49 protein-coding genes, 1 pseudogene, 2 riboswitches and 1 other annotated feature (1 of these 53 cut by a window edge) are annotated in these 57,671 nt (G+C 34.0%); of the genes and pseudogenes, 42 read left to right on the top strand and 8 right to left on the bottom strand.

Annotated elements, in window-relative coordinates:
• The first annotated feature begins 118 nt into the window (after nt 1–118).
• The 7 genes from F0527_RS07860 (at nt 119) to F0527_RS07890 (ending at nt 14,188) form a co-directional block, all read left to right on the top strand.
• Entirely contained in the window at nt 119–1,321 is a 1,203-nt protein-coding gene (locus F0527_RS07860) for an erythromycin esterase family protein (RefSeq protein WP_190323411.1), read from the top strand.
• 146 nt (nt 1,322–1,467) lie between these two features.
• Nucleotides 1,468–1,727, top strand: a binding site (T-box leader).
• Between the two features lie 80 nt (nt 1,728–1,807).
• Entirely contained in the window at nt 1,808–3,172 is a 1,365-nt protein-coding gene (locus tag F0527_RS07865; protein ID WP_150284405.1) for an amino acid permease, read from the top strand.
• Nucleotides 3,173–3,253: 81 nt separating this feature from the next.
• Nucleotides 3,254–3,496, top strand: coding sequence for a hypothetical protein (locus F0527_RS07870; protein WP_150284406.1), 243 nt, complete (start codon nt 3,254–3,256; stop codon nt 3,494–3,496).
• A gap of 2,092 nt (nt 3,497–5,588) precedes the next feature.
• Nucleotides 5,589–6,908, top strand: a complete 1,320-nt coding sequence (locus F0527_RS07875; RefSeq protein ID WP_150284407.1) for a hypothetical protein — start codon at nt 5,589–5,591, stop codon at nt 6,906–6,908.
• Nucleotides 6,909–7,351: 443 nt separating this feature from the next.
• On the top strand, nt 7,352–13,366 hold the full coding sequence (locus F0527_RS07880; RefSeq protein WP_150284408.1) for a DNRLRE domain-containing protein: 6,015 nt from the start codon (nt 7,352–7,354) through the stop codon (nt 13,364–13,366).
• A 24-nt stretch (nt 13,367–13,390) separates the two neighbouring features.
• Nucleotides 13,391–13,639: a hypothetical protein gene (locus F0527_RS07885; RefSeq protein ID WP_150284409.1), complete on the top strand. Its 249-nt coding sequence runs from the start codon at nt 13,391–13,393 to the stop codon at nt 13,637–13,639.
• A 225-nt stretch (nt 13,640–13,864) separates the two neighbouring features.
• The gene (locus F0527_RS07890; RefSeq protein ID WP_150284410.1) at nt 13,865–14,188 is read left to right on the top strand and encodes a hypothetical protein; all 324 of its coding nucleotides are present in this window, start codon (nt 13,865–13,867) and stop codon (nt 14,186–14,188) included.
• 529 nt (nt 14,189–14,717) lie between these two features.
• Here the strand turns inward: F0527_RS07890 and F0527_RS07895 are convergent.
• Both F0527_RS07895 and F0527_RS07900 read right to left on the bottom strand, forming a co-directional pair.
• Nucleotides 14,718–15,371 carry a DUF4352 domain-containing protein gene (locus F0527_RS07895; RefSeq protein ID WP_150284411.1) on the bottom strand — a complete coding sequence of 218 codons (654 nt, stop codon included), beginning with the start codon at nt 15,369–15,371 and terminating at the stop codon, nt 14,718–14,720.
• 109 nt (nt 15,372–15,480) lie between these two features.
• Nucleotides 15,481–16,863: an alkaline phosphatase gene (locus F0527_RS07900; RefSeq protein ID WP_150284412.1), complete on the bottom strand. Its 1,383-nt coding sequence runs from the start codon at nt 16,861–16,863 to the stop codon at nt 15,481–15,483.
• Nucleotides 16,864–17,208: 345 nt separating this feature from the next.
• Here F0527_RS07900 and F0527_RS07905 point away from each other — a divergent pair, with 345 nt between their 5' ends.
• From F0527_RS07905 to F0527_RS07975, 15 genes are all read left to right on the top strand, one after another.
• On the top strand, nt 17,209–18,534 hold the full coding sequence (locus F0527_RS07905) for a PA2928 family protein (RefSeq protein WP_150284413.1): 1,326 nt from the start codon (nt 17,209–17,211) through the stop codon (nt 18,532–18,534).
• 633 nt (nt 18,535–19,167) lie between these two features.
• Nucleotides 19,168–19,268, top strand: a riboswitch (SAM riboswitch).
• 143 nt (nt 19,269–19,411) lie between these two features.
• Nucleotides 19,412–19,514, top strand: a riboswitch (SAM riboswitch).
• Nucleotides 19,515–19,610: 96 nt separating this feature from the next.
• Nucleotides 19,611–20,642 carry a methionine ABC transporter ATP-binding protein gene (locus F0527_RS07910; protein WP_150284414.1) on the top strand — a complete coding sequence of 344 codons (1,032 nt, stop codon included), beginning with the start codon at nt 19,611–19,613 and terminating at the stop codon, nt 20,640–20,642.
• Entirely contained in the window at nt 20,632–21,282 is a 651-nt protein-coding gene (locus tag F0527_RS07915) for a methionine ABC transporter permease (RefSeq protein ID WP_066787149.1), read from the top strand. Before F0527_RS07910 ends, F0527_RS07915 begins: the two co-directional genes overlap by 11 nt.
• An 18-nt stretch (nt 21,283–21,300) precedes the next feature.
• Nucleotides 21,301–22,143 carry a MetQ/NlpA family ABC transporter substrate-binding protein gene (locus tag F0527_RS07920; protein ID WP_150284415.1) on the top strand — a complete coding sequence of 281 codons (843 nt, stop codon included), beginning with the start codon at nt 21,301–21,303 and terminating at the stop codon, nt 22,141–22,143.
• Nucleotides 22,144–22,188: 45 nt separating this feature from the next.
• Nucleotides 22,189–23,391 (top strand): M20 family metallopeptidase, encoded by a 1,203-nt coding sequence (locus F0527_RS07925; RefSeq protein ID WP_150284416.1) that lies wholly within the window; start codon nt 22,189–22,191, stop codon nt 23,389–23,391.
• Between the two features lie 157 nt (nt 23,392–23,548).
• Nucleotides 23,549–24,013, top strand: a complete 465-nt coding sequence (locus F0527_RS07930) for a DinB family protein (protein WP_066787155.1) — start codon at nt 23,549–23,551, stop codon at nt 24,011–24,013.
• Nucleotides 24,014–24,273: 260 nt separating this feature from the next.
• The gene (locus F0527_RS07935; protein ID WP_066787158.1) at nt 24,274–25,029 is read left to right on the top strand and encodes an ABC transporter ATP-binding protein; all 756 of its coding nucleotides are present in this window, start codon (nt 24,274–24,276) and stop codon (nt 25,027–25,029) included.
• A 1-nt stretch (nt 25,030) separates the two neighbouring features.
• Complete coding sequence (locus F0527_RS07940; RefSeq protein ID WP_150284417.1) at nt 25,031–26,956, top strand: ABC transporter permease; 1,926 nt, start codon at nt 25,031–25,033, stop codon at nt 26,954–26,956.
• A gap of 15 nt (nt 26,957–26,971) precedes the next feature.
• On the top strand, nt 26,972–27,331 hold the full coding sequence (locus F0527_RS07945) for a YxeA family protein (RefSeq protein WP_150284418.1): 360 nt from the start codon (nt 26,972–26,974) through the stop codon (nt 27,329–27,331).
• Between the two features lie 81 nt (nt 27,332–27,412).
• On the top strand, nt 27,413–28,120 hold the full coding sequence (locus F0527_RS07950; protein WP_150284419.1) for a response regulator transcription factor: 708 nt from the start codon (nt 27,413–27,415) through the stop codon (nt 28,118–28,120).
• The gene (locus F0527_RS07955) at nt 28,121–29,527 is read left to right on the top strand and encodes a sensor histidine kinase (RefSeq protein ID WP_150284420.1); all 1,407 of its coding nucleotides are present in this window, start codon (nt 28,121–28,123) and stop codon (nt 29,525–29,527) included.
• A 166-nt stretch (nt 29,528–29,693) separates the two neighbouring features.
• Complete coding sequence (locus F0527_RS07960; RefSeq protein ID WP_150284421.1) at nt 29,694–30,392, top strand: response regulator transcription factor; 699 nt, start codon at nt 29,694–29,696, stop codon at nt 30,390–30,392.
• A complete protein-coding gene (locus F0527_RS07965) occupies nt 30,393–31,373 on the top strand; it encodes a sensor histidine kinase (RefSeq protein WP_150284422.1) in 981 nt (326 codons plus the stop codon). It abuts the gene before it with no gap.
• A 97-nt stretch (nt 31,374–31,470) separates the two neighbouring features.
• A complete protein-coding gene (locus tag F0527_RS07970) occupies nt 31,471–32,232 on the top strand; it encodes an ABC transporter ATP-binding protein (RefSeq protein WP_150284423.1) in 762 nt (253 codons plus the stop codon).
• Nucleotides 32,222–34,228, top strand: coding sequence for an FtsX-like permease family protein (locus F0527_RS07975; RefSeq protein ID WP_190323412.1), 2,007 nt, complete (start codon nt 32,222–32,224; stop codon nt 34,226–34,228). Before F0527_RS07970 ends, F0527_RS07975 begins: the two co-directional genes overlap by 11 nt.
• 45 nt (nt 34,229–34,273) lie before the next feature.
• Here F0527_RS07975 and F0527_RS07980 read toward each other — a convergent pair whose 3' ends face one another.
• The gene (locus tag F0527_RS07980; protein ID WP_304621414.1) at nt 34,274–35,116 is read right to left on the bottom strand and encodes an aldo/keto reductase; all 843 of its coding nucleotides are present in this window, start codon (nt 35,114–35,116) and stop codon (nt 34,274–34,276) included.
• Between the two features lie 153 nt (nt 35,117–35,269).
• Here F0527_RS07980 and F0527_RS07985 point away from each other — a divergent pair, with 153 nt between their 5' ends.
• The 4 genes from F0527_RS07985 (at nt 35,270) to F0527_RS08000 (ending at nt 37,381) form a co-directional block, all read left to right on the top strand.
• Nucleotides 35,270–35,764 (top strand): DUF1648 domain-containing protein, encoded by a 495-nt coding sequence (locus F0527_RS07985; RefSeq protein ID WP_150284425.1) that lies wholly within the window; start codon nt 35,270–35,272, stop codon nt 35,762–35,764.
• Between the two features lie 96 nt (nt 35,765–35,860).
• A complete protein-coding gene (gene lepB, locus F0527_RS07990) occupies nt 35,861–36,382 on the top strand; it encodes a signal peptidase I (protein ID WP_150284426.1) in 522 nt (173 codons plus the stop codon).
• 163 nt (nt 36,383–36,545) lie between these two features.
• Nucleotides 36,546–36,956: a GNAT family N-acetyltransferase gene (locus tag F0527_RS07995; RefSeq protein ID WP_150284936.1), complete on the top strand. Its 411-nt coding sequence runs from the start codon at nt 36,546–36,548 to the stop codon at nt 36,954–36,956.
• A gap of 32 nt (nt 36,957–36,988) precedes the next feature.
• The gene (locus F0527_RS08000; protein ID WP_150284427.1) at nt 36,989–37,381 is read left to right on the top strand and encodes a hypothetical protein; all 393 of its coding nucleotides are present in this window, start codon (nt 36,989–36,991) and stop codon (nt 37,379–37,381) included.
• A 60-nt stretch (nt 37,382–37,441) separates the two neighbouring features.
• On the opposite strand, the gene F0527_RS08005 is transcribed toward F0527_RS08000, so the two are convergent.
• On the bottom strand, nt 37,442–37,984 hold the full coding sequence (locus F0527_RS08005; RefSeq protein WP_066787203.1) for a recombinase family protein: 543 nt from the start codon (nt 37,982–37,984) through the stop codon (nt 37,442–37,444).
• Between the two features lie 182 nt (nt 37,985–38,166).
• Between F0527_RS08005 and F0527_RS08010 the strand changes: the two genes are divergently transcribed.
• The 4 genes from F0527_RS08010 to F0527_RS08025 all read left to right on the top strand — a co-directional run bounded on the left by F0527_RS08010 (nt 38,167) and on the right by F0527_RS08025 (nt 41,493).
• Nucleotides 38,167–39,615 carry a SulP family inorganic anion transporter gene (locus F0527_RS08010; protein WP_150284428.1) on the top strand — a complete coding sequence of 483 codons (1,449 nt, stop codon included), beginning with the start codon at nt 38,167–38,169 and terminating at the stop codon, nt 39,613–39,615.
• 101 nt (nt 39,616–39,716) lie between these two features.
• A complete protein-coding gene (locus F0527_RS08015; RefSeq protein ID WP_066787209.1) occupies nt 39,717–40,220 on the top strand; it encodes a YusW family protein in 504 nt (167 codons plus the stop codon).
• Between the two features lie 178 nt (nt 40,221–40,398).
• On the top strand, nt 40,399–40,875 hold the full coding sequence (locus tag F0527_RS08020) for a DUF2975 domain-containing protein (protein WP_150284429.1): 477 nt from the start codon (nt 40,399–40,401) through the stop codon (nt 40,873–40,875).
• 84 nt (nt 40,876–40,959) lie between these two features.
• A complete protein-coding gene (locus tag F0527_RS08025; protein ID WP_150284430.1) occupies nt 40,960–41,493 on the top strand; it encodes a hypothetical protein in 534 nt (177 codons plus the stop codon).
• Between the two features lie 63 nt (nt 41,494–41,556).
• Here the strand turns inward: F0527_RS08025 and F0527_RS08030 are convergent, their stop codons facing one another.
• Nucleotides 41,557–42,438 carry an AraC family transcriptional regulator gene (locus tag F0527_RS08030; RefSeq protein WP_370454646.1) on the bottom strand — a complete coding sequence of 294 codons (882 nt, stop codon included), beginning with the start codon at nt 42,436–42,438 and terminating at the stop codon, nt 41,557–41,559.
• 111 nt (nt 42,439–42,549) lie between these two features.
• Between F0527_RS08030 and F0527_RS08035 the strand changes: the two genes are divergently transcribed.
• The 5 genes from F0527_RS08035 to F0527_RS08055 all read left to right on the top strand — a co-directional run bounded on the left by F0527_RS08035 (nt 42,550) and on the right by F0527_RS08055 (nt 46,871).
• Nucleotides 42,550–43,476, top strand: coding sequence for an EamA family transporter (locus F0527_RS08035; RefSeq protein WP_150284937.1), 927 nt, complete (start codon nt 42,550–42,552; stop codon nt 43,474–43,476).
• A 33-nt stretch (nt 43,477–43,509) separates the two neighbouring features.
• Entirely contained in the window at nt 43,510–43,932 is a 423-nt protein-coding gene (gene fosM / locus F0527_RS08040) for a FosM family fosfomycin resistance protein (RefSeq protein WP_150284432.1), read from the top strand.
• Between the two features lie 239 nt (nt 43,933–44,171).
• Nucleotides 44,172–44,594 (top strand): MarR family winged helix-turn-helix transcriptional regulator, encoded by a 423-nt coding sequence (locus F0527_RS08045; RefSeq protein WP_150284433.1) that lies wholly within the window; start codon nt 44,172–44,174, stop codon nt 44,592–44,594.
• A 164-nt stretch (nt 44,595–44,758) separates the two neighbouring features.
• Nucleotides 44,759–45,784: an NADH:flavin oxidoreductase/NADH oxidase gene (locus F0527_RS08050; RefSeq protein WP_066787221.1), complete on the top strand. Its 1,026-nt coding sequence runs from the start codon at nt 44,759–44,761 to the stop codon at nt 45,782–45,784.
• Nucleotides 45,785–46,190: 406 nt separating this feature from the next.
• The gene (locus tag F0527_RS08055; protein WP_150284434.1) at nt 46,191–46,871 is read left to right on the top strand and encodes a hypothetical protein; all 681 of its coding nucleotides are present in this window, start codon (nt 46,191–46,193) and stop codon (nt 46,869–46,871) included.
• Nucleotides 46,872–47,155: 284 nt separating this feature from the next.
• Here F0527_RS08055 and F0527_RS08060 read toward each other — a convergent pair whose 3' ends face one another.
• Nucleotides 47,156–48,142, bottom strand: a complete 987-nt coding sequence (locus F0527_RS08060) for an ABC transporter substrate-binding protein (protein ID WP_150284435.1) — start codon at nt 48,140–48,142, stop codon at nt 47,156–47,158.
• A gap of 173 nt (nt 48,143–48,315) precedes the next feature.
• On the opposite strand from F0527_RS08060, the gene F0527_RS08065 reads away from it, so the two are divergent.
• The 5 genes from F0527_RS08065 (at nt 48,316) to F0527_RS08085 (ending at nt 54,204) form a co-directional block, all read left to right on the top strand.
• On the top strand, nt 48,316–49,320 hold the full coding sequence (locus tag F0527_RS08065) for a FecCD family ABC transporter permease (protein ID WP_150284436.1): 1,005 nt from the start codon (nt 48,316–48,318) through the stop codon (nt 49,318–49,320).
• Complete coding sequence (locus F0527_RS08070; RefSeq protein WP_150284437.1) at nt 49,317–50,372, top strand: FecCD family ABC transporter permease; 1,056 nt, start codon at nt 49,317–49,319, stop codon at nt 50,370–50,372. The genes F0527_RS08065 and F0527_RS08070 overlap by 4 nt, the downstream gene beginning before the upstream one ends.
• Before the next feature lie 17 nt (nt 50,373–50,389).
• The gene (locus tag F0527_RS08075) at nt 50,390–51,223 is read left to right on the top strand and encodes an ABC transporter ATP-binding protein (protein WP_150284438.1); all 834 of its coding nucleotides are present in this window, start codon (nt 50,390–50,392) and stop codon (nt 51,221–51,223) included.
• Nucleotides 51,204–51,968 (top strand): IucA/IucC family C-terminal-domain containing protein, encoded by a 765-nt coding sequence (locus tag F0527_RS08080; RefSeq protein ID WP_150284439.1) that lies wholly within the window; start codon nt 51,204–51,206, stop codon nt 51,966–51,968. Before F0527_RS08075 ends, F0527_RS08080 begins: the two co-directional genes overlap by 20 nt.
• A gap of 826 nt (nt 51,969–52,794) precedes the next feature.
• The gene (locus F0527_RS08085; RefSeq protein WP_150284440.1) at nt 52,795–54,204 is read left to right on the top strand and encodes a DUF1565 domain-containing protein; all 1,410 of its coding nucleotides are present in this window, start codon (nt 52,795–52,797) and stop codon (nt 54,202–54,204) included.
• A 245-nt stretch (nt 54,205–54,449) separates the two neighbouring features.
• On the opposite strand, the gene F0527_RS08090 is transcribed toward F0527_RS08085, so the two are convergent.
• Nucleotides 54,450–54,662: a hypothetical protein gene (locus tag F0527_RS08090; RefSeq protein ID WP_150284441.1), complete on the bottom strand. Its 213-nt coding sequence runs from the start codon at nt 54,660–54,662 to the stop codon at nt 54,450–54,452.
• A 502-nt stretch (nt 54,663–55,164) separates the two neighbouring features.
• Here F0527_RS08090 and F0527_RS08095 point away from each other — a divergent pair.
• Both F0527_RS08095 and F0527_RS08100 read left to right on the top strand, forming a co-directional pair.
• Nucleotides 55,165–55,458, top strand: a complete 294-nt coding sequence (locus F0527_RS08095) for a hypothetical protein (RefSeq protein WP_150284442.1) — start codon at nt 55,165–55,167, stop codon at nt 55,456–55,458.
• A 677-nt stretch (nt 55,459–56,135) separates the two neighbouring features.
• Nucleotides 56,136–57,071, top strand: a pseudogene (locus F0527_RS08100) (beta-propeller fold lactonase family protein); the annotation flags it as partial.
• 162 nt (nt 57,072–57,233) lie between these two features.
• On the opposite strand, the gene F0527_RS08105 reads toward F0527_RS08100, so the two are convergent.
• Nucleotides 57,234–57,671, bottom strand: the 3' portion of a protein-coding gene (locus F0527_RS08105; protein WP_150284443.1) for a hypothetical protein. 348 nt of this gene lie beyond the right edge of the window; only the last 438 of its 786 coding nucleotides appear in the window; its start codon lies off the right edge, out of view; it ends in the stop codon at nt 57,234–57,236.

Consider the following 57,671-nt stretch of genomic DNA (forward strand, 5'->3'; position numbering starts at 1 on the left):
AGTTCTCCTTATTATCGTAGTAATATCTGTCATTTATACTCATAAAAATGCTGAAAAATCATGGTTAATAACCCATAGTCATAAAATTAGCTCGTTGACATCCAATGATTATTCAGACTTGAAATTTTTGTCGCCAATATTAAAGGACAAACAGTATGTTTTTCTCGGTGAAAGTTCACATGGCATCTCTGAATATAGCCAGTCCAAAGTAAGATTAATAAAATACTTGCACGAAGAATTAGGATTTGATGTTGTGCTATTCGAAGGAAATATTGGTGAGGGAGCTGCTGTTTCTGCAGAAAGTTCAATCAACCAGTATATGAGTTCAAATGAAATATTATCTGCATTTCTTTCTCCGTGGAATAATCAAGAAACAAAACCCTTAATTGATTATTTAATACAACAACGAAACACAAATGACCTATCTTTTGGAGGATTTGATATGAGGGTTTCAGGTTATTTTATTCAATTTCTAAGTAATTGGATTAAAACCTATAATAATGATCTTGCGCAGCAATATAAAAAGCTAGAATTTAACTGGCGTGAAACATATGATAATACAATGGAAGAGGGAATGAGCCTCTCAAAGGAAACATTAAGTAATTATAAGAAATCCTATCAAGAGTTAATAGCATTCATACATGCCCATTCAGAAGAATTAAGGCGTGAATATCCGAACGAAAAAAATCTTGAAAAAGTAATAGTGAAAACTTTAGAAAACCGCTTTGTGATGTTGGAAAAATATTATAAGGTTAAAAAAACAGAGGAAACCACAACAGAGGAAACCGGTAGTATAATTAGAGACAAAATGATGGAAGAAAACTTGCTATGGTTATCTACTCAGGTTTACCCAGATAAAAAAATAATAGATAAAAAAATAATAGTGTGGGGACACAACAATCATGTCCGAAACCGTCAAATCGAAATTGCAGGAAAAGATATTGATAGGAATATCTTTCAGAAATGGAAAATACAATCTATGTATGAGAATCTACCAAGCGATTATAAAAAGAAAAGTTATATAATGGGTTTTTATATGCATGATGGAACAATAGCAGAAAGATATGCAACAGTCTCTAATCAAGTGAATTTTGATAAAAAGTATAGCAAGAATAGTCTTGAATTTATCCTCAATGAGATACCTTATGACTACTCATTCATTGATTTAAAGTATCAGAAAAAAGAGAAATATAATGAGTGGATGTTCGAACCAATCACTGCATTAAATCAAGGATATTGGGAAGACCGTATGATCATCAGAAACCATTACGACGGTATTTTTTTCATTAAACATGTAAGCCCCTCTCATTATTTTCAATAGGGTTAAATTGTATTATAATTTGAATTGTATTTATATAGTAAAATTACAGAAATAATTTAATCGGTTTATAAAAAAGTTTATTAATTATATTGACAAAAAATTTATTAAGTATAAAATTAAAAACAATTCAAAAACATTTGTATAAAACAAAGGCTATGAAAAGAAATAGTATCAATTCATTTTTACAAACAGAAAGTTACCGGTTGTTGAGAGGTGCATGTAAAACGATTGAGAATTCATCTTGGAGCTGTGTACCGAAAAGATTTTTCTTAGTAGGCTATACCGGTAAGCATCCGTAATCATGTGCAAGAGTATCGTCAGTAAATGACTGACCGTACTTTCTAAGGTAAGCAATGTGAGTTGCTTACAAATTAAAGGTGGTAACACGAGTTGAATCGTCCTTTTGGTTAATCCAAAAGGGCGTTTTTTTTTATCCTTTTTGCACAAAACATTTTGAAAATTTCACAGGGTGAGGAGTAAGGAAGTATGAAAGAAAATTATCAAGAAGATTCACAGTTGAAACGTGGTTTAAGTAACCGTCATATGCAATTAATTGCTCTGGGTGGGTCGATTGGCGTCGGCTTATTCTATGGTTCAAGTTCAACGATTCAATTAGCAGGTCCTGCTGTATTGCTAGCGTATTTAATTGGGGGATTAGTCATCTTTACGATCATGCGCGCATTGGGTGAAATGGCTGTCGCTGAACCTGTCTCTGGCTCATTCAGCAAGTATGCCGATAAATATGTAGGGAAATTCGCGGGCTTCTTAACAGGATGGACATATTGGTTCATGTGGATTGTCGTTGGGATGGCAGAATTAACAGTGGTAGGCGTGTATATTAACTACTGGTTCCCAGATATACCACAATGGGTAACAGCACTTGTCGTTCTTGTCGTCATGACACTTGTTAACTTAGCGAATGTAAAAATGTATGGTGAATTCGAATTCTGGTTCGCGATGATTAAAGTTGTGGCAATTGTTGCAATGATTATTGTAGGTTTATGTATTATTATTTTCGGTGTCGGTAACAATGGTGAGCCAATGGGCTTAAGTTATCTTTGGGAACATGGCGGTTTCATGCCAAATGGTCTTGAAGGATTGTTAATGTGTTTCGTCTTAGTAATGTTCTCATTTGGGGGTGTAGAACTAGTTGGTATCACAGCTGGAGAAGCGAAAAATCCCAGTAGCTCAGTGCCAAAGGCAATTAACAATATTGTTTGGCGTATTTTAATTTTCTACATTGGCGCTTTAGGTGTTATGATGGCCATCTATCCTTGGGATGAAGTTGGTTCAAGTGGTAGCCCATTCGTTCAAATTTTCGATGCAATTGGTATTCCCGCAGCAGCACATATTATTAACTTCGTTGTCATTACAGCAGCGGTATCAGCATTCAACAGTGGACTATATGGTTCAGGCCGTATGTTATACAACTTAGCATTACAAAATCAGGGATCAAAAGTGTTCAAGAAAGTAAGCAAAAATGGTACACCTGTCCGTGGTATTTTATTTTCGTCTGCGATGTTGTTAATAGCCGCTGTCTTAAATTATGTCGTACCAGAGCAAGTATTTACATACATCTCTGCAGTGGCAACAGTTGCCGTTGTGACGAGCTGGACAATTATTTTATGTACACAAATTAAATTCCGTAAAGCAAAATCAAAAGAAGAAGTTGCAGCGCTGAAATTCAAAATGCCTTGGCATCCAATTTCTTCATATATTGCCCTAGCATTCTTATTAATGGTCGTTGTCTTAATGGCGTTCATTCCTGGTATGCGGGTTGCATTGTTTGTTGCACCGATTTGGTTCTTGATTCTTTACATTGGTTACAAATTAATAAAGATTAAACGGTAGTTAGTTCATTCTATTGAAAAATGAAATTTAAGTAAATGTCTTTACTACCCATGGTGAGACATTCTGAATGATATATTTAAAATGGTTAAACTAGATAATTTCTTTAATGTTGAAAAAGGTGACGTTAGCGTCGAATCTATTTTCCAAGCTAATCCAGACCCGTTAATTATTCCTGATTTACGACAAACCCAATTGGTTTCGCTGGATACTATTATCACAACGAGACAAAGAATTATTACTTACAGCCGAGACTATGAAGAGGCGATTTTACTGAAAATCAAGTTTTTCTGCCTTTATTACCAAGAAGAACATAATCTCGAATGAAGCAATACCTATAATTAGCAAAGTATATAATAAGTGAAAAAAGAAGAAAGTAAAAACACGAAAAAAATGGTGGTGGTAATTTATGCATGATAACCCTATATGGAGTATAATTTTTCTTTTATTACCCATTTTCACCATCTGGTTTGCAACTCGTAAGAAAACTAAGGAACAATTTTTTTATGACCCAGAATGGGAACCGTTTCGAAAGATAACTCCTTTTTCGACAAAATTTAACTTTTATTTATGGACTAACTTTCTATTTTGGGGATCCATATTTCTCATAATTGTGTTGATAATTAAAATTTTGTATGACGCATCAATTCTTGATTAAGATATTCTTACAATATTACAATATTTTATAGATTCTTGAAAGACAATTGGGATGATTCTTATACAGAGGTGGACTAAGTTATGCTATCAGAATTGCAAATGAACACTACCGAAATATGGTTATATAAAAAATAAAAGGATTCTAAATTGTTAACTATGAAAAGGAATACGATATTTATGTTAATTAATTATAATTAACTTGGATTACTCTATTATTTTAAAAGAAATATATAGACCATAATCTCTTAGGGGATTAAGGTCTTTTAAGTTAAAGAAGGAAAAGAAGATGCTAAAAATACAATTGTATTGGCATTTCATTATTCTTGTCTCTAGTGCAAATAATAGTTCAATTATGTATTACAAAAGATAGAAATAAATTCATAGAGACTCGTCAAGCAAAATTCGTTAGTCAGTCTTTAACAATTCAGAAAAGTTTGATTTATTTGTTTTTCTAATTGAGCGAGGCGTCATAATGTAAAAATCACAATACAAGCTCACTACAAGTAGTGAGCTTTATATTTCTTATAGCTGCAACCTTGCCATCTGGTTGTATACGAAGTTTTTAATGTACTATCATTCTTAGAAGAGTTTGACCTTGAACATATCCCGTCATTTTATACGGTTGTTAATAGCTGCTTTGTAAAGATGGCTAATTCTCCATTTGCTGATCCATAGCAAATGGAGAATTGTTATTAGTAACTCTTTTTTTGGTTTAATGTATATTTCATTAAAGAATGATTTAGTAGATGTAGTATCAAATATAGTGTTAGATCCTAGAAATAAGTAATTAGGGAATAGGAAGAGGGGAATTCTTGAATAATGCTTGATTTAGAATTTTTTTTAAAAGGATTATTTGCTTTAGTTTTTTTGATATCCAGTATCTATATTAGTTCTCAAGAAAAATCTATTCTTTAAAAAATTATTAAATATGTTTCTATTTTCTTTTTGCTAGGCACACTTGGTATGTTGATTGGAGGATTATATGAAATTATTATTAATGGATATCGTCCTTAATAGTAATTAAAAACAAAGAAAAAAACATAAAAATTTATCGTAAATTTCTTGATAAGTAGGATGGTGAGTTATAGTAAATGACTAGATAGTGATATTTCTAGTTATTTTGCAAAGCTGGAGACTTATAATCAAGTATTGAATACAATAGGAGCCTTTGTTTATGCTTTATTTTTAATTTATTTGCTAGTAGTAATAGAATCAAGAGGATATAGAGTTATAAGGACTTCTAGCCAGTTTTCTGAGAAGATAGAAGATAAAATTCCAGTCTGATATAGGCTGGGTTTTTTGTTTGGTTTAAAATACCGAGACCTGAAATACCTAAAGATGATTTAATTTACTCCTCCTTTTCGAGGATTTATAACTACTGAGCGATTTACAACCGTCTGGCAAGTTTACTGCAAAAGGGAACAATATTTAAGTGTAATTCGTAACGTCTTTACGACCCTTCTCTATTTGTTGATTGGTGGGTAACTTATTCCTATTAAGTAGTTGTAGAGTACGGCACGGTAGGGACATTTAATAAAGAGCCCATGAGGATGGTCTGTGTCAGGGAACAATATTTATTCCTGTACCAAGCAGATGCTATTCAATCTGTTCTACAAAGCATCTTGTTAAGTGACTTTTAAAAAATGGGTTGGTTGGAACTTTATAGAATATAAGTATTTATGGACAGATACCTTCTATGATAAAATGGTAGAAATATAATCTGTGAATCAAATCAGTTCGTATAATGGGAGGAGACTTTAACATGAAGAGTAAGGTTATTCAGTGGGTTGTTGCTTCTGCGCTTCTGGGCTCTGCACTTACCGCCGTGCCAACATTTGAGGCAAAAGCAGCAACAAATATCTCGGCATCTGTATCTAAAGCCGTGAAAAAAGCAAAAGTTGCACAAGATACTTATATCAATTCGCCAAGAGTAGTGTCAGGATCAGATGTTAACATTAGGTTTATGATAGGGATGAATTATTATAAGGCAACCAAAAAACTTGTAGAAAAAGACAAGAGCAAGAATAAAGAAAAGTATGTGAAAGATCTGAAGAAAGCACATTTATATCTATTGCATGCTAAGAATTATATAAAAGCGTTAAAATACGGCAAACATATGAATGCGCTAGGTTCAAACTTTAATGGGATTTTACGTATTGAGACGAGTGTTTATGAAAAAAAAGCAAGGAAAAAAATTCGCGATGGTTATGCGGATTTTGGAAAAGAAATGGCACATGCTGAACGAGAGATACGACAGCTCGTTTATGGCAGTAATGCTGAAGAGTTAGTGGTTGATGAATATCTTTCCTTGCCAAAAGAAGTGCAGCCATTAACGAGAGCATATTATCTTTCAATGAAAGCGGAAAAAGATATAGCTAGTGGCAATCTGGCATCCGCACAGTCTCGCCTAGCAGATGCAAAGGCAGAGCTTTTGCGCAATAAAGGAAAAGAAGAGACAGTGTCTAAGGATACACGCGTAGCAGCAACAGAAAAGTTGCTTGAGGTGAATAAAACTTTAGAAGGTGCACAACATCCAGCGATACAAAAAATTCGAGCAGTGAATCCTACATTGATTGAAGTCAGTTTTAGTGCACCGATGGATAAAGAGACTGTGAATCATTCTGTTTCCATAGACAATATCACAGTAGAGAACACATCGAGTTATGTGCTGTCAAAAGATAGAAAAACACTACAAGTGCGTGTACCGCAATTGAAAGTAGACCAAAACTATACCATACGTGTTAAAAACGTAAAGTCAGCTGTAGGCAAAGCTGTGCCAAATGGTGAAATAGAAATCCTATTCAATGATACGGAACCGCCAGGTCCAATGAAATTTAAAACAACAAAAGATGCCGCAACAGAAATGGCAACTGTTGAACTTACATTCACTGAAGATGTAATTGCGACTGAAGAAAATTTCCTTGTTGATGGTATGGTGCCTTCTAAAGTAATAGTGGATAAAAATAATGTCACCATCATAGCTCAGTTGAATAAAAATACCGCAGGACACACTTTAGAAATAAAGGAAATAGAAGATTTATCAGGTAACACATCGAGTTCTCAATGGTCGTTACATCCTTAACAACTTTGTGAGGTCTTCGCGTTGAATAATAGTCTTTAGTGCAAAGTTCTGAAGCCATTCTCGTTGTGTAGAACAGATAGTGACTGAAATAGAAAAAACATAGTAAAGGAACCTTTTTATCTATCTTCGATAGATGAAAAGGCTTTTTTATTGAGCAAAATATCACATGGAGGGAGTTTACCGCCGTTTAGAGAAATTTATATCCACCAAGTCAAATGTACTAGACTGATAATTATTAGTTACTGTATTTGAGTTTGTTCTTTAAATATACAAATTGTACTACTTCCTAATGACATCTAAAAAAATATGTATTAATTTCAAACTAATGGTTAAAAATTTAACATTTTATACTGTTTTTTTACAATATATATATATTTATTAATAAATTTAATATATGATGGTTTTGTGTTATTTGTAACATAAATATTCCATGGAGGTAACAAATGAATAAAAAATTTATTAAATCAGTTTCTGTTTTTACTATTCTTGCAATGTTAGTAAGCTTTATTCCTCAATTTGCAATCGATGCATTTGCTCAAAGCAATAGTGAAACATCTACTGATTCAGAAGAAACAAAAGGAACTGAAGCGACTGATAAGTTGGACACACCAGTTTTCAGAGAGATTAAAAAAGAAAGAACAGAAACCACTAAGACGTTCAAAGACAATAACGGAAATTATTATAAGGAAATATATTCAGATCCAATTCATAAGAAAGATGCAACTGGCTATGAAGACATTTCTGAGAATCTAACTTCTACAGGAACGGGCTATGTATCTACTGAAAAGACATCATTAGAATCTATGTTTCCTCAATCAATAAAAAGTGATTCGACAATTGAGTATAAAAAAGGCGATCATTCTCTAGAATTTACATTAAACTCCGCTTTAAAAGATGGTGAATCCATTGCCCCTACACTCAAAACGAAAAATATCACTGAAGAAAATAAAAGTACTTATGAAGATATCTATCCTCAAATTGATTTACGCCACATTACATTTAATGAAGAAGTAAAAGAAGATTGGATTGTCAAGAAATATACAGGTATTCACCAATTTAAATATACAATTCAAACGGATTTAATTGCGAAATTAGAATCCGATGGTTCCATATCATTTAAAGAGAATGCGAACAATGTAGATGCCATCTTTACTCTTCCTCGTCCTATGATGATGGATTCTAATATAGATAAAGCTAAAGGAGAAGGGGTTTACTCAGACAAAGTTCATTACGAACTTACGAAACAAAAAGATAATACTTATGAGTTAACTTTAAATGCAAATGAAGATTGGTTAGCTTCTTCTAAAAGGGTTTATCCAGTTTATATCGATCCATCCGTTAGCACTAAAATGACTGTTCCTGCACTAGGAGATACGTATGCTACGAGTAAATATCCTACAGCGAATTTCAATAAAATGTGGGATCCTACACAGGGTGAATATGTTTTACAAACAGGTTATTATGATGCAACATCTGGTACTAACTATGCTTTTATTAAGTTCGACTTAAATGATTTAAAAGGTGCTACTATTGATCAAGCACAATTAAGTACGTATGTTACACACGCTTATTATGCAAGTGAAAAGAATGGACTCTGGGTTGATGCTGTCAATGATATTTGGCATACTGCTGATTTGACTTGGAATAACAAACCATCTTCTACAAAGATTACAAGTGTAAATGTAGGACGAGATGAATGGGCAAATTTTAATGTTACTGGCACAGTACAATCATGGATGTCTGGAGAAACACGTAACAACGGGTTTAAATTACACACGAATGGTCACGGAAAAACATATTGGAAGAAAATTAGCGCTGAAGAAAATGCAAACAAACCAAAAATTACTGTTTCCTATCATTATGAAGACAGTCCAAAACCAACTGTCACTGCAACAGCCTATAATGATGGTTCGAATAATGGCTATACAAATGTGAAATGGTCGTCCGTTTATGGGGCTAAAGGCTATAAATTGTTGTTATATGATGGAGCAAAGTACGAAGAGGTCTATTCAGGTACAGCTAATAGTTGGTCTTCAAAGGGCAAAAAGATATTCCCTAAAAGTCCTTATAAAGCAACTACTACGTTTGCAAAAGAAGGGGCTGGTGTAGAATTTCCTGATGATCCATCTGGCTTTTTTGCAGCAAAGGGAACAGCAAATTATAAAGAGTATAAGTTCCGTGTTGTCGCAGTCTATCCAACAGGAGACGGTCCCCAGTCGGAGTTTGCTAAAAAGGTGATACCCCTTGCTTCAAATGCACCAGAGAGACCAATTGTAACTGGTTATCAATACCCTGAAACTGATAATGAAAATGCTGGACGCGGTTGGCTAGATATTAAATGGAAGCCAGTTGCAAATGCAACGGGTTATAAAATATTAATTTGGAACGGAACAAAATATGATGAATTTACAGTAGGGAAAGATATCACTTCTATTAGCACAAAAGGGAAAAAGATCTGGCCTACTGACGATGAGATTGTAGCAGGTAAAACCACACTTCATCAAGCTGCATTAGATAAAACGACTAGCAATGGCACAGGTGCTGAGCTACCGATGTATCCAGGTCTAACATATGGTAATACATCAAAACGTTACAGCATTCGAATCATTGCCACTTCTCCAGCTGGTGATTCTGAACGTTCAGATATAAATTATGGTTATATACCTTTGTATGCGCCAAAAAATGTGACAATTACTTCAAATGACGATGATTTAACTGAAAATAAAACAAGTTTATCGGTAAAGTGGGATAAGGTAGAGAATGCTAATTTTTACGATGTAATAATAAGTGGTGAAAAAACAGGTGTCAAAGAGACATTCCACGTAAAACATGCTTTAAAGTATACAACTAAAAAACTGTTTGATTTAGATGATACGTATACGGCAACTGTTCAAGCTTATTATTATGATGATTCCGAAGCACCGGCAGATGAAGAAGATAACCCTAAGATGGAAGGTGTAAAACGTGGTATAAGTCCAGACTCTTCTAAAGGAAGTGTGAAACCAAATTTACACGAAGACCTGTTAGGATTAGAAGACTACTTCACATATGATGAGAGCGAATTTGGCAATGCAACAGCCAATGTCAATGTAACAACAGAAAATATGGCTTTACAATTTACAGATGAATCACTTTACACACGCGGTGAATTAGGATACGAATTTACCCGTACGTATAACTCTCGTTCTACAAAATCTTCTGTATTAGGGCGAGGTTGGACATTTGTAGGGAATGAAAATCTAGTAGAGTTGGCCAATGGTGACGTACAATATACGGATGAAGATGGAACAGTCCATGTATTTAAAAAAGAAGGAGCCACCTTCACCTCACCTAAAGGATTATATGAACAATTGAAAAAAGTGGATAACACTTATACACTGACAGATAATCATGGATTTATCCAAACATATCAAGTAAGTTCTACAGCTGGAACGTATACCATCAGTTCCTACACAGATGCTTATAAAAATCAAATTGCTTTTAAACGAAATGAAAAGAGTCAAATTACTGAAGTAGCTGAAACGAAAGGAACAAGTAATCAAGAAAAAATAGTCATTTCTTATACAGATGATCGTATTAGTCAAGTACAATATGGTGATCATTGGACGAAGTATAGTTATACAGGAGATCAATTAACAAAAACAACTATTGGTAGCGTTAAATCAGAACATACGATTGTCGAAAGTTTTACGTATGATGCGAATGGTCAACTGACGAAATATATCGATGGACAAAAAAATGAGACCATTTTTAAATATAATGACAATGAATTAGTTGTTTTTGATAAACAAGCTACAGATGCAGAAATATCTGTTACAAGTACGTATCAGTTTAATCAATTAGAAGAGGATGAAAACTATAAAGGGGTTTATCGATATAAATACCTTATCAAAGATACAGATGATAATTTAACGACGTATCATCGGGATGAAGTAGGAAATTCATTTGTCGTTGCTGAAGAAATATCACCGCAAGAAGAAACAGAAGTGGCAAAGTCAACAAATTATAAATATGATTCGCAATATAATCTTTTAGAAGTGATTAATCCAGATGGAACTACAGAAACAAATACGTATGATGCGAATGGAAATCTTCTAACGAACGAGACAAAAGAGGGTACCATTACAAATACGTATAACGAGTTAAATCAGCTTACTTCAACTGTCGATGTGAATGGAGAAGAAACCATTAATACATATGATGGTCCTTCATTAACTCGCTCAAAAGTGAAAGATGAAGAAACAAATTATGTCTATGACATATATGGTCGTGTAACAAAAACAACGTATGCGAATGGTACGTTTGAACAAGTTGATTACAATGATACAAATCGTCAAATTACAACGACGGATAAAAAAGGCAATACAACATCAGTTAGTTATTCAATTTATGGTCAAAAAGTAAAAGAAGTCGATGCGAATGCCCATACAAAATCTTATACGTATGATCCTGTGTATCCATCTACTCTATTATCTGTCACAGATGGAAACGGTCATAAAACAACTTATACGTATGACAATAATAACAATTTGACGATGTTAACCGATGCATTAAATCGTCAAAAAACATACACATATAATGGAAATGACCAAGTGACAACGGTTAAAATACCAAACATGACATTTAAGTATGAATATGATGAAAATGGTGAAATGAGTCAGTCTACTTTACCTTCTGGTGTGATAACGAACTATATGTACAATAGTGATGGGCAATTGGCACAAGTAGAGAATGGTAATGAAATGATTTCTTATACGTATGATGTGAATGGGAATAATACAGCCATTACAAGAGACGGTTTTCCTTTAAAAACCTATGGTTATAGTGCAGAAAGTAATTTATTAGCGAATTATACGTTAGGTTTATTCACACAAGGTTATTCATACGATAATCAAGAACGGATCAATCAAGTCACTACAAGTTATGACAATGATTTCGCCGTTGTACAAGACACAACGTATAAAGAAAATAGTGACGATATCAACCATATTCAATATAAAGTGAATACCAATGCTTTACATGATTATCAAAGTGATATCGATGTAGAGAATAACAGAACAACACTTACATTAAACAATGATTTATGGAAACAAGATGCGCAAATGAATGATGTAAACTTACTTAGCTCATTGACGTACACAACGAAAACACAGCAACCATTCAAAATTTTGTATGAGTATACAGAGAACGGAAATATCAAAAAATCAACGGTCAATGGCCAAGTAAGTACTTTTGTCTATGATGACAACGACCAATTAACCAAAGAAACATTACCAGATGGTACATTAAATACGTACGCGTATGATGCAGTCGGAAATCGTACAGAATCAAACTTAAATGGTACAAAAGCAACTTTCACTTATAACGATGCGAATCAAATTTCAAAGAAAAATGATACAGCATATGTTTATGACGCTGATGGTAATTTAACAAAAGATGAAAACTATCAATACACATATAACCAACAGCAACGTTTAACAAAAGTAGCAACTTTAGACGGTAAAGTAATCTCAACATATACGTATGATGAAAATGGCTTACGATTAACGAAAACAGTTGGTAACAACAAACATGAATATTTCTATAACAATGAAGTATTGGATATGGAAGTTATCAAAGTCAATAATGTCATCACAGAATATCGTTCATACGAGTGGAATGGTTACACCCCATTAGGTATGATGGTGAAAGCGAAGAATGATACAGGTACATTTGAAACTAAAGCATATCAATTTATTACGAATCATCGTGGTGATGTTTTAAGTATTCGAGATAATGAGGACAAAGAAGTGGGATCTTATATCTACGATGCTTATGGGAATGTTTTAGCAGTGGAAGGTACTTTAGCAAAAGAAAATCCAGTTCGTTACGCGGGTTACTATTATGACGATGAAACGAAGAATTACTATTTACAAGCACGTTACTACAACCCAGCAAATGGAGCATTCTTAACATTAGACCCACATCCAGGTGATGATGAAGAGCCACTTTCACAGAATGGTTATAGCTACGTGAATGGTAATCCAGTAATGAAAGTGGACTCTAATGGTTTAAAACCAAATAGACTTTATTATGCATTAGTAACAGGAATAGCTTATGTCGTTGATGAAATAGTTTCTACATTCACAGATTTTACTTGGTTAGTTTTAACCGTTTATGATGCTATAAGAGCCTACACTGATGTGAAAAAAGCAAAAAAACAAAATAGAACAGAACAAGCAAAAAAAATAATAGAAGAATCTAAAACTCTAAAAAATAAGATAGAAAAAATCGTAAGAAAAGAAGCTTTAAAGGCTGGTTTACAAGTAGTGAAAAAAGCTTTAGGGGGGACATATTTATTACTACGATTTGGAACGGGGATTATCCAAGGAGGAAGAAATAAATATTTTAAATATGCATCATGCTATCATGGTGCAGCCGGTTATGCAAAATATGTAGTTAAAACTAGATTACATTAATTATTCTAAGAAAAGGTGAAAAGTATGCGAGCGAAAGGCTATTTATATGTTTTTTTAATGATATTAATCGTGTTAAATATGAAAGGAATGAAACTTCATTCTCCTCATTTTATCTCCGAATTAATTGTAGCTTTAGGATGTCTTGGAGTTCTAACGTATAGATTAAGTGATTTAGAGGAAAAACAGAACTATTCTAAAATAGGTAGAATCGTTTTTGTTGGAGTTCTTTCAGGCTATGTTTTTTTTGAGTTGGAAAATTATTTCTTTCAATAAGAAGATTTCTTAGAAAAATTATGAATATGATATAGACAATATAACAAAATAATAAAGGTGATTTACTATGCATCCTTCGGTACAGGCTCGCCAAACATAAGGTTACTAGACAAATAACTTTTTAACAAAACGTTATATAAATTCTTTATGTTTTAATGAATTAGACTGTAGAGAAACTTGAGTTTCTCTACAGTTTTTTAATTTTTAATGGGGAGTAAATTTGAAATGCCTACTGTTGAAATAATCGGTTCAGTTGTACTAATAGCAATTACGGTATTGCTTATGATTTTAGGTATAGAGAAGAAGAAGAAGAATTATTATAAATTCAGTTTTGTATTTTTTATAATATATATACTTTTTGTAATCTATTTAATTATAAAGAATGGAATTAATATTTTTATGATCATACAACACGCTGCATTAGTGCTTGCGATTATATGTTGTTATCTATTAGAAAATGATGAAAATGAAAGGGAAAATAAAATTGCTAATGTGTTCATTAAAATTTTACCATTTTTAGCACTTTTGATGGTATTTATGAGAGACTAAGTAATTAAAAATATAAATAAGATATTTAATATGAATGAATGTTGAATATTCCATGAGCCCAGAGAGTAAAATCTCTGGTTTTTTTATTGTAAATCCTAAAGCTAGATATGAAAGGGGAAAAACACAGTGATTAAGATGTTAAAAAATCAATTGTTCGCAAAATAACAATTTAACGAATAATCAATTAGTTTTAATTTTGCTTCATTTATATTATGTCTTCGCTTAAGTGTTGTCAAGATAATTATTGTAAAATAATTCCGAAAGAAAATAAATTACCAACAGATATAAGTGTGCTTCAAGATATCTTTTCTAGAAAAACAATTTCAAAAAACGCAAAACTCTCTTTTCTAGTTTAGATGCCGGAGAGAACTAAGAAAACAATATCGAAATCTCCTTCGTTTCATTACATATTATTGTAAAAAAGCCAGCAAACAATATAGAATTGCTAGCTGGTTCGTATATCAAATATGTAAATGGCTAAAAGAGAATCACCTTATTTTTCCTCTTTTTGTCTTTCTGGCATAAACTCTTACTTTGGCAAAGTAAGTATAATTTTAGTGCCAGCTGTTACTTTTTGCTCTTTATTATCAAAAATATCACTCGTTTGAAGGGTGAATTCCCTAGGGTTACTACCATTTTCTAAAACATAACCAATATTACCTTTTTTCGTTTCATGCGGCTTGATTTCTCCTGTTATATCGTCCAGGTATATATCATGTTTAAACGTCCACTTTTGTCCGGTATTAGCAGTCAGTGATCCAACAGGGGAGAAAAGTAAACTTTTATTGCTATTATTCGTAATTTCTACGAATGCTTTTACTACGCTAAATGTTTCATCTTGTGTTAAAACATGAAAATAATCCATCATACTATACGTTGGTTCAAGATGAATTTTTTTAACATCACGAATGGTTAATGTGATGTCTCCAAGTTTATAGTTTTTTTGAGCTAGATTAAGACTCTCTAATTTTGCATATCCACGTTTGTCCGTTATATCGTCCCCGGTTTTTAAAAGTGTACGATCGTCTGTTACCTGAGGATTAGGTTGATAAGTTTTTAGGTAATCCTTATTACTTGCAGCTTCAACATGAATATCAGTTGAAGAGTTTGATTGGAATGAGCAGCCCGCAGTTAATGTGGCAAAGCAGAGACATATCAAGGTCATAGATAACAATTTCTTCAAAGAAAACCCTCCAACTTATGAAAAGAGGCGCCATTTAGACGCCTGCTTTCTCACAGATTTAATAGAAAATATACCTATTTTGGGATGAAAAGATGTTAAAAGCTGAGTATTATTTATCTTTAATCTTTGTTTTATTCTTTTTATTTTTCTCAATTAGATTAAAGATAATTTTCGCTTGATCTGTATTATCGATTTGGCCTGCAAATTTTGTTGATTCTGGACCAAATGCATAAACATTTACATCTTCTCCAGTATGCCCGCCAGTAGTCCAGCCTGTGTTTGAACGCTTATCGTAAATTTTTTCGATGGCATTATCGATATCTGTTACTTTACCTGTGTTGGCTTCTTTTACAGAATTGATTTCATCTTCCGTTAAAGACAAACCGCTATATTTCTTTAATGTACCTTCAACATCGGCCCCACCAGCAATTTGTGCTGCCATAAAATCAGGGGTTTTCTTTGCAGCTTTAATGGCTTCAGGGAACCAATTATAGTCATCATTTGCTGCTAACGAAAATCCGCCAGTAGAGTGATCGGCAGTTGCCACAACTAATGTGTTTTTGTCTTTTTTAGCGTAATTGATAGCAGCTTGAAATGCTTTTTCAAAATCCTTCATTTCACTCATAGCGCCAACGATGTCGTTGTCATGGCCTGCCCAATCAATTTGGCTTCCTTCAATCATTAAGAAGAAGCCGTCTTTATCTTTGCTGAGCTGTTTTATTGCTGAATTGGTCATATCTGCGAGAGAAGGGGTTTCGGCATTTCTATCAATCATCTTGTCCATACCGCCATCAGCAAATAATCCGAGTAATTGTTTATTCTTATTCTTTTGTAATTCAGCTTTCGAGGTAACATAGTTATAGCCATCTTTTTTAAATTCTTTTGTCAAATCACGATCTTCTCGTACGAAATTAGATTTGCCTCCGCCGAGTAATACATCAATTTTATGTTTTCCTTTTACTAATTCATCAAAGTAATCATCAGCAATACCGTTCATATTCTTACGGCTTTCATCATGTGATCCGAAAGCAGCGGGAGTAGCATGTGTAATTTCAGAAGTAGCAACTAAACCAGTTGCCTTGCCCATTTCTTTTGCTGATTCGAGGACTGTTTTCACATCTTTCTTATTATTATCGACTGCTATTGCATTATTGTACGTTTTTACCCCAGCTGACATAGCCGTTGCTGCAGAAGCAGAGTCAGTTACATTTTGTAACGGATCTTCTGGGTAAGTCATTTGTTGACCAACTAAGTACCTGTCAAATGATGTTTGGTTTTTAAACTTTGAGTTTGAAGAATTTTTCAAATACCGGTACGCGGAAGTATATGAGTTCCCCATACCATCACCTATTAGGAAAATGACATTTTTAGGCGCTGTTTTCTTAGAAGAACTTTTTGCCTCTGCCTCTGACCCAGCAGTAGTAAAGCTGCTAAGTGCTAGAGTAGATACGGCTGCAATCGAGATTAGCTTTTTTGATAAGAATGATTTCATGAATAACATTTCCTCCTTTATTTGGTCTAACTATACTTTAATCAATTATTATTAAGCAGATATTGATAGAAAGATAAGATATTGTAAAGAAGGGGTATTTTGGTTAAAAAATTTTTGGGAGGGACTATTTTAATAGAGATCCAGCTTTTGTGACGAAAGTATGTTGAAAATAGCTGGCTTCAGGAAATATGCCAGCTATTTTTCTAGCTATAGGTGCTCTGCAACAACAGATGAGAGTTGGTAGAGGCTGGTGAGGCAAATCTTGGGTCATGTACATGTGAAAACTGTGAGAAATAGGAAGAGAATGATATAATTAAGTAAAATATTAATTAAAAGGATTGGAAAATGGATATAATAACAAATTTTTTTGAAAAGTGGCTAATACTACTAAACTTTAATACTAATATAATACATAATACGGCTCTAATCATACTCTACCTCCGTTTATTATATTTGCCTATCAAGATGATTTATATAGTAGCGAAGAAGAGAAACGAAGAAACTGAGCCTTCTTCAATAATTAAGATTTTTAAAAAATTAATTATTGTACTGTTCTTTAATTTTCTACTCGGTTCGGCCTTACTCAAGTTCCTGCAGCCAAATTATCTAGCCAATTGGATGCCAACAGGTTGGCGGTCTGATTACATTCTGTTAACAGTGATTGCTGCCTTAGTTATCCTATTATTATTTATTTTTATACCTCGCCAAATTTATCAATTGAAGAAAAAAGAACAAACCTTAGGTAAAATGTTCTTCAAATTCAGCTCGTTTTTAATAACGGTGTTTTTCGTTTTTTCATGCCTGTTATGGGGTTTTAATGGACTTTTCGCACCTAAAAGAATCGAATTAGAATCACCTGTTGTACTATTCGATTTAAAAGGAAAGCCAATATCCGTCGTTAAAATAAGTAAAACTACTCCCAATGGAACAGAAAATGGAATAACCACCAACTTCAAAGGCTTCTTAATGAGTGCTATTGATCTTCATACTGGCAAAAAGCTTTGGAGTAGGATCTCTACTTGGCAAGAATACTTAATAGGAGAGACTAGTGAAGGCTTGTTGTTGTTAAATAATAAAAAGAAAACCCTTTATTTTATAGATCCCAAGACAGGGAAAAAGCAAGCAGATGAAAAAGACTTTCTGCATAAATTCCCTGTATTAGCAGATAATTTAAGCTACATGTATACTGACTATTCCATTAAAGGTCCAAATAAAGTCTATCTTTACGGCTTAGATGGTCGTTATTTTAAATTAAATTTAGCTACGAATGAGATAAAAGAAGATCCGGGTTATGCTGATAAAATACGTACTTTACCTGTAGGATGGGATGAACGTGTAGCTGGCGTTGAAAAGCGAAGCGATAAAATAAAAAAACTTTACCCCGAGCTAATGGGCGTAAGGCTAGTTGAAAGTAAACCTGTTGAAAAGCAGCTCATTGTTTATCAGAAAAAGCGAAACGATAATCGTCAGACCTTAGCCTTGCTTGATCTTACAAAACGAGACTTGATCTGGGAGCAACTTTTAGATGCTCCACTTGAAAATGCCACTACTTCATTAGAAGTATTCGCTGACACAAAGTTTGTCTATGCTTGGACGGGGCGTTATCAATATAAAATCAACAAAGAGACAGGGAAAGTAGTTTATCAGTATGATTATAAGCTTGGAAAATAATTATTAAACGAAACTACTAAAGTCTCTTTCTTCTACTTTATTTACTCTAAACCATCTATAAAAGCCGATGAAATTCTACTTAGCTGTAAAATTTCATCGGCTTTTAAATTGGAAAGAGTATTTTTCCACTTTTATTTGTAAATTTCATATCCACTAGTAATCAAAAAAGAAAATAAACATAAACCTAAACAACCCAATGCAACACCCATAAAAATAAATGTTACTGTTAAATTTTTATTCATTGATCGGAAGAAATTAACTAAGAAAATGACTAAACAAATGATAAAGAAAGAAGTCCAATAAGGTAGCAATGTACGAGTAAGACCTAAAATAAGAAAATTAAGAAGAAATACAAAGCTTACAAGCAAAAAAAAAGTCAGTATTTTTTTCATAGAATTACTCCTTTGTAAAATGTGGGTAATAACATTTTAACAAAATTTTCTAAAATATATAGTGCTTATTAGATAAATAATCATTGAAAATAGATAAAAATAATAAATATATAAACCTCGTTAGTCTATATAAATAATAAAAGAAACAGCAATAAGAAAAATAAAAATCTTTTAAAATATTATTTTATATTGACAATTCAAAAATGACCATGTATAGTAAAAATCAATCAAATAATCATTTTTCTTATCCAGAGAAGCGGAGGGACTGGCCCTGTGAAGCTTCGGCAACGGACATATGCACCGTGCCAATTCCAGCAAGCGATTAAGCTTGGAAGATAAGAACACGTATTTGTACATATGAAGCCATATGTCTTTGTGTCCTTCTTCTTCCATGGAGAAGGATTTTTTTATGGCAAAATTAATTTGAAAGGGGGAATTAAAAACACAGTTTAGCAGATGTACCACATATACTTAATTAAATATTGCTCTTATCAAGAGAGGTGGAGGGACTGGCCCTTTGAAACCTCGGCAGCGGACATTTTTGCACCGTGCCAATTCCAGCAAGCGATTAAGCTTGGAAGATAAGAAGACGTTTCCGTACATATGAAGTCATATGTCTTACTGTCCTTCTTCTTCCATGGAGAAGGACTTTTTTGTTGAAAAAATCGGAAGGAGATTGAACGGATGATAGAATTCCAAAATGTTTCTAAAGTGTATAACAGCGGAGGAAAGGAGATACGAGCATTAAATTCGATTAATTTAAAAGTTAATAAAGGTGAAATATTTGGCGTAGTCGGCTTCAGTGGTGCAGGAAAAAGCTCCTTAATTCGTTGTGTAAATTCACTAGAAAAACCTACTTCCGGAAAAGTCATAGTAGACGGCCATGACTTAACAACCATTAGCAAAAAGCGAATTCGCGAAGTAAAGAAAAGCATTGGTATGGTATTTCAACACTTTAATTTGCTCAATTCCAAAACAGTATATGCAAATGTAGCCATGCCGCTTATTTTAAGTAAAGTTCCTAAGGATCAAATCAAACAAAGGGTTTCAGAATTACTTGAATTCGTTGGTTTAGGTGACAAAGCTCAAGTCTATCCTGATCAACTATCCGGCGGCCAGAAACAACGCGTAGGCATAGCGCGGGCTTTAGCAACACAGCCTTCAATTCTACTTTGTGATGAAGCGACCTCTGCTCTAGATCCACAGACAACGGGTTCCATATTGGAACTCTTGAAGAAGATTAACAAAGAGTATGGGATTACGATTTTAATGATCACGCATGAAATGGCTGTAATTCGAGAAATATGCGACAGAGTGGCTGTGATGGAAGCGGGGAAAGTGATCGAGGAAGGAACAGTATTTGATATCTTTTCCGCGCCGAAAACTAACACTGCTCAAAACTTTGTTAGTACCGTAATGCATGATCAAATTCCACCATCAATTCTCAATATGATGGAACGCAAGCAAGCACTAAATCATATTTTCCATATTACGTTTGTCGGCGAGTCTACAGGCAGTCCTTTTTTATCACAGTTATCTAAAATTCTCGATGTGGAAATCAATGTGCTATTCGGCAATATTACTGAACTGCAAGGTATTCCTTTTGGCAAACTGATTGTTGAAATCCAAGGAGCCGATACGGAAGTGAAACGAGCATTATCATATATGCAAGCTCAACAAATTCTTTACAAGGAAGTGGTAGCACATGCTAGTTAATTCTGAACAAATCATTGAAGCGCTCATTCAAACTATTCAAATGGTTGGTTTTTCATTTATCTTTTCAATCATTATCGGCCTTCCGCTAGGCATCCTGTTATTTGTCACTCGTAAAGGACAGATCATTGAGAACCTTCCAGTATTCACGGTTTTAAATGCAGTGATCAATGTTTTCCGATCTGTGCCCTTTATTATTTTGCTCGTAGCCATCATCCCAGTTACCCGGCTCATTGTCGGAACATCTATTGGAACATCTGCAGCTATTGTTCCACTAGTCTTCTACGCAGGCCCTTACATTGCTCGATTAGTTGAAAGCTCGCTACTAGAGGTTGATAAAGGTGTTTTAGAGGCGGCAGATGCTATGGGGGCTACTCCATTTCAGACAATTTTCAGGTTTTTACTGCCTGAGGCTCTTAGTTCACTTATTGTGAATTTTACCATCGCGACAATTGGTCTGATTGGCGCATCGGCTATGGCAGGAACCGTAGGCGGCGGTGGTATTGGCGACTTAGCCATAACGTTCGGCTATCAACGTTTTGATACGACCACCATGCTAATTACCGTAGCCATACTAATTGTTTTGGTTCAGGGGCTACAGTCATTTGGCAACATTTTATCGAAAAAAATAAGAAGAGGTTAATCTAAGGAGGAAATTAAAATGAAAAAATGTTTACTATCCATTCTTGTGCTGTCACTAGTTATTTTTACGGCAGCCTGTTCAAGCGAATCCAGCGGGAAGGAGGCAGATGGAAAATCAAAAACATATAAAATCGGCATTACGGGGACAGATACGCAAATTTGGGATTATGTAGCGAAAAAAGCAGCTAAAGAAGGAATCAAAATTAAGCTTGTATCTTTTAATGATTACGTACTTCCAAATACAGCGTTAGCAGATGGTGAGTTGGATGCCAATTCATTCCAAACTGTTGCTTATTTTGACCAATTTATTAAAGAACATAATCTTAAACTTGTTCCAATTGCTACAACATGTTTAGCACCAATGGCTGTTTACTCAAACAAATTGAAGGACATTAAAGATATCAAAAAAGGTGCAAAGATTGCTTTGCCAAATGATGTTTCAAATCAAGGGAGAGCCCTTTTATTACTACAGCAGGCTGGCCTTATAAAATTAGTAGATGGTTATGATGGCTTAGGTTCTATTAAAGATAGTGTTATTGAAAACCCTAAAAAAATTGAGCTTATTCCTACTGCTCCTGCTCAAATACCGAGAGCATTAGAAGATGTGGATGCAGGCGTTATTAATAATGGTATTGCTCGAGATGCAAGCCTTAATCCAATCAAAGATTCAATTTTCCATGAGAGCGAGACAGCAATTGATTATCTGAACATTATCGCAGTGAATGACAAAGATAAAAACAACAAAACATTAAAACGAATTGCAGAGTTATACCAAGAGGAAGATACAGCGAAATTTATCAATAAAGAATATGGCGGCACACTGATCCCAACATTTGTACCATTGAAGAAAATAGGTTGGTAGAAAGATTGTTGCTAGAAGTTTAATAAAATATGAGGAGAATCTAATATGACACAAGTACTTATACATTTAAGTGAGGCAATAACTACCAATGTTGATGTTAATCAAGGAAGGTATATTGAAACAAGCCACAAGATTCATAATAATCCAGAGATCGGAAATGAGGAATTTTTTGCTTCTGAAGAATTAACAAACCTTCTCCAAGAAGAAGGTTTTGCAGTAGAGAGAGATGTGGCTGGTCACAAAACAGCATTTGTTGCTCGCTATAAATCTACTAAACCAGGTCCATCAATTGCTTTTTTAGCTGAATATGATGCTCTTCCTGGAATCGGTCATGCATGTGGGCATAATATTATTGGAACCATGAGTGTTGCTGCTGCTATCAGTTTAAGCAAAGTGCTGGATGAAGTTGGTGGAGAAGCGGTTGTCTTTGGTACACCTGCTGAAGAGGGAGGACCAAATGGAAGCGCGAAAGGTAGCTTTGTGAAACACGGATTAGTAGAAGGAATCGATGCGGCAATGATGATTCATCCCCAAGGTGTAACCAATCTAACATCGCCTTCGCTTGCAGTAGATCCGCTTGATTTCGAGTTTATCGGCGCAGCGGCGCATGCAGCAGCAACCCCTGAAAAAGGTATCAATGCACTGGATGCTGTTATTCAATTGTTTAATGGCATTAATGCCTTACGGCAACATGTGACAAGCGATGTTCGAATACACGGCATTATTACACATGGAGGAGATGCGCCGAATATTGTTCCTGAATATGCAAAAGCTAGATTTTTCATTCGAGCAGCAACAAGAAAAGGATTGAATGAAGTAACCAAACGTGTAAAAGCTATCGCTGAAGGAGCAGCCCTCGCAACTGGGGCTAGACTTAATATTATTGGCTTCCAAAATGAAGTAGATAATCTGTTGCTTAATGATACATTCAATGCAGTGTTTAAAGATGTAATAGAAGAATTAGGGGAAAAGGTAGCTGGTGGACGCGATGGAATCGGCTCTACAGATGCAGGTAATATCAGCCAGGTAGTCCCTACTATACATCCATATATTAAAATTGGTCCAGATGATCTTGTACCTCACACGATTGAATTTAGAGAGGCTGCAAAATCTAAAAAGGGTGATGAAGCGTTAATTAAAGGTGCTAAAGCACTTGCTCTTACAGCATTACGCTTGATAACTGAACCTTACTTGTTAGATGCAATCAAAAAAGAATTTAACCAGAAAAAAGCAGACGAAGCAGAATAGAACTAAAAACCCCTCAGTAATTAGCTGAGGGGCTTTATTTTATCTAGATACAGAAAATTATTATTAAGGATGATAAACTATAGCTAATTCATTTGGAAAACCACTCTATTTGTTTGGAACCTTACATAGTAAATTATATAAGGAAAGAGATGATTATATGATAAATGGACAAAATGAGATAATTAAACATCATCAATATGCTATAGAATTTGTGCGATCATTGAATAATTTAAGAGAAGAGAAATGGAGGATGAAAATAGAAGAAGGGAAATGGACTGTAGCAGAAATCATTGGACATTTAATTCCTTGGGATGAATTTGTCCTAAATAATCGTTTACCTTACCTATTTTCAGTTCAGGAACTTCCAATAGGGCCGGATGTAAAAACATTAAATGCTACATCTGCTGGTAAAGCTAGAGAACAAGAAAAAAAGGTAATTATAAACGACTTTATTTCAGTAAGAAGTGAACTTCTTCAAAAAATAGAGGGAATTCCAGATACACGTTGGAATGAAGAGATAACTATTGGACAAACAAAGCTAAATTTATATGATTATTTTAAAGGTCTTGCAGAACATGATCTGCATCACTTCAATCAAATAAAATACAAAATTAACCAATAATGAGCTTAGGGTGGGGATATCGCATCCTTTTTTATTTTGTACAATTGAATAGTTAAACATAACCAATATTTATATACCTCGTCAGTCCATATAAAAAATATAAACACTACAATAAGAAATATATAGTTTTGATATTACTCAGGTTTTATTGTATTTCTGAACAATTTTTTATATTTAAGGTTTAATTAAGGTTTAGATTAAAACAGTGTAAGGTAGGCCCTTTATAATCTGAAATGTAGTCATTAAGGGAGGACATTTCAATGAAAAACATCTTATCCGCAAAAAATGTTCAAAAAGTGTATGGGACAAAAGGAAATCAATATAAAGCATTAGAGGATATTGACTTTAAAATAAATGAAGGTGAATTTATTGGTATCATGGGTCCTTCAGGTGCAGGGAAATCTACATTGCTGAATATATTTTCTACCATCGATACACCCACTTCAGGAGAAGTGATCATCGCTGGGCAAAATATTGTAACCATGAAGGAAGAACAGTTATCAGATTTTCGACGCAATAACCTCGGTTTTATTTTTCAAGATTATAATTTGCTAGATACTTTAACAGTAAGGGAAAACATCTTATTACCTCTGGCATTGTCCAAAGTGTCTCCAAATATAATCGAAACCCGTGTAAAAGAAATAGCCGAAACGTTTGGTATTCAAGGAATACTTGATAAATATCCATATCAAATCTCTGGCGGGCAAAAGCAGAGAACAGCTGCTTCAAGAGCAATGGTGACAAAACCAAGTCTTATTTTGGCGGATGAGCCAACAGGGGCTTTGGATTCAAAATCTGCTACTGATTTACTGGAAAGTTTAACAGCTCTTAACGAGCAGAATCATTCAACCATAATGATGGTCACACATGATGCCTTCGCAGCAAGCTTCTGTAAACGCATTTTATTTATCAAAGATGGAGGAATCTATGCGGAAATTCAAAAAATGCAACTTTCCCGTGAAGAATTCTTTCAAAAAATACTAAATGTCCTTGCTTCTCTTGGAGGTGGACAATAAAATGACGCTATTTAGCATCGCCCGAAAGAATATTCGAAAAAACTTTGCTAACTATTCTTTGTATATAGGCTCAATGATTTTTAGTATCATCATTTACTTTACCTTTGTTTCTTTAAAGTATGACCAATCAATACAAGAAACCACAGAATCATCCGATAAAATTAGCTCAGTCTTTAATGGTGCTTCCATTGTGCTAATCATATTCGTTGCTGTATTTATTTGGTATTCAAACTCATTTTTTGTGAAGAAACGTAAGAAAGAAGTCGGTCTCTACTCTTTACTTGGAGTTCGCAAGAAGCAAATAGGCCGAATGCTATTTTACGAGAATTTTATTATGGGTCTCATTGCTTTAGTGTTCGGCATTATCCTTGGTTTGTTCCTGTCAAAGGTTTTTGTCATCATTTTAATGAAAGTAATGGGATTTGAAGCCATTGGAAGTCTAGCTATTTCTTCTCAAGCAATAGTAAATACGATTATCGTATTTTTACTGATTACCGCTGTTACATCAATACACGGATATCGATTAATTTATCGGTTTAAATTAATTGAGTTATTTAAAGCGGAGCAAGAAGGCGAAAAAGAACCCAAGTCGTCTGTAATCACTGCCATACTTTCGGTTCTCTTAGTTGGGATTGGATATTGGCTTGCACTACAAAATATTTTAGTGTCTGAAGTATGGAGGAAAATTGGTTTTTTGGTAACACCAGTTATCATCTTAGTCACAGTTATTTTGGGTACGTATTTGTTGTTTAGTACATTAACGGTTTATTTATTAAAACTATTAAGAAAAAATAAAAACCATTTTTGGAATGGCATCAATTTAATCAGTACATCACAACTACTATACAGAATAAAGGGAAATGCACGTACATTAACAATTATTGCTGTTCTAAGTGCAACTACATTAACTGCGGTTGGAGCTGCTTATAGTTTATATTATAACAATCGTAGTAATGCAGAAATAGTTAATCCTAATAGCATGATGTTTATTGCTAAAAACAAGAATGTATCTCAGCAGATCGAAGGGCAGGTATCGGGAGCTAAAAATCATAAAATTGTCTATCATGAGACGTTGCCTACAATCATGTTGGATGTCAATATAACCAATCTCCATAACAACAATTTACCAGATGAAATGGAATACAGCATTATCAACAACAAAACCTTTAACCAATTAGCTAAATTACAAAAAAGAGATGAATCTTTATCATTACAGGGAAATGAAGCAGCTGCACTAGAAGCTGGCTATTCAGAAGATTTCTCACCCAAGTATGTTGGAGCATCGATTCCTTTAAAAGTGAATGATGAAAATGAGAAGATTACCTTCAAAAACTTGAAGAAATATAATGTGTTAAATACACCTACAGCAGGTATGACAATTGTAATTAGTGATGAACTATTTTCAAAATTTGCAAGTAACACAAAACTAGTTAATATGGAAGTTTACAAGATAAGTAATGAAGAGGATGCCAAAGTTTTAACAAAAAAAGTAGAAAACTTGTTACCACCTGAAGCAAATTTCTCAAGTTTCTATTCAAATTATGCCCAAGGTTTGGAATCAACAGGTTTAATCATTTTCATTGCAGGATTTTTAGGTTTAGTATTCCTAGCAGCAACAGGAAGCATTATCTACTTTAAACAATTAACGGAGGCTACCTTAGATAAAGATCGTTATGCAATTTTACACAAAATTGGTGTAAACAAAAAAGAAGTGAAAAGGTCCATTTCAAAACAAATCTTATTCATTTTTGCATTGCCATTAATAGCAGGTATTGCTCACTCTATCGTGGCATTAACCATGCTATCTAAGTTAATGCAAACAAATTTGATGATCCCTGTCAGCATCTGTATAGGCGCATATGTTTGTATTTACATTGTCTATTATTTCTTAACAGTAAGGAACTACTACAAAATAATCATTAAATAGAAAAGAGGAAAAATCATGAAAAAATTAATTGGATTTATTGTAGCAATTGTCATTATAGTCGGCGGATTAGTTATTCTTCAGAATGTTAACTTCAATAGGGTAGGAGCAGAACAGTACTACACTCAAATTACTGGAGAAGGAACGATGTTAAAAGATAAAGATGATAATGGTAAAACATATGTATCTTATGAGTATAAACTCCCCGCTTTTGACAAGGATGGTAAAGCTAAAACATTAACATTTACTGCTCAAAAGCAGCTTCGGAAAAATGCTTATTTAACTTTATTTGAAAAAGATGATAAAGGTGTTACTTCATATCAGGAAGTAAAAAAAGGCGATATTCCCAAAAAAGCTAATGAGATGTTGGTAAAATAATTATTATGAAGGAATCCTTATGAAAAAGGATTCCTTTTTACTATAATATAATAAGCAAGACAAGTCTGGAGGTCATATAACGTGGCAACAAATAATAAGATTCTAATCATTGATGATGAGGAAGATATTTTACGCCTCATCAAAACCGTACTAAAAAAAGAAGGAATTGAAAACGTCATAACGGCAACTACTTCTAAAGAAGGGTTGGAACAATTCCAAAACAATAATCCAGATCTTGTTATATTGGACATTATGCTACCGGATGGTGAAGGCTATGATGTCTGTAAACAAATCAGAAATATTTCCAAGGTACCTATTCTATTCTTATCAGCTAAAACGGAAGAAATAGATAAGATATTGGGCTTTGCCATTGGTGGGGATGATTATATTACAAAGCCATTTAGCCCTAAAGAGCTTGCGTATCGCGTTAAGGCTCATTTACGTCGCACAGAATACATGAAGTCTGAAGCAATAGTAGAGAGAACATTCAAGGCAGGTCCATTTGAATTAAACGAAGAAAAGGCAGAGTTGAAAAAGAATGGGCAAGTGATTGAATTGAAACCAAAAGAACTTGGCTTAATGAAGGTTTTCCTACAAAATAAAAACAAGGTAATTAGCAAAGAACAGCTTTATGATTCAGTATGGGGAGAAGATTTTTTCGGGATGGATAATACAGTCATGGTTCATATACGTAGGCTTCGTGAAAAAATCGAAGAAAACCCTTCTCAACCACAATTTCTGATGACCGTTAAAGGCTTAGGTTATAAGCTGGTTATAGAGGAAGCATAGATGAAGTGGAAGCTGACAGGAAGATATTTATTATCTATTGTATTGGTAGTTATTTTAATTATTTTCATTAATCTATTCCTTGGGATTGGTATGCTAATAGCACAGAAAGCTTTTGGTGTTCCAATTTTTCAAAATCATGAAATATCACCCGAACAATTCACAAGAACCTTTAATAAAGAAATCATCACTCATAAGCAAGCAGCTACAATTTCTAAAGATGGACAAAAGAAATTAGAAAAAAAGAATGCCTGGATTCAAATCTTAGATGAAAACGGCAAAGAGGTATATGGGTTTAGAAATCCTCCGAATAGTAAGAGAAAGTATATACCTGCGGATATTATTCAAATGTATAAATATAAAGAAATAAATGGAAAAACAGTCGTTTATGTAGGGGAAAAGAATATAAATGGACGCCAGTTTAGCTATTTGATAGGAATTGAAAATCAACACTTAGATCGCCAATTTATCTCTTACAACAATCAAGATATCATTAGATTATTTAATATTGGGACAATTATTTTCCTTGTAGATATCTTAATTGCGTTAATGATCGGCTATTTCTTCAGCAAAAGGTTAACACAGCCATTATATACCTTAATTGAAGGTATCAAAAAACTCGCTAATCATGAATTTAATCACCACGCTAAGCCAAGAGGATTATATAAAAATGTTTTTTATAATTTAAATCATTTAGCTGACCAGTTAAAGTTAAGTGAGAAAGAAAGGAAAAGACTCGATTTAATGAGAGAGGAATGGATTTCCAACATTTCTCATGATATTAAAACTCCACTCTCCTCCATTCAAGGCTATGCAGAAATGATGAAAGATAAAGATTATACTTTTTCTACTGATGAAATAAGGGAATATGCAGGAATAATTGAGGAAAAGTCAAGATACATTAAAGACGTCATGGAAGATTTAAATTTATCAACTAGATTAAAGAACAAAGAACTTTCCTTGAACAAAAAAGAAATGAATATTGTTGCTCTTTTGCGGACAATTGTGATTGATATATTGAATGACCCCAAATACGGGAACCGACAAATACAATTTTATGTTAATCAAGAGGTCATAATGGAAGAAGTGGATGAAATTCTTTTCCGAAGGGCAATTAATAATCTAATTTATAATGCTATCGTTCATAACAATGATCATGTGAAAATAGAAATAAGCATTGATAAGAAAGACCATACACATATTTTGATTAAAGATAATGGAAAGGGTATTAAAAAGCAGGAGCTAGAAAGGATTTTTGATCGCTACTATCGGGGTACAAATACTGGAGCTGCACATAAGGGGTCTGGACTAGGAATGGCGATTGCACATGATATAATAAAAGCCCATGACGGACAAATCACCATTCAAAGTGAGATTGACTCCGGCACATCGATTGAAATTAAAATATAACCTTTTAATTGTTTCTCTAAAAGGCATAAGCTGTAAGGGCTTGTGCCTTTTATTATTAATTATTGTTGTCCTACTCAACTATTAAAGATTTAGAATGAGGATGATAATATTTAAAAAGAAGTGGTATGATAAATAAAGTTTAAAGGACTTGATAAGGAGCTTACATATGGCATTTACTATTTTATTAATCGAAGATGATACGTCAATATTTCAACTAATAAAACAGCAATTTACAAAGTGGGATTTAAACGTGAAACAGCCTGAAAATTTCAAGGATGTCATGCATTCATATCATGAAATAAATCCCCAGCTTGTTTTAATTGATATTCAGCTTCCTGCATACGATGGATTTCATTGGTGCAGAGAAATTCGTGCTATTTCTAATGTACCAATTCTCTTCTTGTCATCTCGCGATCAGCCCATGGATATGGTGATGGCAATGGGAATGGGAGCGGATGATTATATTCAAAAGCCATTCCATATGGACGTTCTACTAGCAAAGGTACAAGCTATTTTACGAAGGACCTACGCTTATGCAGAGGAAGGAGAAAAAGATGAGTATGTAATATGGAATGGAGCATCAATCGATTACGCTTCTAGCACTGTTACATACCAAAACCAAACCGTTGATTTAACCAAGAATGAGCAATCGATATTGCGAATTCTATTAAAATATAAAAACCAAATTGTCTCTAGAGATGATTTAATGCGTGAGCTTTGGGATGATGAACGATTTGTCAATGACAACACACTGACGGTTAATATTAACCGATTAAGAGGAAAACTAGAACAATTGAACCTGGCGGATGTGATTGTAACAAAAAAAGGGCTTGGTTATATGGCGATTATAAAGGACGTGTCCTAATTGTTTTTATTTTATCTAAAAGATCGGCTTCCTTGGATTCTATTTTTCATAGGCTGCTTAGTATGGATTAATTTTTTAATCTACCTAGATACAGGCTTTAAGCTGATATCCATCATGTATATAAATTTAACGACAATCTTCCTTTTCCTAGTGTTTTTGTTGTGGCGTTACTTTAGAGAATCTATTGCCATTAAGGAAATGGATGAAGATCTTAGCGAGTATCAGTGTATGAATGATATATTTCTCGCTAGAATCAAGGGAATGGAACGGGAGTTTGAGCATTATCAAAATGAACTGAATATAAGAAGATTGCAAGAGCGCGATGAGCATTTAGCATGGATCCATGAGGTGAAAACGCCTCTCACAGCAATGAAACTTATGATTGAAGATTTGCCAAGAGAATATCAAAAACCACTTCAAGTTGAATGGCTCAGAATTCATTTACTTCTAGATCAAACGCTTCATACTTTGCGACTGGCTGAAATCGAGCAGGATACTATGATGCAGCAGATAAACCTTTCATCTGTTATTATGCTTGAAGTAAAGGAGCTACAATCCTGGTGCCTTGCGAAAAATTTGGCTATTGAAGTAGAGGGTAATGAAGAAAAGGTTTTAACAGATCAAAAATGGTTATCCTTTTTGCTAAGACAAATACTAACCAATGCGGTGAAATATAGCCATAATGGAGATGTTATTACAATCCGTATGTCTACTGACGAAAAAGGACATAAAATACTGTCCATTGAAGATACTGGAGAAGGGATTGCTCCTTCTGATTTACCTAGAATTTTTGATAAATCCTTTACAGGAACGACGGGACGAAAGCAGAGCGCATCAACAGGAATGGGCCTTTACCTCGCAAGGAATGCGGCTATTAAATTAGGAATTAATCTAGCTGTACAATCTTCAATAAATGAAGGGAGTACGTTCACACTTACTTTCCCGACATCCAATCCTTACTTGGAAACCATAGCAAAGTGACATTTTTGTCACTTTGCTTTTTTAAATGTCACGTCAATCGAACGATTATTGATCAAGAGTTTTGTAAAATATAAATAGTTAATCAGGAGGCGATAATATGGAAATTTTAAAAGGACGTAAAATCAAAAAGATATATGGAAAAAAACAGTCTGCACAAGAAGTGTTAAAGGGGATTGACTTAGATGTAGAAGCAGGGGAATATGTTGGGATCATGGGGCCATCAGGTTCTGGGAAAACAACGCTTTTAAATGTACTCTGTTCAATTGATAATCCTACCCAGGGGACAATAGAGATCAATGGGCAAATGCTACAAAAAATGAAATCAAAACAACTTGCTTCATTTCGCCGTACTGAGATGGGTTTTATCTTTCAAGATTACAACCTTCTAGATACGCTAACAGTTAAGGAAAATATCTTACTTCCACTCGCGGTTGGTAAAACAAATGAAAAAGAAGCAGAAAACCGGTGCCAAGAATTAGCTAAGCAATTGGGGATTGTAGATTTATTAAATAAATACCCAAATGAATTATCAGGCGGCCAAAAACAACGTACAGCAGCAGCTCGTGCGCTAATTATTAAACCGAGTATTGTATTTGCAGATGAGCCCACAGGCGCACTTGATTCAAAAGCTGCTTCGTCTCTATTAGAGAACTTAGCATCTTTAAATAAAACAAATGGTGCAACTATTATGATGGTCACTCATGATCCAGTCGCTGCTAGTTACTGCAGCCGCGTTCTTTTCTTAAAAGATGGACAAATTTACACACAATTATATAAAGGCGACAAAAAACGCACGCAATTTTTCCAAGACATCATGCATACGCAAGGTGTTCTAGGCGGTGATGGCTATGAAGATTAGTACATTAATTCTTCGCAGCATGCGAAAGAACATTAAACATTACTATCTCTATTTTTTCGCATTAATTTTCAGTTCAGCCCTTTATTTTTCATTTGTGACATTGCAGCACAATGATGCGATTGATCAATTAACTCAGTCAAGCATAAAGGCAGGCGCAGGCTTTAAAGTAGGCGCTGTTATGCTCGTGGTTATTGTCTTTTTCTTCGTCTTCTATGCGAATCAGTTATTTTTAAAAAGACGAAGTAAGGAAATTGGATTATACCAAATTGTTGGAATGCCAAAGTCAACAATCTCTTATATTCTTGCACTTGAAAACTTATTGCTTTGGGTGGCTGCCTTAGTAGCAGGCATTCTAATCGGGTTCCTATTTTCACGTTTCTTTGCGCTAATTTTCTTGAAGATTATACATGTTGATGGATTAGTAATGCTAGATTTTTCATTCATAGCACTAGTCCAAACACTAATTGTTTTTGCTGGATTATTTATTATTGTATTGATTCAAACAACATGGGTTGTAAATCGTTCAACGTTGTTACAGTTATTCCATACAACAAGTAACAGTGAGCAAAAAATGAAAAAGATGAGTCCAATTCAACTCATTTTAGGTGCAGTAGGCCTAGCAGCTATTGTGTATGGGTACTATTTATCAACTACCATTTTTAATATAAACGAGAGTGCAAACGAAAACACATTATTTATCAAAATGGGAGTCGTATTGGCTAGTGTCATTATTGGTACTTATTTCGTCTTCCGTTTTTCTATTGCTTTAATTATGAATGCCATTCGCAGCTCTAAAAATGGACATCTCTCATTAAAAGATGTCCTGGCTGTTTCGCCCATTATGCATAGAATGAAAAGTAATGCATTGTCATTATCAATTATTACGGTCTTGACGGCACTCGCGCTTACAGTTCTTTCTCTATCGTCCATTACCTACTATTCAATAGGGGCACAAATAGAGCAATATACTCCCTATGATATGAGTGTTGTCAATGATGAAGGTAGTGCTTTTGAAAAATCACTACAAGCAAAAGAAATCAATTATAGAACAGATCATTATGAATTATTAAATGTCCCTATCGATTTCACACCAGTGATGAAAAATGAAGAAGCAAAACAAGCGAGCAAAGGTAATCAGTACTCTGATACAATTGTTCTAAAAGAAAGTGATGTAAAGAAAAAATTACCTTCTATTAGCTTAAATAAAAACGAAGCTTATATACTGGGTTACAACTCCATATTCCAAAAAATAATGCCATTAGAAATCGGTAACCAAATGAAATTAAGAGTAAATAATTCGATTAAACATTTGAAGTTAATAGGGGTTGAAGCAAAGAATAGTGTCCCTTCAGAAATAACATATGGCGGAAAAAAAACAATTGTACTGTCAGATCAGTTGTTTAATCAAATTAAGACTAATAAACAAATTCTTAAACAAACAGGCTGGCGTACCTATACTGGCTACACGATTATTAATAGTGAACAGATGGATAAAGCCATTTCACTTTATAAAAAGTCAACAAAAGGTGGTATTTTCACATCACATAGTAAAGGGGATTTTTCTCAGGAAGAACAATTTTCCATCAAGAGCGAAACATACAAGCATTCTCTAGAAAATATTGGATTACTCATTTTTGTGACTGGCTTCTTAGGACTAGCATTCTTGCTTGCGACGGGCAGCATCCTCTACTTTAAACAGATGACAGAAGCAGAAGAAGAGCGGGAATCCTTTAAAACTCTTCGTAAAATTGGTTTTACGACAGACGAAATCATGAAAGGAATACGTCGCAAGCAACTCTTTAGTTTTGGCATCCCACTAGTTGTTGGTGTTTGCCATAGCTACTTTGCAGTAAAATCTGGTTGGATGTTATTTGGAACAGAATTAGTAATCCCACTAGTTGTAACGATTGGCATCTATATTGTTCTTTACTCTATCTTCGCTATCCTTTCAACAAAATACTATCGTAAAATTGTCAACGACAGTTTACCTCAATAAAAAACAACAAAAGGCAAAAGCTCTAAGAGCTTTTGCCTTTTATGATTAATTATTGAAGTTATATTCGTCAGGATTCGGACCGAAATGGAATCCTTCGTTTAAGGATGAGATTTTGTCGATTTCATCTTGTGTTAATTCAAAATCAAATAACTCAAGATTTTCACGGATTCTTGATGGTGTCATTGATTTGGGAATCGTAATAACATCATTTTCTAAGTCCCACTTTAATACAATTTGAGCTGTTGATTTATTATATTTTTTTGCGATATCAACAAGAACTTCATGGTTTAAAATTTCGCCATTCATAAGAGGAGACCAAGCTTCAACTTGAATGCCATGTTTTTTGCAGTATTCTCGTACTTCCACTTGTGTTAATTTAGGTTGGAATTCGATTTGATTTACTGTAGGAACTACTGATGTTTTTGAAAGCAATGTTTCTAGGTGATGAACATGGAAATTGCTGACACCTATGTTTTTGACTCTTTTATTATTATAAAGTTCTTCAAGCGCCTTATAAACTTCTACATAATTTTCATCTAGTCCTGGCCAGTGAATAATATAAAGATCTAAATAATCCAATCCTAATTTACGAAGGCTTTCTTCATAAGCTGCGATTGTTTCATCATATGTAAGCCCGTCATTCCAAACTTTTGAGGTTACAAATAACTCCTCACGAGTAACAAGTCCTTCATCGATTGCTTTTTTAATACCTAGACCAACACTCTCTTCATTTTGATAGATGTGTGCTGTATCAATGTGGCGGTAACCTTCTTTGATAGCTACTACAACCATGTCTGAAAGCTCATTGCTATCTTTTACACGAAATGTACCGTAGCCTACTGCAGGCATTTCATTGCCATTATTTAATGTAACTGTTTGTTTTACCATATTATTCACTCCTTCTTTTACCATTATCTATTTTATCTTAATTGTAATCATTTTACCAAATTTTCATCTTATCAGGTTTAGAAACATACATAATAATTGTATAATTGTCCAATCTAACCATAACTTTTATAAAAAGAAGCGGGGAGATTTAGCATGAAACACCATACAACTTTTCAAGGAAGAAGCCTTTTGTTGTTGCAACTCGTCAATTTAAGTGGGTTTGGACTATTTGTAGTTTCTGCTTCTTATGTATGGTTTATGTTCTCAAGCATTCCATTGAAAGTACCTATTGATTTTGGGATAAGAGGAGAGCCTATAGAACTCGGCTCACGCGTTTTCTTGCTTTTCCTTCCATTATTAATTGGCATTCTGGCTGTGGGACTATATTGTTTAGAAAAATCACCAAGCTATCATAAGAACCCGCACATCCAGCTTACTAGCGAACAGCAAAGAGAAACGAAACAAATGGTGTGCCTTTTAGTTTTTATTAGAACAATGCTATTTCTCTTTCAATCGGTTTATATCTGGCAATCTATACAAATGGCAATAGGAAACGACTCAAATTTAGAGGGAATGCTGTGGGTTTTTGTCATTCTCATGATTGCTATTCCGACCATTATGTCTTTATCAGGTATTAGGAGAGCTTGAGACATCTCTCCTTTTATAGCATTGCGTAAGGACGGTAGTATAGATAATAATAGAATTAACCACAACCATATTCTTAATAGAAATTAGGCGATTTTAGTGAAAAAATATGCTGCATTAATAGAGGACTTTAAATATTTTATTTTTACTCTTGTAGTAATGATTCTTTTGGTGATGCTCTTTCGGACTTTTTTTACGCCCGAGGTCGTCGTAGGAGATAGTATGGAAAACAGTTTACATGAAGGGGATTACCTGCTTTCCAGCAAAGTTTCCTACGAATTTCATGCACCAAAATATAATGATATTGTCAGTTTTGATGCTGACATTATAGCGGGCCATGACTTATATATAAAACGTGTCATTGGTTTGCCGGGAGACCATATTCAAATTAGAGGAAAAACACTCTATCGCAATGGAAAAATGGTTAAAGAGCCATACATAAAAGAAACAATGGATAGTCCGTCAATTGATATCGTGATTCCAAAACGTAAAGTCTTTGTTATGGGAGATAATCGCAATCATTCTATGGATTCTAGAGACTTTGGGCCGATCGATTATATGAAAGAGATCAGAGGAAAAGTATTGCTCCGTTTTAAACCTTTCAATCAGTCTTGGCATTAAAGAAGTTTTATAAAAGTTTTCAAATTATTGCAGGGGTTTGCTTTTACTTTATCGAACTTTATAGTGTGAACTAAAATGTGGGGGTCGCTATATTGTTATTATACTTTTGATTAATCATCTGCTTCTATGATGTTGAAAAATACAATTCAGGAGTTGACTGATGATGATTTATACAAATTCTCTAGATAACATTTCTTCAGATATGCTACAAGGCTTTTTCGTGGATTGGCCAAACCCGCCTAGTCTGAAAACACATCTACAATTACTAAAAAATAGCAATAAAGTGATGCTTGCACTTGATAAAGAGAAAAATAAGGTAGTAGGTTTTATAACGGCGATTAGCGATGGTGTGTTGTCCGCGTATATTCCACTTCTAGAAGTGTTGCCTGAGTATAAATGTAAAGGTATCGGCAAAGAATTGGTAAAGCGCATGTTGCATGAATTAGAAGATATCTATATGGTGGATTTATGTTGTGATGATGATTTAGTAGCTTATTATGAACAGCTCGACATGAAACAAACCAATGGTATGATAGTAAGAAATTACGCGATGCAAGCTGGAAATGTAAACTAAGCTATTAATTTAGTTTCAAGGGGGAATTAGCGATGAGCTATAGAACATTCATCGTACTTCTTGTTGCAGTATCTATTTTCGTGACAGCGTGTGGGAGCAAGGTTAAGGAAACACAGAATGTGAGTGCACCGCCTACAGCAGCGGAAGTATTAAAAGAAGATAATAATGCCGATCTGTTAATGGTCCATGATACTCTTTATCAAACAAATATTGATTGGGTTAATCAATTGGATGTAATCAAAGATAAAGAAATTGGCAAAGTGGAAAGTAAATATTCTGTTGGCTCTGGCCAAACCTTTAAGAATAAGATGGCTAACAATATTCCAGTAGGAACTAAGATATACTCAACGAAAGAAAGAAATGATGTTTTAATCGTTGAAATTAACGGAATAGAAAAGAAGTACTATGCTTTAACAGAAGGATAATATAAAACACCAGTGCATTCCCGAAATATTTGGGGAGTCGCTGGTGTTTTTAAATTATATTTAACGTTCAAGATACCTATATAAGGTTGATTTGCTGATACCTGTTTCATTTTTTATTTCTGTAAGACTATGTTGCTTACTTTGATACATTTGGATGGCGCGCTTCACATTTTCATCCGGTTTTTTAGGGCGTCCAGCTGATACTCCTTTTTGTTTTGCTCTATCTAAACCCTTTCTTGTTCTTTCACTAATGACGTCACTTTGAAAATCAAGTAAATGTTTAACAATCTCCTCAAATGAATAGCCGCCTTCGCTACTTGTATCGATACCCTCGTGAATCGAATAGAAGAAAGCACCTTTAGCATGGGCAATCTCTAATAGTTCAACTAAATGGCGCGTCGAATCTGCTAAGATAAACAATCTGTTTACAAGTATTTTATCTCCAGATTGAATGTTTTCCATCATCTTTTGCAAATGTATCCTTTTCTTTGCAGACGAATGTTCTTCTTGAATCAACTGATCACATTGAAAGCTTTGAAGTGTTTGGATTTGTTTTTCACAGTTTTGATCCTCAATATAAGGCCTCATATATCCTATTAACATATTGGCTCTCCTATATAAAAGTCGTTTTTTCTATTATAACATACTATAAATCATCAAAAATAGTTCCAAAATGGTTCTATTTTGGGAAATAAGGTGTTATACTTCATTTTGTTGTCTGAAAAAGTTAAAAAGCTTCAAGCTATATAACTTTTAAACAGATATTATCGAAATGAGGTGAATATATGTTAGAAAGCATCCAGAAACAATGGTTTTCTAATGTAAGAGCGGATATTCTTGCAGGTATTGTGGTAGCTTTAGCTTTAATTCCTGAAGCACTTGCTTTTTCAATCATTGCTGGCGTTGACCCAATGGTGGGGTTGTATGCTTCTTTCAGCATCGCAGTTATTATTTCTTTTGTCGGAGGAAGACCAGCAATGATTTCTGCTGCTACTGGTTCTATGGCATTGTTGATGGGCCCATTAGTAAAAGAGCACGGACTTAACTATTTGTTGGCAGCCACCATTTTAACAGGGGTTATCCAAGTACTATTCGGCATATTTAAAATAGCAAAGCTGATGAAATTCATTCCTCGTGCTGTCATGATTGGTTTTGTTAACTCGCTTTCCATCTTAATTTTCATGGCTCAAGTGCCGAACTTTATTCATGTCCCTAATATGACATATGTCTTTATAGGTATCACATTGTTAATTGTCTATATAGTACCTAGATTTTTTAAGGTAATTCCTGCACCCTTAATTGCTATAGTTATCTTAACAGCGATAGCGATGAATACACATATGGATCTACGTACAGTTGGTGATCTAGGTGAAATTACTAAATCATTACCTAATTTCTTTATTCCTGATGTTCCTTTTTCGTTTGAAACATTGAAAATTATTTTCCCTTATTCGTTCGCCTTAGCAATCGTTGGTTTATTAGAGTCTTTGCTAACAGCATCCATTATAGATGATATGACTAAGACCGAAAGCAATAAGAATAAAGAAGCGAGAGGACAAGGTATTGCCAACATTGTAAATGGCTTTTTTGGCGGTATGGCAGGATGTGCAATGATCGGCCAATCGGTCATAAATGTAAGCTCTGGTGGGAGAAGCAGATTGTCAACATTCGTAGCAGGCATTTTCCTTATGTTCTTGATTGTTGTTCTTGGTGATTTGGTTGTTCAAATTCCGATGTCTGTTTTAGCAGGCATTATGATTATCGTCTCAATAGGAACCTTTGATTGGTCGTCCTTTTCATATATAAGAAAAGCTCCTAAGATGGATGCGATAGTAATGCTTGTCACGGTTATTATTGTGATTGCTACCCATGATTTATCAAAAGGTGTTTTTGCAGGCGTCATTTTAAGTGCATTATTTTTCGTAGCGAAGATATCCCGTTTGCAAGTAAAAGAACAACAAGTGAATGAAGAAATTATTTGTATAGTCAAAGGGCAACTATTCTTTGCTTCATCAGACCGTTTCATTGATTCTTTTCATTACAATGTAGAGCATAAAGAAGTGATAATAGATTTTTCCAATGCTCAAATATGGGATGATTCAGCGGTATTGGCCATTGATAAAGTAATTCAGAAGTTTCATGTTAATGGTAATACAGTAACACTTAGAGGGTTATCTTCATCCAGTCAAAAAATGATGGATCGGTTTGCTATACTCAACAATTTAAAGGTATAAAATGAACAAACCTTGTTTATTTATAAAGAATGGTAGTTATATGTTTATTCATCCCTTTATCTGCAAATACTATTGCTAATACTATAAAGGAGATGAAGAACATGTCTAAATGGCCTGCTATTCTTGCGATTCCTCTTTTAGCTGCTTCACTAATGGGCTGCGGTGATAAAGATAAAGCATCAAATGTACACAAGAATGCACCAGTCTCTAACAGCGGTGAAAACGAACCTGTCACAACTGCGCCACCAAATAGTAACGATACTACTAATAAAAAAGTCAACGGTGCTCCTTTTAGCTTCTCCGAATTTGATTTAGAAGTAGATTATGGGGCTAATCAATTTTACAATATTGAATATGAAAATGAACGTGACGGGGCAGAGGTAAAAGTAGAAAATAATCGTAAAAATCAATTGTTAGAAGGTAACGCGGCGTACGAACATGTACAAAAACTATTTAAAAAGTTAACATTCGATTCAAAAACCCCAGACCAAGAGGTTTTAAATGAAGTTATCTCTGTCTTCCATTTAGGTTCAGATTACAAGAAAATTGAATTAGAAATTAAATTTGAGGATAATGTGGAAAGACATTATACTTTCACGAAATAAAACACGCAGGCCCTTTGTTAAGGGCCTGCGTGTTTTTTAGTAAAAGCATCTAAATATGAATCTTTATTCGTTTCTAAAAGCACAATTAAAAATTAATAGTGAAAAAGAATATATTTTTATTGAAAAACGATAAATAAATTAGTATGATAGCTGTAATAACAAAATATGGAGGTTCTTTATGAAAAGGGGATCGTTAATTTTTTTGAGGTTTTCTATTATTGTGATTGGCCTATTCCTCTTAATACGCTGCGTTTTTTGGTTACCGAGCATGGCCAGTCAAGCTACAGAAGCTAACCCAACATATGCTTACTTGGCATTACCTCTTCTAATAGGCATTTATATCACTGCAATACCTTTTTATATCGCTTTATATCAAGCTTATCGATTACTAAATTTTATTCAGGAGGAAACCGCCTTTTCAAAGGTAGCTGTCGAGGCATTAGAATGTATAAAGAAGAGTGCGTTAACGATTATTTCAATGTATACAATCGGTGTGCTCATCCTTCTCCAACAAAATGCTCTTCACCCAGGCCTCGCACTTATTGCGGCTGCTATCATTTTTGTTACTGTTGTCATTACTTTGTTCGCAGCAGTCCTACAAGAAACATTAGAAAGAGCTCTTCACATAAAAGCAGAGAATGATCTGACCGTCTGAAAAAACTGAATGCCGATCTATGGCCTTTTAAGCCTGCCACAAACAATTATCTAACTGAAAAGTTGATTAAAGGGGAGTAGTATTATGACGTCTATATTAATGATTGGATGTATCGGAGTTTTACTCATCATTTATTTTAGAAAGGCATTCATTGAACATTTTGGTAAAAAAAATAATCTTGTACATAAGTTAAAAAACGCAAACTGGTTCCAAAACCATTGGCTCTCTGGCCTATTTTTATTTTGTATGAATGCTGTATTGTTCTTCTCAACAGGCCTAATTCTTTACCTATTGATTTTCTGTCCCATCCCATATCTACACATAATATTAATGTTTGCAGCTGTATTGACTAGCATTCTTCTATGGATAGCTATAAATAAAGCTTGGCAAGGATCCAAACGAAATCGTCTAAAAATGAGCGCAGTTGGTAGCAGCTTTTACTTTTTCCTTTTAATGCTATTCATCTATTGGTTTGTTACCATCAAGCCTTCTTATCAAGGGGAGGACATATTTATGAAGGGTTTTGGATTATTGTTCGGCATGATGGTTTCATCCGTTGCATGTATCACCTGTTTTGTTTTTACGGCAAGCAACCAAAATATTAAGAAAAAAGCCTAGCATAGTAGATATGATAGGTCTTTTTCTTTTGCTTATTTTGAGAAATTCCCCGAAATAGATGCTTCAATCCTCCATTAAGTATTTTTTATATGCTAACGGTGTCATATTCATTGATCTCTTAAATTTTTCAATAAAATAGCTGGTACTATTAAAACCTACTTCATAAGCAACTTCTGTCACACTAGTCTCTTCTTGTTGTAAAAGGAGAAGGCTTTTTTGAATTCGATAATCAATTACATAATTTAATGGAGTCGTTTTTAAAGTTCGCTTGAAGTATCTACAGCATTCAGAGCGGCTCAATTGACCGGCTTTAGCAATATCCTCTAATTTGATTTTCTCACTATAATGAACCTGAATCCAACTTAACATTTGCTTCATTCGTTGACTTTTTAACTTTTCTGTCTGAATATATTCTGGTTGGAAACCATTAAAGATTAGGTTTTTCCAAATCACCGTTAGTTGCATATTTATATCCATTTCAAAGAACTGCACTTTTTGTTCCATCAACTCTTTGATTTTAAGAATGGCTTCTACTATGTTTTTACCCCACTGCGTATTTGAATCAACAAGGATGCAAGATAAGTTAGTTGCTTGAATAAAAGGAAGAACATAAGTCGTATAGAGTTCTTGTGGGAGGACGAAATGAGGCGATACATTTAAACAAATGTAGACACAGTCTGTTTTTTTCTTATCTTCTGCCATATGCAAGCAGCCACTATTTATAAATACACCTTCTCCTTCTCGTACTATTAATTTCTCTTCGTTTATTTGAAAAGTTGCTTCACCGCTCACAACCAACACAAATTGAATTTCCTCATGCCAATGGAGCGGTATATAACCATGAATGTTTTGGTTTATCTTTGTCTCATAACATGCAATTGGTAATTCAACAGTACGATGTTGGGTTAGCTCTTTTAAACTTTGATTTACTTCGAAATTGTTCACCTGCACATCATCACCTCAATATATTTATATTTTTTCATTCTTTTTATGTATTATTATAATTATTTTTTACTTATTATAACACTATTATTATATAAGAGGTGGAGTATGAATATGCGTAGAACTACTAGAAGAAAAGGATTGTTACTCGTAATTATGGGGGCTATATTTTGGGGAGTGGGAGGTACAGTTGCACAGAATCTTTTTCACCAAAGCAAGATTGATGTAAATTGGCTCGTTACGACACGATTGCTCATAGCCGGATTCTTACTTTTAAGCATACAGTTTTTTGGAAAAAGCCGTTCCCAAGTTTTTGGCGTCTGGAAAAATAAAAGAACAGCTGTTCAACTCATTATATTCGGGTTACTAGGTATGCTTTCGGTCCAATATACGTATATGGTATCGATTAAATACGGGAATGCTGCCGTTGCAACACTATTACAATACTTAGCACCTGTGATGATTATTATTTATTTGGTTTTATGTAAGCAGGCTGTATTTACAAGACAAGATGTATTAACTGTTTTTCTTGCATTAGGAGGGTGCTTTTTCTTATTAACAAATGGATCAATCTCAAGTCTATCTGTACCAATACCCGCAATTGTGTGGGGTGTCTTGTCTGGATTAGCTCTTGCGTTTTATACATTATATGCCGTTCCTCTTCTTGCACAATTTGAATCACTTGTCATTGTTGGTTGGGCAATGGTTATTGGGGGTTTTACATTAAGTTTTATCCACCCTCCTTGGCAAATGGACTTTACTAGCTTAACAGTGGAATCTTATTTATATTTAGTTTTTGTTATTATTTTTGGTACAATGATGGCATTCTGGTTTTATATAGAAAGCTTGCAAAGTCTTTCTCCTAAAGAAACAAGCCTTTTAGGGAGCCTGGAACCGTTAGCGGCCGTATTAACAACAGTTTTTTGGTTAAAAGAATCTTTTGGTTTTTTTCAATGGGTCGGCACTGCCTGTATTATTGCGATGATATTATCGGTGGCTTTGAGTAAAGATCCATCTTCGCATACTAAGCAATCTTCATAACAGTGTATATACTAATAAATAGGGGTGACGATATTGTTTATTAAAGGATTCAATCATTTTTTATTTTCTGTGTCTAATTTGGATCAATCTATAGCATTTTATCAGGATGTCTTTGAAGCTAAGTTATTGGTTAGAGGAAGAAGTACTGCTTACTTTGTTTTAAATGGCATGTGGCTAGCCCTGAATGAGGAACAGAATATTCCTCGTAATGAAATAAATCAATCATACACTCATATAGCTTTTTCCGTAGAAGAAGCGGAAATCGATGATATCTATAGCAAATTAGAGAAATTAGGAGTAAACATACTTTCGGGTCGCCCTAGAGACGAAAAGGATAAAAAATCTATATATTTTACAGATCCAGATGGCCATAAGTTCGAATTTCATACTGGTGCACTGCAGGACAGATTAGATTATTACAAAGAAAAGAAACCTCATATGGAATTTTTCAATTGAGTATAGGTAACATTAATAGAAGCTATTGATAAGAACGAAATAAATAGAAATAGCTTATTAATTTGATCAACATTATTCTTAATTTCATAAACCTAATGTCAAGTTGACTATCTATGCGAATACATAGTAAAATTTTATGTTAAAGAAATTATTATGTAACAAGTTTTTTAGAGATATATTAGTTTATGCATAAATTTTAATCGGAAAGCCATAATATAATGCTGAATAGGTGGAATAGAATGAAGAATAATAATGATTTTATGGAGTACTGGTTGGTCATAGATTCTATACAAAGTAAATTAAAGAAAGAATTAGAGGATGTCCTACAAATAGATTATAATTTGTCATTAAAAGCTTTCTACGTACTCTACCACCTTTCTGAAGCGCCAGAAAAAAAGCTCAGATTACAACAACTACAAGAGATGGTAGGATTGAGTCAAAGTGCAATGTCTAGGCTTGTAGGCAATATGGAAGCGAATAGCTGTGGGGCATTAGAAAAACAAGTTTGCACGGATGATCGTAGGGGTACTTATACACGTCTAACTAATATAGGAGAGCAAAAACTTCAAGGAAGTCTAGCCTCCTTCCATAAAATACTAAAATCAAATCTCTCTACTGTTAATGTTGAAGCTGTAATGAAACAGTTAACAGAGGGGTTATAAGAAAATCTAATGAAGTCAAAGTACCGCATTTTAGATGAAGTACTTTGACTTGACATGAAGTATTGTTTAGCCTTAAATTAAATGCATGCGTCATGCATTTAATTTCCGAAAGAATCTTTTTCGTTTATTAAATCGATTAAATTTAAAGAAAAAGGAGTTTTCAAATGGAACATTTATTTAGTCCTTATAAGTTCAAAGGTTTAGAGTTAAAGAACCGTGTTGTCATGCCTCCTATGTGTCAATATTCAGTTGAAAAGAAAGACGGTATTGCTACAGATTGGCATTATATACACTATGTATCTCGAGCAATTGGGGGAACAAGTTTTATTATTATTGAAATGACAGATGTAGAACCTGATGGACGAATTACTGACTTTGACTTAGGTTTATGGTCAGATGAACAAATTGCTCCATTAGCACGCATTGTAGAAGCTTGCCATCAACATGGAGCCAAAGTAGGTATCCAGATTGCTCACGCTGGACGTAAAGCAGAAGATGCTGAAGTACCGGTTTCTGCTTCTGCAATTCCATTCGATGAAAATTCTAAGACACCAAGAGCCCTTTCAACTGATGAAGTAAAAGAAATGGTCGAAAAATTTCGTAAGGCTGTAGAACGTGCAGTAAAAGCTGGAGTAGATGCCATTGAAATTCACGGTGCTCATGGCTATTTAATTCATCAATTCCATTCTCCATTAACAAATAAGAGAGAGGACGAATATGGAAAAGATCTGACTAAGTTTGGTCGGGAAGTTATTGAAGCAGCTAAAAAAGAGATACCTGAAAATATGCCATTAATTATGCGAATATCTGCAAGTGAGTATGTGGATGGGGGATACGGCATTAATGAAAGTATTCAATTTGCGAAAGAATACCAAAATGCAGGCGTAGACATCTTCCATATCTCTTCAGGTGGAGAAGGGCCAATTGGTGCAGGGGGTAGACCTGGTACACAGGCAGCTTATCAAGTACCGCTAGCTCGTAAAATCAAGGAAGCTCTGAATGTTCCAGTTATTGCAGTGGGAAGATTAGATGATCCTATTCTAGCCAATGCTGTAATCGGGAACGAAGAAGCTGATTTAGTTGCTGTTGGTCGTGGTATGTTGCGTAATCCATATTGGGCATTAGATGCAGCCGCAAAGCTTAAAAAGGAAATAAATGAACCCAAACAATATGAACGTGGCTTTAGATAAATGCCTTAATACCTTCAGATAGCGTGCTTTACTAACGTAATACGTTAATTTTATAAGTTAAAAGATGATGTCTGCAATTTCGGGCATCATCTTTTTATATTTCCTTTTTTATTTTCTAGCTAATGAACTAAACCAACTAATAATACTTTATATTAGAGGTTTTTATGAAAAGAGGAAGAATAGTATAAATACTGATAGAAAGGAAAATTAAATAGATGAACTTCGCTAAAACATTAGGATAAAAAAGACGTATCCCACTGTACAAGTTGAAAAAAAGCACAGAATAATATAGACATACCCGACAACGGATGTATATGCTGAATCACCGCAAACTCTATTTGAAATAGCAATATGTTAAATTTATTCTACAGAAAGTACGATGACGAAGTTACAAGGAGGGCTGAAATTGTTCAATTTTTTTCGTAAAAAAGAATGTATTGAAATTGATGTAAACAGGTTTAATGCAATGCTGATAGCCGTTTTAGAAAAACTACCAAGCGAATATTCGATTTATCTGAAACAAATAAAGGAAGGAATTTTGCAAGATATAGTTCCTGTAATTGGAGATTCGGATTATTTTTTTGGCGTTTCATATAAAAGGGAAGTTATAAGAAAATATGAAAAAAAAGACGAGAAAGATTATTCTATTACTGGTATAAAAATATTTAATGAAAAAACAAGCAACGAAACCCAACTTGAGATTTTTTTTAGCTCCGGAGTAATTGCTGGTGTTTCATCCAATAATGAATTAATTCTATCTGATTTAAATCCACATAAAATTAACATTGATTTTATTAAAGTGAAAGAAAAGGAAATGGATGAAAATTTAAAAGAAACTATGTTATCTTTAGGAATTAAAAAATTTAATCCGAGTGATGTATTTGAAGTAAAAGTAAAAGACCGTAGAATGTTACATTTAAGAGATTTATCTGATGGAGATTTCTTGGCTATTGAAGATGGAAATTACTATCTAATCAGTATTTCCCTTAGAGAGGTATTAGAGATTTCAACTTCACATTACGACACAATTAGAATGAATTTATTTGATCTTTCCGAGGATGATATTTATTCATTTATTAAAGATTAAAATTTACAAATAAATTTTAGAACAGTATCTTTAGCAAAGGATAAATGTTTTTAAAAATGTTAAGCTTTATACATTAAAGCCTGAAGAAACGATTTATGCATCATGAAATTACAAACGGAAATAGCTGTAGGAGATTTTTTTATCTGGCATCTCTTCGGGGAGTTATAGTGAAGTAATACCTGTATTTAAGGTAAATAAGCTAGTCTAAATAATTTACTTTTACCCATAAAGAAACCCGGATAGAAAATACTCTATTTTCCATCCGGGTATTATTTTTAGTAGTGTTATTTTGAGAAAATCTTATCAATTTGATTTAGCATTAAATTCGCAGCAAGAACGCCACCTGCTGTATTCCAAATAGAATCATCTACTCTATATGCATGACCTTTTTTTACTGCTGATAGATTTTTCCATAGTGGATCATGTGTCCATTCTTTTTCAGTTGCTAATGCTGAATCATCACCAGTTGGAAGGTATGTAAAATAGAAAATTAGATCACCATCCATTTTAGGAATAGCTTCTTTTCCTACTTCAATAGCAAGATTACCTAGCTTACTGTCAGCTTTAAACATTTTGTCTTGTTCAGGCACTCGTTTAAATCCAAGCTCATTAAAAATGACACCAGAAAATGAGTCAGTATAGTAAATTCGAGATTTATCGGCCAAAAAGCGAACAACTGATACTTGTTGATTTGTTTTATCTCCCAGTTTAGCTTTTAAAGCTTTTACTTTATCGTCGTATTTTTGTAAAACGTCTTTACCCTCAGATTCTTTATTTACGGCTTTGGCATAAAGTTCAAAGTTTTCTTTCCAATCACCGCGTAATGTTTCTGAGAAAACAGTTGGGGCAATTTTACTTAGTTTTTCATAATCCTTTTCTTGTCTCATTTTATTACCAATGATCAAATCGGGTCTTAATGAAGCAATTTTTTCAATATTAATTGCGCCCTCTTCGCCAACTACTTCCACATTATCCATTTTACCTTTAATATGATCATACCAAGGGTTTCCTGCCCATGATTTTACTGCTCCTACTGGTTTTACACCCATTGCTAGTAAAGCTTCTGTTCCTTCATTTGTCAATACAACAATACGTTTTGGCATACCTTTTACTTCTGTTGATCCCATTGCATGTTTAACTGAATATGATACTATTTTTTCTTTTGAAGCAGCATGGTCTTTATTTTTTTCTTTTGTATTTCCACAAGCAGCTAGTGTAAATACAGCAATGATTGCTAACAGTGCAATCATTTTACGAAATGTACTTGGCATCTCTTTTCTTCCTCCAATGTATATGATAAGATAATAACTGAATTCGATAATGATAATCATTATCACTTGCGTTGTAATAATCATATGGCACGATATTTTCGATGTCAATAACTATTTAGGAAATTATTTCATACGCTTTGAATATTAAATTTAGGAAAGAGATTTAACTACATATGATATTTAAGAATACTATTTCGAAGACAATAGCTTTATTGATTAGCGTTATCATCCTGATACTATGTATAGGAATTAGCATTGTATATGGTTACGCAGATACCTCTATTGAAACTGCATTACATGCTTTTACGCAATTTGACCACTCAAATGAGCATATTATTATTAGAAATTTACGCATTCCTAGAGCATTAATCGCTGCAAGCGTTGGAGCTTCTTTAGCTATAACAGGCGTTCTTATGCAAACGCTAACAAAAAATCCGCTAGCCTCGCCTGGTATTTTAGGTATCAATGCAGGTGCGGGATTTGCAGTCGTTTTCTCTATGGTTTTCTTTAAAATTTCTGGTTTACAGTCATTTGCTTGGATGGCCTTTTTAGGAGCTACTATAGCTGCAATTGCAGTATTAGGAATTAGTTCTTCCGGAAGGGACGCAATAACTCCTATTAAAATCACTTTAGCTGGAGCCGCTATAAGTGCACTATTTTCATCTTTCACTCAAGGTTTACTAGCAACCAACGAAGCAGAACTTGACCAGGTATTATTTTGGCTTGCCGGTTCTGTGCAAGGAAGAAAACTAGAGATATTAACCTCTGTTTTTCCTTACCTGGCTTTGGGTTGGATTGCTGCTTTATTCATTTCTCCTAAAATGAATGTACTAGCATTAGGTGACGATATAGCAAAAGGATTGGGCTTGAATTTAGGTTTTATCAAAGTAATTGTTGGTATAATCGTTATCTTACTTGCTGGAGGCTCTGTTGCAGTTGCTGGTCCAATCGGTTTTATCGGAATTGTTATTCCACATATTGCTAGAAAATGTGTTGGTAATGACCATAAGTGGCTAATACCTATGGCAGCTTTATTCGGGAGTATTTTGTTATTAATATCAGATGTGGCTGCCCGTTATATAATCATGCCTCAAGAGGTACCTGTCGGAGTTATGACAGCATTCATTGGAACACCATTCTTTATTTACATTGCAAGAAAGGGGTTCAAAAAAGCATGAATCACTTCAAAACAATTAGACTCCTTAAAGATCGACTATCTTTTTTGCTTGATATAAAAGCATATAAGAAAATCATACTTTTAGTATTTCTAACGATAGCGATATTCATTTTTAGTGCTTCAGTTGGGGATTCCTATATTAATCCTTTGAACGTGTTACAAATCTTATTTGGTGGAGGTAATGATTTTGATCAATTAGTCGTGATAGATTTTAGATTACCTCGAATTTTTATCGCTGCTTTTGCAGGAATGGCTTTAGCAGTAGCTGGTGCGATATTACAAGGAATGATAAAAAATCCACTGGCGTCTCCTGATATTATTGGGATTTCGCCTGGCGGTGGAGCAGCTGTTGTTGCCTTTTTAGCTATTTTCAGTGATTCGAACCATTCATTAACGGTAAGTATTCAATGGCTTCCTGTTGCAGGATTTATCGGTGCTACTAGTATTGGCTTTTTAGTATATATTTTCGCTTGGAAAGATGGTATTACACCAATTCGACTAGTTTTAATCGGTATTGGAGTATCTGCATTTATGCAGGCTATGACGACGATGCTAATGTTACTTGGACCAATCTATAAAGCAACTGAAGCGAATATGTGGATTACAGGGAGCGTTAGTGGAGCTAATTGGGATCAAGTAAAAATGCTTATTCCATGGACAATTCTTTTGTTGCTTATTACTTTCTTTATAACGAGACATTTAAATGTTCAAGAATTTGGAGATGACACTGCATCTAGCCTTGGACACGCCGTTCAAAAAATGCGTTTCTTACTTTTATTTTTGAGTACTGCCTTAGTTGCAGGGGCCATTGCTTTTGCTGGAGCTATAGGCTTTGTTGGATTAATGGCACCTCATATCGCACGTCGACTAGTAGGTTCATCTTTTGGTGTTTTAATCCCTACTGCCGCTACAATTGGTGCACTTCTAGTAATGATTGCAGATGTTATAGGACGTACTGCCTTCAGTCCACTTGAAGTACCAGCAGGCGTTTTCACTGCCGCTATTGGTGCGCCTTACTTTATTTATTTATTATTTAGAAACCCCAAAAAGTAAAGGAGTCCGAAGAAAATATGACAGAAACAATTGAAGCAAAATCCCTAACGCTTAGCTACGGAAATTCTATCATTATAAAAAACCTCGACCTATCTATTCCAGTAGGCGAAGTGACAATTTTAATTGGTTCTAATGGTTGTGGTAAATCGACACTTCTACGTTCCATCGCTAGACTATTAAAACCTAGTGAAGGTTCCATATTATTAGATGGGAAAAACGTCTTCAAACTTACAAATAAACAAGTTGCTAAAGAACTTTCTATTTTACCACAGTCACCGGTTGCACCAGAAGGGCTAACCGTTTTACAGCTTGTTAAACAGGGGAGATACCCTCATCAAAGTTGGCATAGTCAATGGTCACAAGAAGATGAAGAAATCGTTATGAATGCTTTAAAATCTACGGGTGTTGAACACTTGAAGGATAAACCTATCGAAGAATTATCTGGCGGTCAAAGGCAACGGGCTTGGATTGCTATGACACTAGCTCAAAATACGGATATTATTTTATTAGACGAGCCAACTACTTACTTAGATTTAACTCATCAAATAGAAATATTAGATTTATTATATAAACTAAATAAACAACAAAAGCGAACAATTATCATGGTGTTACATGATATTAATCTAGCCTGCAGATATGCTGACTATATTATTACTGTTCGTAATCAAACTGTATATAAAAAAGGGAAACCTGAAGATATTATAACAAAGTCACTCGTGAAAAATGTCTTTGATTTAGAGAGTGAAATCATCAATGATCCGATTTTTGGTACACCCATGTGTATCCCATACGGAAAAGGACGAAGCATCTTAAAAGGGGAAGCGGTATTAAATGGAGTCGCATCTTACTGAGCAGGAGAAACAACAATTACGAGAATTTCGATTTACTTCAACAAAGAGCCGATCAGAGCTTACGATTGAGTTAGCGCAATTAATGGACAGGGATATGCTCTCTATTTATTTGGAGAAACTATCGAATTTGATTGTAGCACCGAATCTCCAAACAACAGCATCTATTTTTATGAAGAGATACGCATTTTTAGCTGTTATCTTTCTTTATTCAATGACTGTTTATAATAAAAAACTTGATATTTCATTTCAAAATATTTCTTTAGAGAGTATTGAAAATCAGGAACAATGGCTTCCAAAGATTTATTTTAACCACACAACAACTTTTGCTTCAACTGAAGATAGAAATGAATGGAGAAAAGAATGCATCAAAGAACTCTTTGCTGAACATTTATTTCTTATAGTGAACCATCTAAAAAAAGAAACTAAAGTCTCTAAAGATATTCTTTGGGAGAATATTGCGATTTATATTTATTGGCTTTATGAGACTCTTTCGACTCATTACAACATAGAAATCAGAATTCGTGCTAAGAAAGATATCCATTACCTTATTCATGAAGCACCTGAAAATGTTTTAGGTATTTCTAACTCGAATTTTTTAAATAAGTATGGTTACGATTTTATTAAGGACAATGCTAACATCAGACAAAGAAAAACATGTTGTTTATCTTATAGGTTAAAGTGCGGAAGCAGGCGCTGTAACACATGTCCCCTTAGTGGAACTAAGTATAGGGTAGATAAAAAATAAAGCGAATCTCCACTAAATAGGAGAACGCTTTATTTTTTTATGCAATTTTTTGATTACTGCCTGAAATTATTAGGGCATAACTATATTTGTTTTTGTTTATAGACTAATTATACCGATATATGAATGATCGAGATAATGATGGGATTGTAGGGGAATGGGCATTTAGATTATGTCAGGCGTAAAATAGCTAGATTGTATATTGTATTAAATCCCATTCGGTACAAGAGAAACATACTACTATAAATAATAGACAATAATGTAATTCCCGCTTTATCATCTTCAGATATCGCTACCACTAGCAAAGCTTTTATTGAAGCACAATAAAGAATAATGAAATTGATTCAAATCGTTGATTACTCATTCAAACGGCAGAAGTTCATTCTACATTTAACTGTCAAGGTAATACCTTTATCCAATGATTCAATTATTGATTAAGTTGTGGATTGACTAAATATAAATTGTTCACCTAATCATAGAAAGGGTAAAAACATCCTAGAGATGCCTTTACCTTTTCTTCTTTAAGAAGCAAAAGGAGCAGGTTACAGTATGCCAATAACGAGGAAACACCGAGATAATGATGTATGGTAGGGGAATATACACCTAGAAATTGGAGGCTAATTAAATTGCCACAATATATGCTAATGCTGTAATAAAGTTATTAACATGTATTTTTATTTTTTCTGGTCGTATCTACGCGGAGCTGAGGACAGGCAATGAATAAAGGAAGCCTTTGCCATCCCGTTACACGCTTTAAGTTTTTTTGCTATATTTAATATATCTTAAATTAGTATGAAAGTTAGAAATATATTAAATAAGGAATGATTTAATGAAAAAAATTTATTTTATTCTCTTGGCTGCAGTTTCTTTGGCTGTTGTTTTTGTTATAACCAATAAAGAAGAGAAGCAGGCCAAGGCTAATACTAAGGCTATATACGTTGCGACAAATGGAAGTGATCAAAATATTGGTACAAAATCAAAGCCATTTCGCACACTCAAAAAAGCTGCATCAGAAGCAAATGCAGGTACTACTATTCTTATACGTAAAGGAGTTTATCATGAAAAACTTATCGTAAAACATAGTGGTACTAATTCGAAGCCAATTTTATTTAAGGCCCACAATAAGGAGAAGGTTATTTTAAGTGGAAAGAACATGGAAGATGGTGAAGAGGATACCGCTTTAGTGACGATTAATAATAAAAATTATGTTACCATCAGTGGGCTAACTATCCAGGATCTATCTACTGATTTAGAAGACAAAACAGTAATGGGGATTTATGTTACGGGGACTAGTAGCCATATAAAATTAAGAAATAATACAGTCCAACGCATTGAAACTCGTACAGATGATGGGAATGCCCATGGGATTGCTATATATGGAACAGGCAAAATAAAAGATATAAATATTTTTAATAATACGTTGCAGGATTTGAAACTGGGATTAAGTGAATCTCTTGTTCTAAATGGAAATATTTATGACTTTAAAGTGGAGAATAATATAGTTCGGCGGAGTAATAATATCGGGATTGATCTGATTGGTTATGAAGGAACTTCCAATGACGAAAAAGTGGACTATGTGCGAAATGGAATAGTAAAGAACAATATAATTTATGAAATATCCTCTTACGGCAATTCAGCATATGGAGAGGATTATTCTGCTGGTGGTATTTATGTAGATGGGGGAAAGAATATAACCATTGAACGGAATACTATTTATAAAAGTGATATTGGAATTGAAGCAACCTCTGAGCATGCTAAAAAATACGCTAGTCATATTAATATAATAAACAATACTATATATGAAAATTTTTACACTGGGATATCAATTGGTGGCTATGATAAACATCGGGGAGGTACAACCAATTCTACTATCTCTCAAAATATTCTTTATCGGAATGATACAAAGGGGTTAAATGGAGGACAGCTATTATTACAATATGATACAAAAAACAATGTAATTGAGAAGAATATTTTATCTGCTGGCCCTTCACGGATTTTCATCTCTAACTATTTTACAACCAATCAAAAAAATAAACTAGATAAGAATATTTATCATAAAGAAAAAGGAAAAATCGGTATTTGGATATGGAAAGAGAGAGAACATAAATCTTTTCCCGAATTTCTAAAAGCTTCAAAAAGTGATAAGAAATCAAGTTATATAGATCCAAAATATCAAAATGCAAACAAATATGATTTTAGACTAAAAAAAGATTCTCCTGCCAAAAAAGTTATATTCTAACTTTGTATTAGAATTTCCGTATACATGTTTGCTTTTTATCTGATCGTAATTATATGTATAGATGCACTTGAATTTATTTAAGAAACCTATGGGGGCTAACACCACTTGGATGATGAAGGTGAGTCAGCGTTTAGTTAGTTCGTAATAACACCGTACTTTGTTGTTGTGGTAAATGAGCTCATTTGATGTACAAATAGGATAGATGAATACAGACCTTTCAGCTGTTCATCTATCCTCAATTCTCGTTACTTATCTCTTTCATAACGTCTTTGAGCAAGGGGAGAGTCGAGTAAATTACCATAATCATTTTTAATGAATTTTAGGAACTCGAAAATTTCTTCTTTATTTAAGATGATTGAGCTGATATTTCTTGCTCGTCTATTAGCTGTTTCACGCTTCTTATGGATAACTATTTTATTCATAGCATTCCTATAGAAGTAACAATCTTCGTTTTCCATTTCTGATTCCTTCGTCAAGTAATTAAACAAGGATATTAAAGCATGGATAGATAACTCTACAATTGCAGGTCCACGATGCTCAACTTGATCTCCTTCAGCTATATTTTCCTCTCAAATAATCCAAGTAAAATTAAATTCTTTCTTTTTTCATAATTTCTAATTCTTTATAGTCAATTGAAGTTGCATATGCAGCCACAATCCCTTCAGACAGCAACCAATTAAAAAAGTGTCTATATCTATATAGGTATTGCAAAAGCGTGTTAGTGGACAAACCAGAGCGTTTTTTCGATAATATGCATTCCTTAACGTAAAAGGGTATAGGCTCCAAGCATATATTCCAACTCTTATCTTTTAACTTACAGTTCAGATGAAAAGTGAAATCAAGTGTTACAAAATAATTAAAACATTTTTAAGTTTTATTTAAATTTTTTTGATTTATAAATGAATGGAATGCATATACATAGGAAATAGTGGGAATAGAAAAGATATAGGAGGTTGATCAGTGGTTTTGGTATATCTTGGAGCAATTTTTATTCTAGCACTTATTCCTTTTTTATTGCTTGACATTAAATTCAAGTTGGAAATGAATCAATATACAAAAGCTATCCAAAGATTAGAAATGCCAGATGAAGAGATTTCAAAGCGCCATGAAAAGCATCAAAAATGGCTGCAACATATCCAATCGTTTAAATGGTATAAATTTGGAGTAAAGATTAAAGAAAAAATTTGGAACACAGCCAACTCAATGATTCATTCTAAAAAAGAACATGTTAAAACACGTCATAAAAATCCATAAACAAAAAGCCTGGCTGAAATGCTGGGTTTTTTGTTATAAAAAATCTCAAATATCTCACTATTATAAGTATACTTTATTATGAAATATAACTTCCTATAATTTATATTATGTAAACTAAAAATTAAAAAAGAGAAATACGTGATTCCCTGCAACCTATATTGGGAATCCAGTTTCTTTTTATTTTATAAAATTTTATAAATGAATTTTTTATGCTTATTTACATCAGATATATAATTTTGATTCATAACAACTTTTAATTAAGATGAAAATTCTTATACATAAACGTTACCTTGCGCATTTAGTATTTATTTATCACGACATATTATACCTAGATAACCTATTTTCAATTTAACTTCATTAACCTTCTCTCGTTTATATTTATCATAACTATTCTTTACGTTAATTAGGTATAGATGCTTAAAAATAATTGCTAATGCCTATTTGAACAGATAAATTATACATAAAATGAAAATGACCTGTTTTGTCTTCTATAATGCAACCACTTAAGCTGTAATTATGTGAAGTCCTCTCAAAACTAAATAAACTAAATTATAGAAAGGAGACATAAAAATATGCATAGAGAAAATTTTGAAAGGTTCAAGTTTAAATCTAATCCAAATTGTAATTGTCATTGTTGTGGTTTTTGTTGTCCTTGTATATGTAAGAATCCCTTTATACCTGAGCCACCAACACCAGTGTGCCATTTTCTAGTGTATGTGACAGACGCGGGTCAGCTAGAAACACCTGATAATATGGTATCTGTTATTGATACATCGACAAATACCATAGTTGCTACTATATCTGTCGGAACAGCACCTCTAGAAGTAGCTATTACACCAAACGGGGCATTTGGCTATGTCCCTGCCCTCTTCTCGAATAATGTAACGGTATTTAATACAGCCACAAACACTGTAGTTGCTACTATACCTGTAGGTCCTGAACCTCTTGGAGTGGCAATTTCCCCTAATGGATTGCTTGCTTATGTATCGAATCACGGAACCAACACTGTATCTGTTATTGATAATACCACAAATTCCGTAATCGCAACTATTACAGTGGGGTTGCAACCTCAAGGTATAGCTTTTACTCCTGATAGCGCTTTTGCATACGTTGCGAATGAAAACTCCAACTCGGTATCAGTTATTAACACAGCGACAAATACTGTGGTTGCTACAATTCCTGTCGGCACTCGCCCAAGATCAATTGTTTTTACACCAAACGGTCAATTAGCTTACGTTACAAATGAGAGCAGTAATACTGTATCAGTTATTAACTCAGTGACAAATACTGTTGTTGCGACCATTCCTGTTGGAACTGGTCCAGTCGGAACAGCAATAACGCCTGACGGTTCACTTGTTTATATCGTGAATAAAGGCAGTAATACAGTATCTGTCATAAGCACCTCAACAAACATAGTAATTGATACAATCTCGGTAGGTGCATCCCCTGACCAAGTAACCATCTTGCCGGATGGAACATTAGCTTATGTTACAAATCAGCTTGACAATACTGTCTCTGTTATAGATATCGCGACAAATACAGTAATTGATACAATACCTGGATTTAATGGGCCTACGGGTATAGATACTGGAACTATCTGTCTAACTTCATAACTAAATGCTCTCCTATACCCTAAAAAAAGGCAGCTTTCCTAGGGTTGGTATAATGGTAAAGACCAAAAACCGAAACCACATGGAATAGATGCCTAAATTGTACCCTATCAGATAGACAATATGAGCGTCTATTTTAGGGTACTTTTAGTATACATAATAATTTTATACATTTTTTTCTTTATTTATTTCTATGCTTAACATATTCAATTTTTCATCCAAGTCATCAAGAAGGCGTAGTTTTTGATCCAACTGCTTTTCAAATGAAATTGATTCAGCCAATACCTTTTTTACCTGGAAGTCCATTTGTGAAAGAGAGTCCGGTTGGATCATAGATTTATTTTTTTTCTCCTCTGCTAACTCCTCCGTTAAATTTTCTATCTCATAGCTTTTTTTCTCTATTTCTTTTAATAAATATTTATTATGTTTCTCTGAATTGGCTTGATCCATAGAAAATCTTTCAAAAGCCTCATTTATTGTAGTCATTTGTAAGTTCATTTCTCTAGTAAAAGAGTTCCACTTATTTTCAAAGTAATCTGCTGTTATTTTATAATTAGCATCTGATTTAATGGTAAAGAATTGATTTATAGTTAATTTTAATGT

Origin of the sequence: Rummeliibacillus sp. TYF-LIM-RU47 (genome assembly GCF_008638315.1) — a bacterium.
Taxonomy (GTDB): Bacteria; Bacillota; Bacilli; order Bacillales_A; family Planococcaceae; genus Rummeliibacillus; species Rummeliibacillus stabekisii.

What these genes read in the sequence shown, in the direction of transcription:
- F0527_RS07905 (WP_150284413.1), top strand. Translation starts at nt 17,209, where the DNA reads ATGGATATAATAACAAATTTTTTTGAAAAGTGGCTAATACTACTAAAC.
- F0527_RS08065 (WP_150284436.1), top strand. Translation starts at nt 48,316, where the DNA reads ATGATATTTAAGAATACTATTTCGAAGACAATAGCTTTATTGATTAGC.
- F0527_RS07910 (WP_150284414.1), top strand. Translation starts at nt 19,611, where the DNA reads ATGATAGAATTCCAAAATGTTTCTAAAGTGTATAACAGCGGAGGAAAG.
- F0527_RS07960 (WP_150284421.1), top strand. Translation starts at nt 29,694, where the DNA reads ATGGCATTTACTATTTTATTAATCGAAGATGATACGTCAATATTTCAA.
- F0527_RS07930 (WP_066787155.1), top strand. Translation starts at nt 23,549, where the DNA reads ATGATAAATGGACAAAATGAGATAATTAAACATCATCAATATGCTATA.
- F0527_RS07970 (WP_150284423.1), top strand. Translation starts at nt 31,471, where the DNA reads ATGGAAATTTTAAAAGGACGTAAAATCAAAAAGATATATGGAAAAAAA.
- F0527_RS08020 (WP_150284429.1), top strand. Translation starts at nt 40,399, where the DNA reads ATGAAAAGGGGATCGTTAATTTTTTTGAGGTTTTCTATTATTGTGATT.
- F0527_RS07885 (WP_150284409.1), top strand. Translation starts at nt 13,391, where the DNA reads ATGCGAGCGAAAGGCTATTTATATGTTTTTTTAATGATATTAATCGTG.
- F0527_RS08050 (WP_066787221.1), top strand. Translation starts at nt 44,759, where the DNA reads ATGGAACATTTATTTAGTCCTTATAAGTTCAAAGGTTTAGAGTTAAAG.
- F0527_RS08075 (WP_150284438.1), top strand. Translation starts at nt 50,390, where the DNA reads ATGACAGAAACAATTGAAGCAAAATCCCTAACGCTTAGCTACGGAAAT.
- F0527_RS08000 (WP_150284427.1), top strand. Translation starts at nt 36,989, where the DNA reads ATGAGCTATAGAACATTCATCGTACTTCTTGTTGCAGTATCTATTTTC.
- F0527_RS07865 (WP_150284405.1), top strand. Translation starts at nt 1,808, where the DNA reads ATGAAAGAAAATTATCAAGAAGATTCACAGTTGAAACGTGGTTTAAGT.
- F0527_RS07890 (WP_150284410.1), top strand. Translation starts at nt 13,865, where the DNA reads ATGCCTACTGTTGAAATAATCGGTTCAGTTGTACTAATAGCAATTACG.
- F0527_RS07980 (WP_304621414.1), bottom strand. Translation starts at nt 35,116, where the DNA reads ATGGTAAAACAAACAGTTACATTAAATAATGGCAATGAAATGCCTGCA.
- F0527_RS07875 (WP_150284407.1), top strand. Translation starts at nt 5,589, where the DNA reads ATGAAGAGTAAGGTTATTCAGTGGGTTGTTGCTTCTGCGCTTCTGGGC.
- F0527_RS07920 (WP_150284415.1), top strand. Translation starts at nt 21,301, where the DNA reads ATGAAAAAATGTTTACTATCCATTCTTGTGCTGTCACTAGTTATTTTT.
- F0527_RS07880 (WP_150284408.1), top strand. Translation starts at nt 7,352, where the DNA reads ATGAATAAAAAATTTATTAAATCAGTTTCTGTTTTTACTATTCTTGCA.
- F0527_RS07955 (WP_150284420.1), top strand. Translation starts at nt 28,121, where the DNA reads ATGAAGTGGAAGCTGACAGGAAGATATTTATTATCTATTGTATTGGTA.
- F0527_RS08015 (WP_066787209.1), top strand. Translation starts at nt 39,717, where the DNA reads ATGTCTAAATGGCCTGCTATTCTTGCGATTCCTCTTTTAGCTGCTTCA.
- F0527_RS08005 (WP_066787203.1), bottom strand. Translation starts at nt 37,984, where the DNA reads ATGTTAATAGGATATATGAGGCCTTATATTGAGGATCAAAACTGTGAA.
- F0527_RS07900 (WP_150284412.1), bottom strand. Translation starts at nt 16,863, where the DNA reads ATGAAATCATTCTTATCAAAAAAGCTAATCTCGATTGCAGCCGTATCT.
- F0527_RS07975 (WP_190323412.1), top strand. Translation starts at nt 32,222, where the DNA reads ATGAAGATTAGTACATTAATTCTTCGCAGCATGCGAAAGAACATTAAA.
- F0527_RS07945 (WP_150284418.1), top strand. Translation starts at nt 26,972, where the DNA reads ATGAAAAAATTAATTGGATTTATTGTAGCAATTGTCATTATAGTCGGC.
- F0527_RS07985 (WP_150284425.1), top strand. Translation starts at nt 35,270, where the DNA reads ATGAAACACCATACAACTTTTCAAGGAAGAAGCCTTTTGTTGTTGCAA.
- F0527_RS07940 (WP_150284417.1), top strand. Translation starts at nt 25,031, where the DNA reads ATGACGCTATTTAGCATCGCCCGAAAGAATATTCGAAAAAACTTTGCT.
- F0527_RS08090 (WP_150284441.1), bottom strand. Translation starts at nt 54,662, where the DNA reads ATGGAAAACGAAGATTGTTACTTCTATAGGAATGCTATGAATAAAATA.
- F0527_RS07915 (WP_066787149.1), top strand. Translation starts at nt 20,632, where the DNA reads ATGCTAGTTAATTCTGAACAAATCATTGAAGCGCTCATTCAAACTATT.
- F0527_RS08060 (WP_150284435.1), bottom strand. Translation starts at nt 48,142, where the DNA reads ATGCCAAGTACATTTCGTAAAATGATTGCACTGTTAGCAATCATTGCT.
- F0527_RS08080 (WP_150284439.1), top strand. Translation starts at nt 51,204, where the DNA reads ATGGAGTCGCATCTTACTGAGCAGGAGAAACAACAATTACGAGAATTT.
- F0527_RS07870 (WP_150284406.1), top strand. Translation starts at nt 3,254, where the DNA reads ATGGTTAAACTAGATAATTTCTTTAATGTTGAAAAAGGTGACGTTAGC.
- F0527_RS08025 (WP_150284430.1), top strand. Translation starts at nt 40,960, where the DNA reads ATGACGTCTATATTAATGATTGGATGTATCGGAGTTTTACTCATCATT.
- F0527_RS08045 (WP_150284433.1), top strand. Translation starts at nt 44,172, where the DNA reads ATGAAGAATAATAATGATTTTATGGAGTACTGGTTGGTCATAGATTCT.
- F0527_RS07935 (WP_066787158.1), top strand. Translation starts at nt 24,274, where the DNA reads ATGAAAAACATCTTATCCGCAAAAAATGTTCAAAAAGTGTATGGGACA.
- F0527_RS08070 (WP_150284437.1), top strand. Translation starts at nt 49,317, where the DNA reads ATGAATCACTTCAAAACAATTAGACTCCTTAAAGATCGACTATCTTTT.
- F0527_RS08085 (WP_150284440.1), top strand. Translation starts at nt 52,795, where the DNA reads ATGAAAAAAATTTATTTTATTCTCTTGGCTGCAGTTTCTTTGGCTGTT.
- F0527_RS07995 (WP_150284936.1), top strand. Translation starts at nt 36,546, where the DNA reads ATGATTTATACAAATTCTCTAGATAACATTTCTTCAGATATGCTACAA.
- F0527_RS08035 (WP_150284937.1), top strand. Translation starts at nt 42,550, where the DNA reads ATGCGTAGAACTACTAGAAGAAAAGGATTGTTACTCGTAATTATGGGG.
- F0527_RS07925 (WP_150284416.1), top strand. Translation starts at nt 22,189, where the DNA reads ATGACACAAGTACTTATACATTTAAGTGAGGCAATAACTACCAATGTT.
- F0527_RS08010 (WP_150284428.1), top strand. Translation starts at nt 38,167, where the DNA reads ATGTTAGAAAGCATCCAGAAACAATGGTTTTCTAATGTAAGAGCGGAT.